The sequence below is a fragment of the Enterobacter cloacae complex sp. 2022EL-00981 genome (assembly GCF_028737495.1).
In the GTDB taxonomy this organism is placed as follows: Bacteria; Pseudomonadota; Gammaproteobacteria; order Enterobacterales; family Enterobacteriaceae; genus Enterobacter; species Enterobacter cloacae.
In genome coordinates this window covers 1-56494 of record NZ_JAQZRK010000001.1, presented here as the reverse complement: position 1 = coordinate 56494, position 56494 = coordinate 1, and the positions used below count along the sequence as shown (strand labels likewise).

Annotated in this window: 58 protein-coding genes and 4 pseudogenes (1 of these 62 cut by a window edge); 14 read left to right on the top strand and 48 right to left on the bottom strand. The window is 52.3% G+C overall.

Annotated elements, in window-relative coordinates; translation table 11 throughout:
- From cheA to flhD, 5 genes are all read right to left on the bottom strand, one after another.
- Positions 1-1847, bottom strand: the 5' portion of a protein-coding gene (gene cheA, locus PUZ33_RS00315) for a chemotaxis protein CheA (RefSeq protein ID WP_058680206.1). It extends 190 nt beyond the left edge of the window; the window shows 1847 of its 2037 coding nt (coding positions 1-1847); its start codon is at positions 1845-1847; its stop codon lies off the left edge, out of view.
- 4 nt (positions 1848-1851) lie between these two features.
- A complete protein-coding gene (motB, locus tag PUZ33_RS00310) occupies positions 1852-2781 on the bottom strand; it encodes a flagellar motor protein MotB (protein ID WP_013096052.1) in 930 nt (309 codons plus the stop codon).
- On the bottom strand, positions 2778-3665 hold the full coding sequence (gene motA / locus PUZ33_RS00305) for a flagellar motor stator protein MotA (RefSeq protein WP_008500417.1): 888 nt from the start codon (positions 3663-3665) through the stop codon (positions 2778-2780). Before motA ends, motB begins: the two co-directional genes overlap by 4 nt.
- 123 nt (positions 3666-3788) lie before the next feature.
- Positions 3789-4367: a flagellar transcriptional regulator FlhC gene (flhC, locus tag PUZ33_RS00300; protein ID WP_013096051.1), complete on the bottom strand. Its 579-nt coding sequence runs from the start codon at positions 4365-4367 to the stop codon at positions 3789-3791.
- 2 nt (positions 4368-4369) lie between these two features.
- On the bottom strand, positions 4370-4720 hold the full coding sequence (gene flhD, locus PUZ33_RS00295; RefSeq protein ID WP_013096050.1) for a flagellar transcriptional regulator FlhD: 351 nt from the start codon (positions 4718-4720) through the stop codon (positions 4370-4372).
- A gap of 794 nt (positions 4721-5514) precedes the next feature.
- Between flhD and uspC the strand changes: the two genes are divergently transcribed.
- The gene (uspC, locus tag PUZ33_RS00290; RefSeq protein ID WP_058680207.1) at positions 5515-5943 is read left to right on the top strand and encodes a universal stress protein UspC; all 429 of its coding nucleotides are present in this window, start codon (positions 5515-5517) and stop codon (positions 5941-5943) included.
- A gap of 15 nt (positions 5944-5958) precedes the next feature.
- Here uspC and otsA read toward each other — a convergent pair whose 3' ends face one another.
- The 5 genes from otsA to araF all read right to left on the bottom strand — a co-directional run bounded on the left by otsA (position 5959) and on the right by araF (position 11914).
- On the bottom strand, positions 5959-7383 hold the full coding sequence (otsA, locus tag PUZ33_RS00285; protein WP_058680208.1) for an alpha,alpha-trehalose-phosphate synthase: 1425 nt from the start codon (positions 7381-7383) through the stop codon (positions 5959-5961).
- Positions 7358-8161 (bottom strand): trehalose-phosphatase, encoded by an 804-nt coding sequence (gene otsB, locus PUZ33_RS00280; RefSeq protein ID WP_029882592.1) that lies wholly within the window; start codon positions 8159-8161, stop codon positions 7358-7360. The genes otsA and otsB overlap by 26 nt, the downstream gene beginning before the upstream one ends.
- 176 nt (positions 8162-8337) lie before the next feature.
- Positions 8338-9324, bottom strand: coding sequence for an L-arabinose ABC transporter permease AraH (gene araH, locus PUZ33_RS00275; protein ID WP_274205292.1), 987 nt, complete (start codon positions 9322-9324; stop codon positions 8338-8340).
- A 14-nt stretch (positions 9325-9338) separates the two neighbouring features.
- Positions 9339-10853 (bottom strand): L-arabinose ABC transporter ATP-binding protein AraG, encoded by a 1515-nt coding sequence (araG, locus tag PUZ33_RS00270; protein ID WP_013096045.1) that lies wholly within the window; start codon positions 10851-10853, stop codon positions 9339-9341.
- Between the two features lie 71 nt (positions 10854-10924).
- Positions 10925-11914 carry an arabinose ABC transporter substrate-binding protein AraF gene (araF, locus tag PUZ33_RS00265; RefSeq protein ID WP_028027935.1) on the bottom strand — a complete coding sequence of 330 codons (990 nt, stop codon included), beginning with the start codon at positions 11912-11914 and terminating at the stop codon, positions 10925-10927.
- 799 nt (positions 11915-12713) lie between these two features.
- Here araF and PUZ33_RS00260 point away from each other — a divergent pair.
- Both PUZ33_RS00260 and PUZ33_RS00255 read left to right on the top strand, forming a co-directional pair.
- Positions 12714-13217, top strand: a complete 504-nt coding sequence (locus PUZ33_RS00260; protein WP_020687625.1) for a non-heme ferritin-like protein — start codon at positions 12714-12716, stop codon at positions 13215-13217.
- 154 nt (positions 13218-13371) lie between these two features.
- On the top strand, positions 13372-14715 hold the full coding sequence (locus tag PUZ33_RS00255; protein ID WP_013096042.1) for an anaerobic C4-dicarboxylate transporter: 1344 nt from the start codon (positions 13372-13374) through the stop codon (positions 14713-14715).
- A gap of 47 nt (positions 14716-14762) precedes the next feature.
- Here PUZ33_RS00255 and PUZ33_RS00250 read toward each other — a convergent pair whose 3' ends face one another.
- The 3 genes from PUZ33_RS00250 to PUZ33_RS00240 all read right to left on the bottom strand — a co-directional run bounded on the left by PUZ33_RS00250 (position 14763) and on the right by PUZ33_RS00240 (position 15967).
- Positions 14763-15014, bottom strand: a complete 252-nt coding sequence (locus tag PUZ33_RS00250) for a DUF2766 family protein (protein WP_014832436.1) — start codon at positions 15012-15014, stop codon at positions 14763-14765.
- Between the two features lie 108 nt (positions 15015-15122).
- The gene (gene azuC, locus PUZ33_RS00245) at positions 15123-15206 is read right to left on the bottom strand and encodes a stress response protein AzuC (RefSeq protein ID WP_014832437.1); all 84 of its coding nucleotides are present in this window, start codon (positions 15204-15206) and stop codon (positions 15123-15125) included.
- A gap of 122 nt (positions 15207-15328) precedes the next feature.
- The gene (locus PUZ33_RS00240) at positions 15329-15967 is read right to left on the bottom strand and encodes an RpiB/LacA/LacB family sugar-phosphate isomerase (protein WP_013096040.1); all 639 of its coding nucleotides are present in this window, start codon (positions 15965-15967) and stop codon (positions 15329-15331) included.
- 254 nt (positions 15968-16221) lie between these two features.
- On the opposite strand from PUZ33_RS00240, the gene yecR reads away from it, so the two are divergent.
- Entirely contained in the window at positions 16222-16560 is a 339-nt protein-coding gene (gene yecR / locus PUZ33_RS00235) for a YecR family lipoprotein (protein ID WP_013096039.1), read from the top strand.
- A 195-nt stretch (positions 16561-16755) separates the two neighbouring features.
- A complete protein-coding gene (gene ftnA / locus PUZ33_RS00230; RefSeq protein WP_013096038.1) occupies positions 16756-17253 on the top strand; it encodes a non-heme ferritin in 498 nt (165 codons plus the stop codon).
- 36 nt (positions 17254-17289) lie between these two features.
- Here the strand turns inward: ftnA and PUZ33_RS00225 are convergent, their stop codons facing one another.
- Positions 17290-17631: a hypothetical protein gene (locus PUZ33_RS00225; RefSeq protein ID WP_058680209.1), complete on the bottom strand. Its 342-nt coding sequence runs from the start codon at positions 17629-17631 to the stop codon at positions 17290-17292.
- 249 nt (positions 17632-17880) lie between these two features.
- Here PUZ33_RS00225 and tyrP point away from each other — a divergent pair, with 249 nt between their 5' ends.
- Positions 17881-19092: a tyrosine transporter TyrP gene (tyrP, locus tag PUZ33_RS00220; protein WP_029882588.1), complete on the top strand. Its 1212-nt coding sequence runs from the start codon at positions 17881-17883 to the stop codon at positions 19090-19092.
- A 31-nt stretch (positions 19093-19123) separates the two neighbouring features.
- On the opposite strand, the gene PUZ33_RS00215 is transcribed toward tyrP, so the two are convergent.
- The gene (locus PUZ33_RS00215) at positions 19124-19792 is read right to left on the bottom strand and encodes a YecA/YgfB family protein (RefSeq protein WP_023622334.1); all 669 of its coding nucleotides are present in this window, start codon (positions 19790-19792) and stop codon (positions 19124-19126) included.
- A 422-nt stretch (positions 19793-20214) separates the two neighbouring features.
- Here PUZ33_RS00215 and PUZ33_RS00210 point away from each other — a divergent pair, with 422 nt between their 5' ends.
- The 5 genes from PUZ33_RS00210 to PUZ33_RS00190 all read left to right on the top strand — a co-directional run bounded on the left by PUZ33_RS00210 (position 20215) and on the right by PUZ33_RS00190 (position 25221).
- Positions 20215-21336 (top strand): branched-chain amino acid ABC transporter substrate-binding protein, encoded by a 1122-nt coding sequence (locus PUZ33_RS00210; RefSeq protein WP_029882586.1) that lies wholly within the window; start codon positions 20215-20217, stop codon positions 21334-21336.
- A 99-nt stretch (positions 21337-21435) separates the two neighbouring features.
- Positions 21436-22350, top strand: coding sequence for an ABC transporter permease subunit (locus PUZ33_RS00205; RefSeq protein WP_020687620.1), 915 nt, complete (start codon positions 21436-21438; stop codon positions 22348-22350).
- A gap of 11 nt (positions 22351-22361) precedes the next feature.
- Positions 22362-23636: a high-affinity branched-chain amino acid ABC transporter permease LivM gene (gene livM / locus PUZ33_RS00200; RefSeq protein WP_058680210.1), complete on the top strand. Its 1275-nt coding sequence runs from the start codon at positions 22362-22364 to the stop codon at positions 23634-23636.
- Positions 23633-24508: an ABC transporter ATP-binding protein gene (locus tag PUZ33_RS00195; RefSeq protein WP_029882584.1), complete on the top strand. Its 876-nt coding sequence runs from the start codon at positions 23633-23635 to the stop codon at positions 24506-24508. Before livM ends, PUZ33_RS00195 begins: the two co-directional genes overlap by 4 nt.
- Entirely contained in the window at positions 24505-25221 is a 717-nt protein-coding gene (locus tag PUZ33_RS00190; protein WP_058680211.1) for an ABC transporter ATP-binding protein, read from the top strand. Before PUZ33_RS00195 ends, PUZ33_RS00190 begins: the two co-directional genes overlap by 4 nt.
- Positions 25222-25272: 51 nt before the next feature.
- Here PUZ33_RS00190 and PUZ33_RS00185 read toward each other — a convergent pair whose 3' ends face one another.
- Both PUZ33_RS00185 and PUZ33_RS00180 read right to left on the bottom strand, forming a co-directional pair.
- Positions 25273-25737 carry a hypothetical protein gene (locus PUZ33_RS00185; RefSeq protein ID WP_058680212.1) on the bottom strand — a complete coding sequence of 155 codons (465 nt, stop codon included), beginning with the start codon at positions 25735-25737 and terminating at the stop codon, positions 25273-25275.
- Complete coding sequence (locus PUZ33_RS00180; protein WP_226834736.1) at positions 25715-26017, bottom strand: polymorphic toxin type 44 domain-containing protein; 303 nt, start codon at positions 26015-26017, stop codon at positions 25715-25717. The genes PUZ33_RS00185 and PUZ33_RS00180 overlap by 23 nt, the downstream gene beginning before the upstream one ends.
- 293 nt (positions 26018-26310) lie before the next feature.
- Between PUZ33_RS00180 and PUZ33_RS00175 the strand changes: the two genes are divergently transcribed.
- Positions 26311-26802, top strand: a complete 492-nt coding sequence (locus PUZ33_RS00175; protein WP_014832451.1) for an Hcp family type VI secretion system effector — start codon at positions 26311-26313, stop codon at positions 26800-26802.
- Between the two features lie 687 nt (positions 26803-27489).
- Here PUZ33_RS00175 and PUZ33_RS00165 read toward each other — a convergent pair.
- The gene (locus PUZ33_RS00165) at positions 27490-27729 is read right to left on the bottom strand and encodes a hypothetical protein (protein ID WP_058680214.1); all 240 of its coding nucleotides are present in this window, start codon (positions 27727-27729) and stop codon (positions 27490-27492) included.
- A gap of 85 nt (positions 27730-27814) precedes the next feature.
- Between PUZ33_RS00165 and PUZ33_RS00160 the strand changes: the two genes are divergently transcribed.
- Positions 27815-28054, top strand: a complete 240-nt coding sequence (locus tag PUZ33_RS00160) for a DinI family protein (RefSeq protein WP_058680215.1) — start codon at positions 27815-27817, stop codon at positions 28052-28054.
- Positions 28055-28115: 61 nt separating this feature from the next.
- Here PUZ33_RS00160 and PUZ33_RS00155 read toward each other — a convergent pair.
- From PUZ33_RS00155 to PUZ33_RS00145, 3 genes and pseudogenes are all read right to left on the bottom strand, one after another.
- Positions 28116-29236, bottom strand: a pseudogene (locus PUZ33_RS00155) (IS3-like element ISSen4 family transposase).
- 444 nt (positions 29237-29680) lie between these two features.
- On the bottom strand, positions 29681-30103 hold the full coding sequence (locus PUZ33_RS00150) for a hypothetical protein (protein WP_045617088.1): 423 nt from the start codon (positions 30101-30103) through the stop codon (positions 29681-29683).
- Positions 30104-30218: 115 nt separating this feature from the next.
- Positions 30219-30767, bottom strand: coding sequence for a recombinase family protein (locus PUZ33_RS00145; RefSeq protein ID WP_058680218.1), 549 nt, complete (start codon positions 30765-30767; stop codon positions 30219-30221).
- Positions 30768-31161: 394 nt separating this feature from the next.
- Between PUZ33_RS00145 and PUZ33_RS00140 the strand changes: the two are divergent.
- Positions 31162-31638, top strand: a pseudogene (locus tag PUZ33_RS00140) (phage tail fiber protein); the annotation flags it as partial.
- Here the strand turns inward: PUZ33_RS00140 and PUZ33_RS00135 are convergent.
- From PUZ33_RS00135 to PUZ33_RS00005, 27 genes and pseudogenes are all read right to left on the bottom strand, one after another.
- The gene (locus PUZ33_RS00135; protein WP_274205287.1) at positions 31604-32878 is read right to left on the bottom strand and encodes a phage tail fiber protein; all 1275 of its coding nucleotides are present in this window, start codon (positions 32876-32878) and stop codon (positions 31604-31606) included. The pseudogene PUZ33_RS00140 and the gene PUZ33_RS00135 overlap by 35 nt on opposite strands.
- 492 nt (positions 32879-33370) lie before the next feature.
- Positions 33371-36850, bottom strand: a pseudogene (locus PUZ33_RS00130) (host specificity protein J); the annotation flags it as partial.
- Between the two features lie 54 nt (positions 36851-36904).
- Positions 36905-37171 carry a hypothetical protein gene (locus PUZ33_RS00125; protein ID WP_001324901.1) on the bottom strand — a complete coding sequence of 89 codons (267 nt, stop codon included), beginning with the start codon at positions 37169-37171 and terminating at the stop codon, positions 36905-36907.
- Positions 37168-37755, bottom strand: a complete 588-nt coding sequence (locus PUZ33_RS00120; RefSeq protein WP_025759354.1) for a tail assembly protein — start codon at positions 37753-37755, stop codon at positions 37168-37170. The genes PUZ33_RS00125 and PUZ33_RS00120 overlap by 4 nt, the downstream gene beginning before the upstream one ends.
- A 61-nt stretch (positions 37756-37816) precedes the next feature.
- The gene (locus PUZ33_RS00115) at positions 37817-38230 is read right to left on the bottom strand and encodes a hypothetical protein (RefSeq protein WP_126347374.1); all 414 of its coding nucleotides are present in this window, start codon (positions 38228-38230) and stop codon (positions 37817-37819) included.
- 68 nt (positions 38231-38298) lie between these two features.
- Positions 38299-39009 (bottom strand): C40 family peptidase, encoded by a 711-nt coding sequence (locus PUZ33_RS00110; RefSeq protein ID WP_025759356.1) that lies wholly within the window; start codon positions 39007-39009, stop codon positions 38299-38301.
- A gap of 1 nt (position 39010) precedes the next feature.
- Complete coding sequence (locus PUZ33_RS00105) at positions 39011-39766, bottom strand: phage minor tail protein L (RefSeq protein ID WP_058680220.1); 756 nt, start codon at positions 39764-39766, stop codon at positions 39011-39013.
- Positions 39763-40110, bottom strand: a complete 348-nt coding sequence (locus PUZ33_RS00100; RefSeq protein WP_025759358.1) for a phage tail protein — start codon at positions 40108-40110, stop codon at positions 39763-39765. The genes PUZ33_RS00105 and PUZ33_RS00100 overlap by 4 nt, the downstream gene beginning before the upstream one ends.
- A 5-nt stretch (positions 40111-40115) precedes the next feature.
- Positions 40116-42632 carry a phage tail tape measure protein gene (locus PUZ33_RS00095; RefSeq protein ID WP_252107533.1) on the bottom strand — a complete coding sequence of 839 codons (2517 nt, stop codon included), beginning with the start codon at positions 42630-42632 and terminating at the stop codon, positions 40116-40118.
- A pseudogene (locus tag PUZ33_RS00090) lies at positions 42616-42930 on the bottom strand (phage tail assembly protein T); the annotation flags it as partial. The pseudogene PUZ33_RS00090 and the gene PUZ33_RS00095, both read right to left, overlap by 17 nt.
- An 8-nt stretch (positions 42931-42938) precedes the next feature.
- On the bottom strand, positions 42939-43361 hold the full coding sequence (gene gpG / locus PUZ33_RS00085; RefSeq protein WP_058680222.1) for a phage tail assembly chaperone G: 423 nt from the start codon (positions 43359-43361) through the stop codon (positions 42939-42941).
- A gap of 38 nt (positions 43362-43399) precedes the next feature.
- Positions 43400-44137, bottom strand: coding sequence for a phage tail protein (locus PUZ33_RS00080; protein ID WP_058680223.1), 738 nt, complete (start codon positions 44135-44137; stop codon positions 43400-43402).
- Positions 44138-44144: 7 nt separating this feature from the next.
- Positions 44145-44543, bottom strand: coding sequence for a phage tail terminator protein (gpU, locus tag PUZ33_RS00075; protein ID WP_058680224.1), 399 nt, complete (start codon positions 44541-44543; stop codon positions 44145-44147).
- Positions 44540-45094, bottom strand: coding sequence for a phage tail protein (locus tag PUZ33_RS00070; protein ID WP_013096336.1), 555 nt, complete (start codon positions 45092-45094; stop codon positions 44540-44542). The genes gpU and PUZ33_RS00070 overlap by 4 nt, the downstream gene beginning before the upstream one ends.
- 8 nt (positions 45095-45102) lie before the next feature.
- A complete protein-coding gene (locus PUZ33_RS00065; RefSeq protein WP_044067056.1) occupies positions 45103-45378 on the bottom strand; it encodes a DNA breaking-rejoining protein in 276 nt (91 codons plus the stop codon).
- Positions 45371-45697 carry a DUF2190 family protein gene (locus tag PUZ33_RS00060; protein ID WP_058680225.1) on the bottom strand — a complete coding sequence of 109 codons (327 nt, stop codon included), beginning with the start codon at positions 45695-45697 and terminating at the stop codon, positions 45371-45373. The genes PUZ33_RS00065 and PUZ33_RS00060 overlap by 8 nt, the downstream gene beginning before the upstream one ends.
- 82 nt (positions 45698-45779) lie before the next feature.
- Complete coding sequence (locus tag PUZ33_RS00055) at positions 45780-47813, bottom strand: ClpP-like prohead protease/major capsid protein fusion protein (protein ID WP_173647451.1); 2034 nt, start codon at positions 47811-47813, stop codon at positions 45780-45782.
- On the bottom strand, positions 47740-49239 hold the full coding sequence (locus PUZ33_RS00050) for a phage portal protein (RefSeq protein ID WP_058680226.1): 1500 nt from the start codon (positions 49237-49239) through the stop codon (positions 47740-47742). The genes PUZ33_RS00055 and PUZ33_RS00050 overlap by 74 nt, the downstream gene beginning before the upstream one ends.
- Complete coding sequence (locus PUZ33_RS00045; RefSeq protein WP_286088471.1) at positions 49236-49427, bottom strand: hypothetical protein; 192 nt, start codon at positions 49425-49427, stop codon at positions 49236-49238. Before PUZ33_RS00045 ends, PUZ33_RS00050 begins: the two co-directional genes overlap by 4 nt.
- A 20-nt stretch (positions 49428-49447) precedes the next feature.
- Positions 49448-51550: a phage terminase large subunit family protein gene (locus tag PUZ33_RS00040; protein ID WP_058680228.1), complete on the bottom strand. Its 2103-nt coding sequence runs from the start codon at positions 51548-51550 to the stop codon at positions 49448-49450.
- Entirely contained in the window at positions 51550-52038 is a 489-nt protein-coding gene (locus PUZ33_RS00035; RefSeq protein WP_044158251.1) for a DUF1441 family protein, read from the bottom strand. Before PUZ33_RS00035 ends, PUZ33_RS00040 begins: the two co-directional genes overlap by 1 nt.
- A gap of 412 nt (positions 52039-52450) precedes the next feature.
- On the bottom strand, positions 52451-53086 hold the full coding sequence (locus tag PUZ33_RS00030; RefSeq protein ID WP_058680229.1) for a hypothetical protein: 636 nt from the start codon (positions 53084-53086) through the stop codon (positions 52451-52453).
- Between the two features lie 241 nt (positions 53087-53327).
- On the bottom strand, positions 53328-53777 hold the full coding sequence (locus PUZ33_RS00025; protein ID WP_023150211.1) for a hypothetical protein: 450 nt from the start codon (positions 53775-53777) through the stop codon (positions 53328-53330).
- A 1098-nt stretch (positions 53778-54875) separates the two neighbouring features.
- Positions 54876-55394 (bottom strand): hypothetical protein, encoded by a 519-nt coding sequence (locus PUZ33_RS00020; RefSeq protein WP_196362232.1) that lies wholly within the window; start codon positions 55392-55394, stop codon positions 54876-54878.
- Positions 55391-55930, bottom strand: a complete 540-nt coding sequence (locus tag PUZ33_RS00015; protein WP_196362233.1) for a lysozyme — start codon at positions 55928-55930, stop codon at positions 55391-55393. Before PUZ33_RS00015 ends, PUZ33_RS00020 begins: the two co-directional genes overlap by 4 nt.
- Position 55931: 1 nt before the next feature.
- Positions 55932-56180 (bottom strand): class II holin family protein, encoded by a 249-nt coding sequence (locus PUZ33_RS00010; RefSeq protein ID WP_008499363.1) that lies wholly within the window; start codon positions 56178-56180, stop codon positions 55932-55934.
- Positions 56181-56385: 205 nt separating this feature from the next.
- Positions 56386-56494, bottom strand: a 109-nt coding sequence (locus PUZ33_RS00005) for an IS3 family transposase (RefSeq protein ID WP_131729156.1), incomplete at its 5' end; no start/stop codon positions are given.

The following is a 56494-nucleotide window of genomic DNA, read 5'->3' as shown; positions in this document are numbered from 1 at the left end:
TAGCGGCGACCCGCACTTTGCAGGATCACGACGATACCCTGCGTGGCCTCTGTTTTCGCCCCGTCGACTTCGAAGACTTTCCACAGTTCCACCAGCGGCAGGTATTCCCCACGCACTTCGAGCACGCGCTCGCCACCTGCCAGTGGGTGCAGATCTTCTTCACGTGGCTGCAGTGATTCCATTACCGCGTTCAGCGGCAGAATGAAGACTTCGTCCGCCACTTTCACCGACATACCGTCGAGGATCGCCAGCGTCAGCGGCAGCAGAATACGAATGGTAGTACCAGAACCTTGCTTAGACTGGATTTCGACGTGGCCGCCCATTTCCTGAATGTTACGCTTCACCACGTCCATTCCCACGCCGCGTCCGGAGACATCCGTCACCTGCTCGGCGGTTGAGAAACCCGGGGCGAAGATCAGCATGCCCACTTCTTCATCGGTCATGTTTTCGCTGACCGCCATCCCCTGCGAAATCGCCTTCGCCAGGATACGCTCGCGGTTAAGGCCCGCTCCGTCATCGGTCACTTCAATACAGATGTTCCCGCCCTGGTGCTCCGCAGACAGGATCAGGTTACCGACCGGGGATTTTCCGGCGGCAATACGGTTTTCCGGCAGTTCGATACCGTGGTCCAGGCTGTTACGCACCAGGTGCGTTAACGGATCGATAATGCGTTCAATCAGGCTCTTATCCAGCTCGGTGGAGCTGCCCATCAACGTCAGTTCAATCTGTTTACTGAGTTTACCGGCCAGGTCGCGCACCAGACGCGGGAAGCGGCTAAAGACGTACTCCATCGGCATCATACGGATGGACATCACCGATTCCTGCAGATCGCGGGCGTTACGCTGTAACTGCCCCATGCTGGTAATCAGATCGCCGTGCGTGACCGGGTCCAGTTCGTTAGAACGCTGGGCCAGCATTGACTGGGTGATCACCAGCTCGCCGACCAGGTTGATCAGCTGGTCAACCTTCTCTACGGCAACGCGGATGCTGGTCGATTCGCTGGAGCGCGCCGCCGGTTTTTCACCACGGCCCGGGGCAGCAGCCTCTTTAGGAACGGCTTTCAACGCCGGGGCAGCAGGGGCGACCGCGGGCGCAGCAGCCTGAGCCACAGGGGTAACCTCCTCCACTGCAGCAGGCGCGTCAACGGCAACCGCTTCCGTTTCAAAGGCGATTTGATCGGCTTCGATAACAAAGCACAGCACTGCCACGATGTCGTCCTGGCTGATACCGTCATCGAGCGTCGCAGCAAGGCTGTCTTTGCCTTTTACCACGTTGCTTAATGTCGCCAGGTTACCCAGCTCCTCTTCCAGCAGGTTAACTTCGTTCTCTTTCAGGCGCGACAGCACAACGCGCAGTTTCCCCGCTTTAGCGGCGGCAGGTGCTGCATCTTCAGCGGCTGGCGTATCAACAACGCTCAGTTTGGCTGCAGGAACAACGGCTGCGGCGACCTCACCTTTTGCTTCCAGCGCAAGCTGGCGCAGCGCATTGCAGATGTATTCAAAGCTGGCGGCATCAGGCTCTGCCGAACTTTTATAGGCGTCGAGCTGTTCCTGCATAATATCTTTGGTTTCCAAAAACAGGTTGATAATGTCGGTATTGAGCTGCATCTCACCGCGTCGTGCTTCATCAAGCAGGTTTTCCATTAAATGGGTGGTTTCCTGCAGGATGGTAAATCCAAATGTTCCGGCTCCGCCTTTAATGGAGTGTGCAGCGCGGAAGATGGCATTGAGCTGCTCGGAGTCTGGCGCTTCTGGCACCAAATCCAGCAAATGTTGCTCCATATCCGCCAACAATTCGTCGGCTTCATCAAAGAATGTCTGGTAAAAATCGCTAATATCCATGCTCACGCTATCACCTCGGATTGGCTGGTGGCGATGTTGGAACGGCAGCCGAAGGAACGGCCCCAGGCTGTTTTAAATCGTCCAGTGACTCATTCTGACTTTCGGCGTTTTCATGCAGGATGGCCTGCTCCGCCTGCTGGTTCAGCACTAAAAGACTGATACGACGGTTGATGGCGTCATCCGGCCCGCGGTCAGAGACACGCATGGTTGCTGCCATGCCGACCACGCGCAGTACCTTGCCATCATCAAGCCCACCCGCCACCAGCTCGCGACGCGAGGCGTTGGCACGATCGGCAGAAAGCTCCCAGTTGCTGTATCCCTTCTCGCCCGTGGCGTACGGGAAATCATCCGTGTGGCCTGACAGGCTAATGCGGTTTGGAATACCGTTCAGCACCGGCGCAATGGCGCGCAAAATATCGCGCATATAGGGTTCAACCTCGGCGCTACCGGTTTTGAACATCGGGCGGTTCTGGCTATCAATAATCTGGATACGTAGCCCTTCCTGCACCAGATCGATCTTCAGATGCGGTCGCAGCGCGCGCAGTTTCGGGTCCGCTTCAATCAGCTGATCGAGATCGCCGCGCAACTTTTTCAGACGCGCCTGCTCCATCTTTCTCTTCAGCTCATCGATGTTCGGCTCTTTTTTCACCTCACCCTGCTTCTGGGTGTAATCATCGCCGCCGCCGGGGATCGGGCTGTCACTGTTAGAGATACGCGGCCCACCGGAGACCGCAGTCGCCAGTGGCGTACGGAAGTATTCCGCAATCTGAATCAGCTCTTTCGGGCTGGAGATCGAGATCAACCACATCACCAGAAAGAAGGCCATCATTGCGGTCATAAAATCGGCGTAGGCAATTTTCCAGGAGCCATGCGCACCGTGCCCATGCCCCTTATGCTTGCGCTTTTTTACGATGACGATCGGATGGGACTGGTTTTTCATGCGTCCTCAGTTGTCGTCTGTTGGTTTGGGTTTTTCACCGCACGCACGTGTTCTTCAAGCTCGATAAACGACGGACGCTCGCTGGAGTAAAGCGTTTTACGGCCAAACTCAACCGCGATCGGTGGCGCATAACCGTTGAGGTTAGAGAGCAGCGTAATCTTCACGCACTGCATCATTTTGGTGGTTTCCGCGCTCTTCTGACGCAGAACGCTGGCCAGCGGAGAGATAAAACCATACGCCAGCAAAATACCGAGGAAGGTTCCCACCATGGCGTGGGCAATCAGCGCCCCCAGCTCTGCCGCCGGGCGATCCGCCGAGGCCAGCGCATGAACAACCCCCATGACCGCCGCCACGATACCGAAGGCCGGCAATGAGTCCCCCACCAGCGCCAGGCTGTTGGCCGGCACTTCGGATTCGCTCTCGTGGGTTTCGATCTCTTCGTCCATCAGCGCTTCAATTTCGAAGGTATTCATATTGCCGCTGATGATCAGGCGCAGGTAATCGACAATGAAATCCAGCATCATGGCATCGGCAAGGATGCGCGGGTAGCTGGCAAAAATCTCGCTCTCTTTCGGGTTTTCGATATCCCGTTCCAGCGAGAACATCCCCTGCTGGCGCGACTTCGCCATCAGGCGATAGAGCAGAGCCAGCAGATCCATATACATGCTTTTGGTGTATTTCGAGCGACGGAACAGCAATGGAATAGCTTTCAGCGTCCCCTTGATCGATTTCCCGTTGTTGCCAACGATAAAAGCCCCTACCCCTGCGCCGCCGATGATAATAAGTTCAGCCGGTTGATAGAGTGCTCCAAGGTGCCCGCCGGTCATCATGTAACCGCCGAAAACTGTACCGAGAACTACCAGGTAACCTAATAAGATAAGCACGACATCATCCTTCCGCTAGTGACTATGGCAAGGACGTTCAGCTCGCAGCGTTTACCGAATCCAGGATAAAAAAAAGCAGCGGTAATGGCTTACCGCTGCTGGAATCTTTCCCACACGTTCGGGTTAAACAGCTTGTTCGATCTGTTCATCCAGCAGTTGTGGAATAATATCGGCAGCATCCCGGGAAAGTTTACGTCTTTTTACTGCACGGGATGGAGGCTGACATAAACTACAGGCGAAGCTGCCTGCAGGCTGATGAGCATGGGTAATGAAATTGCCATCGCAGCAGTTGCAGCGCGACAATTCAAGCATTCCGCTCTCAACAAAACGCACCAGCGTCCATGCGCGGGTCAGCGCCAGCAGGGGACCCTCTTCCTGCTGTGGGCATTGTTCAAGGTAAAGTTTATACGCTTTGATCACGGCATCGACGCCGCTACACAAACCGGTTTTGAGAAGGTACTGCCAGGCATTACAGAACATGGAGGCGTGAATGTTCTGCTCCCAGGTCATAAACCAGTCCGTTGAAAACGGCAACATTCCTTTCGGTGGGGGACTACCACGTAACTCTTTGTACAGTTTGATGAGACGACCACGGCTCAACTGAGTTTCGCTTTCCAGCATTTGTAAACGAGCACCCAGTGTAATCAGCTCCATGGCCAACTGTATGTCACGCGCTTCCTGAACAATGCTTTTCTCGCTCATTTCTACGCTCTTTTTTTACGGGCTGCGTCATCAGGCTGGCTGATTTCGTTGAGCAAGCGGGTGGAGAGAAGAATACCGGTATGGATCTGTTGCAGATCGTCCACACGAGATTCCTGTGTCAGCCGCGTGATAGTCTGAGGATTATCGAAGCGGAACTGGCAAACCAGTTGATTCGTTTCAGCCAGTTTAACCATTTGCGGCAGGGTTAACCCGCCCAGCATGGTTGCCATCTCTTCGTTAATACCTAAACGAAACATCGCGGACGCTTTGTCCTGACTAATCAATCGCTGCGCGAGCAGTAAATATGACAGGTTGATGTCATAGATATGTTTTAGCAACTCGGATGTATGCATTTTTCCCATCCCGAATAACCAACTATTATTTTTATGCGGAAAGACCGCACCCCGTGATGTCGCCGGGAAAACACCCGGTATTTAAAAAAAAGGCTAAATGCATAGTTGAATTTAGGTTTGTATTCTGCAAAACGTGCACCAACGAAGCGCGGATGCGCTTCTTACATGTTTTATCATTTCTTACAAATAACTAAGATTTTTCCTAATTCGACGCAAACTCTACTCGTCAGTTTTGACACATACAATGCAGCCATCCTCAAATTTAAAAAAAATGTGATCCATGTCACATAATTTAAGTGAATATCATCCATAAATCCATCAGTGAGACTTGTAATTTGTTCATTTTTTAACCAATCAAGACCATTTTATATTCTTTATGGACGAATACTCATGCAGAAGTGCGAACAGAAGGCGCATGGCGATTGCTTTTTTGAGCAATAGCGACTACCGCAACAATTCACACGCTATACATCTCAGGGCCACATTTTCATTACCTATGAAAAACATACAGTTATGCTTGAGGGGTGAAAAATTTGTTTCAAAGCGTGATCATTCACATTGCGTATATAACGCTTTAAAACGATTTAACATCACGCGCATCAAAATGTGTGATTTACGTTAAGTTGTTAATTTTTTTCATTTGCACGCGGTTTGCCGTTATTCTTCTTATAAGAATAATTAATGAATAATTATGAGAAGCTTCACACTAATGTCGTATTCACCTCTTGCAGAAGTGCTGATTTCGCGGTAATGCTGACACAGACGCGGTTTTTCAGACAGCTAAGGAGTGCGTGATGAGTTACTCCCATCTTCTTGTTTCTGTTGCAGTTTCACCGGAAAGTCACCAACTCGTTGCCCGGGCGGTGTCCATCGCCCGCCCGCATAATGCGCGCATCAGCTTAATTACCCTTGCGGCCGAACCCGAGATGTACAATCAACTGGCAGCCCCCATGCTGGAAGATATTCGTGAGGTATTACAGGAAGAAACGCAGCAATTTCTGCAGGAGCTGGTGGAGAAAGCGCAATATCCCATTTATCGGACCGTCATTGCGACAGGTGAACTGAATGCGCATATTCTCGACGTATGTCGCAAAGAGAAAATTGATTTAGTGATATGCGGTAATCATAACCAAAGCTTTATTTCACGGGCGGCCTGTGCGGCGAAATCGATAGTCGCCTCAAGCCTGGTTGATGTGCTGTTGGTGCCTCTTGGGGGTCGTTAAACCCCCAGAGGAATATCACGCCAGTTTAGGGAAAGTCGCGATCTTTTTTTGCAGAGCGCCTTCATGGCTTTGCGGCTCAATATTACGCAAATCGCGAATAAAACGTGCCTGCCAGTGATTAATATCGTTCTCGCGGATCGTATCCATCATTTCCGCATGACGGGAAATACGCTCCGTCAGCGGCATCGTCAGAGCACGGTTGAGCGCGTTCGCCACATCATCCCGGTCGTAAGGGTTCACGATGAGCGCTGAAGTGAGTTCGTTCGCGGCTCCCGCAAACTGAGAAAGCACCAGCACCCCCGGATCGGCCGGATCTTGTGCCGCCACATACTCCTTTGCCACCAGGTTCATCCCGTCGCGCAGCGGTGTTACGAGGCCGACGTCAGCATAGCGGAACACCTTCATCAGGATCTTACGGTCAAAGTGTTGGTTCAGATAAAACAGCGGCGTCCAGCCCAGCTGACCGTAGCGGCCGTTGATGCGCCCTGCTTCCGTCTCCAGTTGATGACGAATATCCTGATAGGCCTGCACTTCCCCACGTGACGTAGGTGCAATCTGCGTATAGCGGATTTTACCGTGGTGCTGCGGATATTTATCCAGCAGCGTTTCATACGCCAGGAAGCGCTCCGGCAGCCCTTTGGAGTAGTCGAGACGCTCCACCGAGAAGATATTCTTCACGTGTTTCAGCTCGTTTTTAAGCTGTGCCAGCTTCGGCGGCAACGGACCAGACGCCTGCTCAGCAATCTCATCCGGCTCTATCCCAATCGGATAGACTTCGGTGTGGAACGTTTTACCCCAGGCCGTATGCGTTTTACCCCCTTTCGTCATCAGGCGTGTTTTGCCCGATACCGAATCCAGGAACGCAATGCGGTCATTCTCAGTCTGGAAGCCCAGCAAATCGTAATCACACAGCGCTTCCAGCAGCTCTTCATGCGGCGGCAGCGCGGTAAAAATTTCCGGTGTCGGGAACGGAATATGGAGGAAGAAGCCGATGCGGTTGTTGACTCCGCGTTTTCGCAGCTCACGGGCGAAGGGAAGCAGATGATAATCGTGGATCCATAAAATATCGTCTTCCTCGATTAAAGGCAGCAGTTTATCCGCCAGCAGCGCATTGACGCGGCTGTAGCCTTCAAACGATTCTCGCTGGAATTTGACCAGGTCCAGACGGTAGTGGAACGCGGGCCACAGCACGGCATTCGAGAACTGGGAGTAGTACTCGTCATAATCTTTCTCTTTCAGGGCGAATGACGCCCAGGTGATGTTGCCGCGCGTCACCTTTTTAAGTGGTTTTTCTTCCTCACTAATGTCACCACTCCAGCCAAACCACAGCCCGCCAGCAGCTTTTAAGGCACCTAATACCCCCACCGCCAGCCCACCTGCACTGGCTTTTTTATCGTCAGGCGGTGCGATACGGTTAGAGACGACGACTAAGCGACCCATAATGGTTTCCCCCTTTGTTTTGCGCTATTTGTTGTTGTTGCTGGTTAGCGATGTCAGATATCCACTGCCAGACGCTGGCCACATTTGCCAGACGCCATTCGGCTTCAGTGTCACCAGGCCCAACCTTCACGGAGATCCCTCCGGCCTGATTCACTACACGAAACCCGGCCTCATCGGTCAGGTCATCCCCAAGAAAAACGGGCGTCCGGCCCCGGAAAGGCGGCGTTGCCATAAACGCGGCGATCGCAGCCCCTTTATTGATCCCTTTCGGTTTAAGCTCCACGACGCATTTACCCGGCTGCAGCGCCAGCTCAGGATGCGCCTGCGCGACCCTGGCGGCGAGCGCAAGCACGGCCTCTTCATGCTGCGGTGCCTGGCGATAGTGCAAGGCAAAGGCCATCCCTTTGGCTTCCAGTTCCGTGCCCGGCAGTTCAGCCAGTGCAGCAGCGAGCTGCGCCTGCAGCTTTTCGATTAATGCATCGGGGAGTGAAACGATGTGCGTGTGATCATGGATGTCGCGGCGCTCCGCTCCGTGTACACCGGCCAGCGGAAAGTGGTAAGGACTGGCGAGCAAATCCAGCTCGGCCATTGAGCGCCCTGATATCAATGCCAGTGCTCCCTCATTCATTTGCGAGAGCTGATGCAAATCCTGTAATACCGCCTCCGGGATAACCACCTGGTCGGGGTGCGGTTTTATCCCGGCGAGCGTGCCGTCGAGATCGAAAAAGAAAGCATAGTGTCCGGGCAGTACAGGCGGTGCGGTTAACAAGTCAGCCACCCTGGTCCTCCTTACGGTTTACGAGAGGTAAACGCCTTTACCTCTTTCATAGCCATGTAAGTATAGACAGTGTGACGTCGCTCGCCATTTGACAACCGCCCCGCCAGCGGAACTGGCGGGGCGGTTCAGGCGTCAACTAAGGTTATTAGTTGAGCAATTAAAAGGCAGGAAGAACGTTACACGGTACGCTTCGCTTTTTGCTTGTAACGGTCGAAAATCACGGCTGCGAGCAGGATCAGGCCACGAACCACATACTGGGAGAACGGCGAAATATTCAGCAGGTTCATGGCGTTCTCTACTGTCCCCAAAATGAGGATACCGGCCACCACATATGAGATTTTTCCGATGCCGCCCTTCAGCGAAACCCCGCCCAACACGCAGGCTGAAATGACGATCAGCTCGTACCCAATGGAGGTCATAGGCTGGCCGCTGGTCATGCGCGATGCCAGAATAATCCCCGCTGCCGCCGAGACCAGACCGGAGAGCACAAAGATAATGATCTTAGTGCGCACCACCGGTACACCCGCCAGTCGCGCCGCTTCCTCATTACCGCCGATCGCCAGGGTATTTCGGCCAAACGTGGTGCGGTTAAGCAGGAAGCCGAACAGGATCAGACAGGCCACCGTCAGCCAGATTGGCGCAGGCAACCCCAGCCAGTTCGCATAGCCAAGGGTGAAGAAGCGCTCGTCTTCAATCCCCACCGCTTTACCGTCGGAGATGATATAGGCCAGACCGCGCACAATCTGCATGGTCGCAAGCGTGGTGATCAGGGCGTTAATCTTCAGGCGGGCAATCACAAACCCGTTAACCAGACCGCTGATAACGCCCAGCAGCAGACCCGCCAGCACGCCAATCCACAGGCTTTCGGTCATGTTGATTACCACCGCCGTGGTGACGCCAGCACAGGCAATGACGGAGGCCACTGACAGGTCGAAATCGCCCAAGGCCAGACAGAACAGCATCCCGCAGGCCACCATACCGGACATGGAAATGGCCAGCCCCAGCCCTTTCATATTAATGAAGGTGGCAAAGTTGGGCACAAAGATCGCGCAGGCGACAAAGAGTGCGGCAAAGACCACCAGCATGCCGTACTGATCCCAGATGCGGCCAAAACTGAAGGCCGATTTCGATTTCGGCGCTCCGGATGTAGTAACAGAGGACATCATTAACTCCTTACTCAGGCGACAGCCTGGCTAACTTTCGGCATGGCGAGACTCAACGCCTGTTGTTCATTCGCCTGTTCATGAAGCAATTCACCGGCGATTTCGCCCTCACGCATCACAACAATGCGGTCGGCCACGCCGAGTACCTCAGGCAGATCGCTGGAGGCGAACAACACCGCCACACCGCGTTTTGCCAGCTCATAGATCACGTTATAAATTTCGTGTTTCGCCCCCACATCGATGCCGCGCGTTGGCTCATCCAGCAAAATGACCTTCATATCCTCCGACAGCCAGCGGCCTAAAATCGCCTTCTGCTGGTTACCGCCGGAGAGATTCATGATCAGCTGTTCCGGGCCCGGGGTTTTGATGTTCAGCGAACGGATATGGTGGTCGGCGTTGCTCTCCTCCCAGCCGTCGTTGATCAGGCAACCGGCGCGAATAAACTTCCGCCGCGCGGAAATATTGATGTTGTCACGTACCGAGTGCACCGGAATAATGCCCTCCGCTTTGCGGTCTTCCGGGCAGAGCATCATCCCGGCCTGGATGGCATGTGCGGGCTTCTGGATATCGACCCGCTGCCCGTCAATGGATACCTGCCCTTCGGTGATGCGCGTACCGCCAAACAGGCCTTTCATTAACTCGCTACGCCCTGCGCCCACCAGACCAAACAGCCCGACAATCTCCCCGCTGCGCACCGAGAGCGAGATCGGCGTTCGCACGCCCGGCGCTTTAACGTTTTCCAGCTTCAGGCGCTCAGGGCCGTATTCGCGTGGCTGCCAGTGATATATATCTCCCAGCTCGCGGCCAACCATCGCCTGAACGAGCTGGTCATGATTGACCTGCTCCATATCGGTAAAGGTGCGCACGTAGCGGCCATCTTTAAAGACGGTGATGGCATCGCTTAAGGCAAAAATCTCTTCCATACGGTGCGAAACATACAAAATAATGCGGCCTTCTTTACGCAGCTCGCGGATCACCCGGAACAGGTTTTCGATTTCACGCGCGGAAAGCGAGCTTGTCGGTTCGTCGAAGGCAATGATCTTGGCGTTACGCGCCAGCGCCTTGGCAATTTCAACCATCTGCCACTGGCCGATGGAGAGATACTTCAGTGGTGTCTGGGGATCGACATCCAGACCCAGATGTTTCAGCTGCAGCCCCGCTTCGTAATTAAGTAGCGACCGGTTTACCACGCCGCTTTTGTGCGGGAGCTGGCCTAAATAGATGTTTTCCGCCACCGTCATCTCAGGGATCAAATGCAGTTCCTGATAGATGATGGCCACCCCGGCGTTGAGCGCAGCGGTGGTATCAGCAAACGCCACCTCTTCGCCGCGAATGGCCAGCGTGCCGGTGGTTGGCGTGTAGTTGCCGCTGAGGATTTTCAACAGCGTGGATTTTCCGGCGCCGTTTTCGCCCATCAGGGCGTGAACCTGACCGGCATAGCAGTCGAAGCTGATATCGGTCAGCGCGTTAACACCGGGAAAGGTTTTCCCGATACCGCGAAAAGAGAGATACGGATCAGACTGTCGCATAACGTCTCCGTGATTCCTGTAGTGTGTACGTCTGGCCCCTCGCGGTTCGCGAGGGGCACAATCACCGCGTATTACTTACCGCCCAGTCCTTTTTTCGCCAGCTCCTCTTTGAAGTTGTCGCGGGTGATCAGCACCACGTCGGTCACTTCAGTAAACTTCGGCGGTTCCACCCCTTTGGTAACCCAGTTGTAGAGCATTTCGCTGGATTTATAGCCGTGTACGTCCGGGCTTGGCAGCAGTGAGCCGTAGAAGCCCGTCGCCTGCGCTTTAGAGAGCTCACTCACCGCGTCAACGCCGTTGATGCCGATACCGATCACATCAGGCGCTTTGAAGCCCTGACCTTCCGTTGCGCGTACGCCGCCCAGGACGGTGTTATCGTTCATGCCGACCACCAGCCAGTGCTTCACCTCTGGATGTTGAACCAGCATGGAATTGGCGGCGTCGAAGGCCCCCGGAATGTCGTTGGATTTTGTCGGCACTTTATAGATCTGTTTTTCCGGGAAGCCGGCCGCTTTCAGCGCGTCCATTGACCCGGTGGTACGACGGCGGGCGGTATCCAGCTCGTCGGCGGTGATGGCCATCACGGCGGTATCTTTCACATCCCAGCCGCGTTTCTGCATCTCTTTATAGAGTTCCTGGCCCTGACGTTCGCCAATTTTGGTGGCCGCCATCATCACCAGCGGCACGCTGTCCATCGGTTTGCCCTTGGCGTTGACGAACTGATCGTCAACCGCAATGACCTTCATGTCGTAACCGCGCGCTTTGGCTGCAATCGCAGAGCCCAGTTTGGGATCCGGCGTACAGATAACGAACCCTTTCGCCCCGCTGGCCGCCAGGCTGTCGATAGCGTTCAGCGTTTTTTCACCGTCAGGCACGGCGATTTTAATGACTTCAAATCCTAAATCTTTCCCGGCCTTATCGGCGAATTTCCATTCGGTCTGGAACCAGGGTTCTTCCGGCTGTTTTACCAAAAAACCGAGTTTTAAATTCTCAGCGATAGCGGATTGTGACATAACGGCAGCCAGACCGATGGCCGCCAGCGCTTTAGTAAATTTGTGCATGGTAAACTCCAGCATTAGCGTTCTTTTCTGTAGGGAATATTTGCGTACTTCTTATTTAATCGGACTTAAAACAAGGCATTAGCGCTTACCTCGTCATAAGCGTTAGTGCTGGTGATAGTTTTAGCGGGAAATTAATCATCCATAAGAGAGCGCCATCACACCGCAGAATTACAGTAATTGCGTACATAAATTCAGCGAAAAATGACATAAAAACGGCAGTATTTGTCGGACAAATGAAACCGAGATAAGCAGAATTATCCATAAGATCAGCTAAGAAATCCCTGATACCCAAACCCCCGCGTTCCGGGCGCGATCGCGGTACGGCGTTACCATCATCGGGAACTGTGTAGCATTGGCGTTGCCGCAAAATATATTTTATGGCGTTATTCTGCGAAAATTGATTTAGCGCAATTTAGTCGGCGCATCATATATTTGAAATAGTTAATCCAGAATTAACTCTTTCTCAGAGCATTATTCCGGCTCACTATTCCCATTGGGTAAATATCGATATTGAAATAGGTAAAAACCAGTAATTTCAAGGCATTAGATAAATATTATTTTATAACAACATGTTGTTAGTTTTGTACTATATTAAATTTTGTAATGTATGGTAAAACGCACCAATTAAGAGTTTTCTTAAGCGCCGAGCAGGGGTATGCTTATTTATATCGAACACAGGAAGTGATTATTCGGTCGACTTTTGTCATTGCAGAAATGCTTTTCTGCCACTTACTCGTCTTAACCTGCCCGTTCAGGTTTTGTTACGGACATCACACTAACAGTCTATAAGGATATTGGTATGACTACCCAAACGATGATGCAAAAACTCAATGCGCAGATGAACCTGGAGTTCTATGCGTCGAATCTGCACCTCCATTTGAGCGAGTGGTGTTCTGAGAACCGTCTCAACGGTACCGCCACTTTTTTTCGTACCCAGGCACAAAGTAACGTCACCCATATGATGCGCGTCTTTAACTTTTTGAAAGGCGCAGGGGCAAATCCTATCGTCAAAGCCCCGGATGCAATTAATGGGCACTACTCCTCGCTGGAGGAGTTATTCAGGAAAACACTTGAAGAGTATGAGCAACGCTGCGCCACGCTGAATAAACTGGCGGATGAAGCCAGGGCTCAGCATGACAGCGCAACACTGCAGTTCTTGCGCGATATGGACAAAGAGCAGCAGCAGGACGGCATTTTGCTTAAAGCACTGGCGGATGAGCTCCGCAACGCGCAACAGTCCGGGTTATGCCCGGAACAGACCGACCGTCACCTGCTCGATCTGGTGACAGTGCAGCACCACTAAGCTTTTCGCCTGCTCCCGTTCGGGAGTGGGCCTCTTTTTCACAGCCAACCTCCTGCTTTTTAAAAGATTTAACAAATCAGATCTCGCTCTCAATGATTATCCCTACAACATGTAATGATTTATTTAATTACATAATTAATGACGAGGGAGCATCATGATCACCATTGAGTTTATTGTCATCCTCCTGTGCCTGCTGACAGGCACGCGTTTTGGCGGGATGGGACTGGGACTGATAAGCGGTATCGGTCTGTTTATTTTGACGTTTATCTTTGGTCTGCAGCCCGGTAAACCGCCGGTTGATGTGATGCTGACTATCCTCGCCGTGATCGGGTGTGCGGCCACCCTGCAGACGGCAGGCGGGCTGAATGTGATGATGCAATTTGCCGAGCGCCTGCTGCGCAAGCATCCTCAGCACATCACCCTCCTCGCCCCCTTTACCACATGGATGCTGACCTTTCTCTGCGGTACCGGCCATGTGGTGTACACCATGTTCCCGATTATTGCCGATATCGCCCTGAAAAAAGGGATCCGCCCGGAACGTCCGATGGCCGTGGCGTCGGTGGCATCGCAAATGGCGATCACCGCCTCCCCGGTCTCCGTTGCCGTGGTGTCGCTGATTTCCATTCTGGCCGCCCAGCACGGCATTGGACACGCGTGGGGGATCCTCGAAATTCTCGCCGTGTCGGTTCCCGCCTCGCTGTTCGGTGTGACCATTGCCGCCCTGTGGAGTTTACGCCGCGGGAAAGATTTAGCCGATGACATGGAATTCCAGGAAAAGCTGAAAGATCCAAAACAGCGCGAGTTTATCTACGGCGGAACCGAGACGTTGATGAACCAACGTTTTCCGAAACAGGCCTACTGGTCAACGTGGATTTTCTTCGCCGGGATCGCGGTGGTGGTACTGCTCGGGGCATTGCCTGAACTGCGTCCGGCGTTTGAGGTGAAAGGCAAAATGACGGCGCTGTCGATGAACCTTGTCATTCAGATGATGATGCTCATTGCGGGTGCGGTGATGCTGGTCACCTGCAAGGTCAATGCAGCGACCATTTCTAACGGCGCGGTCTTTAAAGCCGGAATGGTGGCGATTTTCTCGGTGTTCGGCGTCGCGTGGATGAGTGATACCTTTTTCCAGGCACATCTCGACGAGCTAAAACTGGCGCTGGAAGGGGTCGTGAAAAGCCATCCGTGGACCTACGCCATCGTGCTTTTCCTGGTCTCTAAACTGGTGAACAGCCAGGCGGCAGCGCTGACGGCCGTGGCGCCGATGGGGTTAATGCTGGGTATCGATCCGAAAATGTTGATCGCTTTCTTCCCGGCGTCGTATGGCTATTTTGTTCTGCCCACCTACCCAAGCGATTTGGCCTGCATCGGATTTGACCGTTCAGGGACAACCCGTATCGGCAAATTTATTATCAACCACAGCTTTATCCTGCCGGGGATAATTGGCGTGAGCTGTGCGTGCGCGGCGAGTTATCTGCTGGTACAGACCTTCTTTTAAACGCTTTCGGGCGACAGGCACTGTCGCCCTTCTCACGTTGCGCGCTATCAGTGAGATTCACCCTGTGGCGTGAATCTCAGCTCAATCAGCGCGATGGCTTTCTGGATCGCCCGAAGCGTAACCGGGTCAGCCGCAGCGGGATGGCTGGTAAAATCGATGTTTTTCAGCTGGGTAGACATCTTCTCGCGCACTTCCACCGGCGCGATAACATCTAAGACATCAAGGATCTGTTTGATGACCAGCTGGCATGCGACAACATCAGATACCAGTTCCTGATCGGCGCTCAGGTTTTGAGACATGGGGGTTTCTCCTTATTCAAAGGCCGCCATAGTAACAAAACACGCCCCCTTTCATCTCCCTTCTGGTGGTTGCAGGCATAAAAAAACCTGCCGAAGCAGGTTTTTTTATCAGAACATCGCGCCAGGCGGCACGTCTTTGAAGGTGTTGCAGTAGTTAGCCCACATGCTTTTGAGGATTTTGCGCAGTTTCATTGTGATGCTCCATTAACTTGTTATACAACTTTATCGTCAATGTGCCTATAATATGACCACCATCACAAAAATCAATATTTTTGTGACTCACATCACAATTTTTTCTGCATTCAGCCACGCGGTTAGCCGACAATCTCGCGCACGAAAGCCTCGATCTCTTTGTCCTGGCAGTTTTCAAAGAAGCACTGCTGGAAGCGCTGCCCGGAAACGGCGGTTTTTACCAGCTCAGGATCGATTGCCCGCAGCGTGTCCAGATAGTTCTCTTTGACCACAGCCGCTTTCACCTGATTCAGGATCCCCGCATTACGTACCTGAGGCTCTTTGCGCTCTGGCGGATAACCTTCTCCCTTGCGGCCGGTAAACGCTTTTTCGAAGATAAAGCGAACGTTCAGCTCTGCGCCCCAGCCAAAGCCTTTGGCAAACGGCAGGGCAAGCGCGTTACCGTTGTTAATCTGTGCGAAGAGAAACGCATCTGCAGGGTCGATACAGTAACCGCAGATCACGCCCGGGTGGATGTTCAGCGACATCAACGCCCCCTGGCCTGTTCCACACCCAGTCACCACAAAATCGACGGCCTTCGCATTGAGTAAAATGCTCGCCATGATCCCCAGATGGATATAGGTCAGATGATGGTCGTTCTCATCGCTCATGCCAACGTTATACACCGGGAACCCTTTTTCATCGGCGACCGTTTTTAACTCTTTCAGAATCACTGGATTTTTTGCGGCCTGGCTGTTTTCCATCATCAGTGCGATTTTCATTGTCTCTCTCCTGAATGCGTTGCGGGCGAGCCCATCATGGATACCTTTTCATCTTCACCCTACTATCACACAAACGCACTTTCAAATTAAATGAAAGATTGTTTTAAAAAACCAAAGAGGACTCACATTTTTGTTAATGACAGGTCTGAGCCCGGCCCGTTGCAAAGAGAAAGGGCAGATTGTCCGGCTATTCCGGGCATTGCGGCGGACAGCGAGGGGTACGATAACGTATTTCCCTCCACTCAGAGCGAACCATGAAAAGAGTCTTCGTTGTCGGCACGGTCCTGCTGCTCGCGGGATGTAGCATCAACCGCCAGGCACAGGTGAGCAGTCTGGATGCGCCAAATGGCATAGTCCGCCTCGACTATGGTCAGGCCGCCCTGCAAAACGCCTGGTCTGATGAATATGTGAATAACGGCACCGCAACCAAAGCGTGCCAGGGCATGGGATATGCCACCGCCTCCTCCTATGGGCAGCCCATTAAAACCTGCACCCTGATTAGCGGCTCACTGTGTCTGAACGAGAGCGTCACCATTCAGTACAAATGCATGGGTTATGCTGTTAAACCGGCCACCAGTAATCCGTGGTATTAATCTGCGCTGCCAGTTTTGGCTGGCAGCCCGTTAAAATAAACAATTCTCATTTATAAATATAAATATCGCCAATGCGTTTTATTCCCATTCGTATTTTTAAATAAACAAATATTTATTTTACGTTTTGCATATAATTCAATAACAAATTATAGTGTCGCTCATTGTGAACCAGAAATAATAAACCGGAGCGTCACCATGCTGAAAACTGAAATGATCGACAAGCTCAATGCGCAAATGAATCTTGAGCTTTTTTCCTCCCTGCTCTACCAGCAGATGAGTGCCTGGTGCAGCTATCACAGCTTTGAAGGTGCCGCCGCGTTCCTGCGTCGTCACGCTCAGGAAGAGATGACCCACATGCAGCGTCTCTTTGATTATCTGACAGATACCGGCAGCCTGCCGCGCATTGATAACGTGGCATCACCGTTTGCGGAGTATGGCTCACTTGATGAACTCTTCCGCGCTACCTACGAGCACGAGCAGCTGATCACCCAGAAAATTAACGAACTTGTGCATGCGGCAATGACCAGCCAGGATTATCCAACCTTTAATTTCCTGCAGTGGTATGTGGCCGAACAACACGAAGAAGAGAAACTGTTTAAATCGGTTCTGGATAAATTATCGCTGGCCGGTAAAACCGGTGAAGGTCTTTACTTTATTGATAAAGAACTCTCTACGCTTGATACCCAGAATTAATATCGATACGGCGCTGACTTTCAGCGCCGTATTTTTTTACATGCAACCTGCGCAACTGGTGCAGCGCCAGTCATGCGGATTTACGGCCTGGAAAAAGTACCGGTAGTTTGCCGCCTCAAGCGGGATCCCGGCGTCGAAGAATAAATCCGTCAGCCAGTCCACGTTTTCGATTATCCACTCATCCTCTTTTAACCCCTGTGCAAAGGTCTCATCCTCAGGATCGATAATCGAATAAATCGCCCAGGTGCCCATATCCTTTTCACGTCGGGATTCCGGCAAAGTCAGCGCCGTATTCTGCCAGCTGATGATCCAGTGGCCGTGACATAGCAAATTGCCTTCCCGGCTCCAGGCCGCTGTGAATGGATTTTCCCCCGCCATCAGACCCTCATTTTATTTTATGTTTTGCAATTTTTGTTTAAATTACGCCTGATTTTCACGCGATCCTATTGTCCTTATGAAGTAGCCTTACACCTCCGAAGGATCAGAGAGTTACCTGAAGAGCCTCGCCCGGCTAGAATCGTAAAGTTATAATTACACCTCTTGTAACGGTGATTTGACGAAATACGGCTTTTCCCTTACTCTGCGCCGCAGATTTTGTCGCGATCGTGAAGCGTTGTAGAGGAAAGCGTGAAAAACAGAACCCTGGGAAGTATTTTTATCGTCGCCGGAACGACGATTGGCGCAGGAATGCTGGCGATGCCGCTGGCCGCCGCGGGCGTCGGATTTGGCATGACATTACTGCTACTGGGTACGCTCTGGGCATTAATGTGTTACACCGCGCTGTTGCTGCTTGAGGTTTATCAGCACGTCCCCGCCGATACCGGGCTGGGTTCGCTTGCGGCACGCTATCTGGGCCGTTACGGACAGTGGGTGACAGGCTTTAGCATGATGTTTCTGATGTACGCCCTGACCGCTGCATATATCAGCGGTGCCGGGGAATTGATCGCTTCCAGCGTCAACGACGGGTTCGGTGCTGACATTACGCCAGCGACGGGGGCCATCTTCTTTACGCTCATCGGCGGCGGCGTAGTCTGTGTGGGCACCTCGCTGGTCGATCTGTTTAACCGTTTTTTATTCAGCGCCAAAATTCTTTTTCTGATTGTAATGCTGGTTCTGCTGGCACCGCATGTTCATAAGGTCAACCTGCTGACGCTGCCGTTGGAAAAAGGCCTGGCGCTTTCCGCGATCCCGGTCATTTTTACCTCATTTGGCTTCCACGGCAGTGTGCCAAGCATTGTCAGCTACATGAACGGTGATATTCGCAAGCTTCGCCGCGTGTTTGTTATCGGTAGCGCCATCCCGCTGATTGCCTACATTTTCTGGCAGCTGGTGACGCTGGGCAGTATCGACTCTTCCACCTTTATTGGCTTGATGGCGGAACACGCTGGTCTGAATGGTTTCTTGCTGGCGCTGCGTGAAGTGGTAACTTCTCCACACGTTGAGCTGGCGGTGCATCTGTTTGCCGATCTGGCGCTGGCCACCTCCTTCCTGGGCGTGGCGCTCGGTCTGTTTGATTATCTGGCAGATCTCTTCCAGCGTCGCAATTCCGTCACCGGCCGCTTACAGACAGGGGCGATCACCTTCCTGCCTCCGCTGGCCTTTGCCCTCTTCTACCCGCGCGGGTTTGTCATGGCGCTGGGGTATGCGGGGGTGGCGCTATCCATTCTTGCCCTGCTGCTCCCTTCTCTGCTGGCGTGGAAGAGCCGCCAACAGCATGCCCGGCAAGGGTACCGGGTGGCAGGTGGAAAACCGCTACTGTGCATTGTGTTTGCCTGCGGGGTCGTCATTATTCTGGTGCAATTTTTGATTGCGGCGGGAATGCTGCCGGAAGTGGGGTAAAAAAAAGGGGCTATCAACAGCCCCTTTTTTATCAGTGTAAGCAACAGCTCTTAAACTTCTTCCCGCTGCCGCACGGACACGGATCGTTACGCCCGACCTTTGTGCCGTTAACAATCGGTTTCTTCGCTTCCGGTTGCTGTGGGTTAGCAGACCAGTAGTCGTATAAACGCAGCGCCGCTGGCTGGATACGCTCAATGCTGGCGATGTACTCCTCTTCGCTCAGCGCGTCCAGCTTCTCGCTGTTCTCTTCTGCGCCGTGAAGCGCGATGACATCCAGATCCGCTTTCAGCTCTTCTGGCAGTGCAGACCAGTCGGTCAGCGACACGCCGCGCATATAGCCATAACACCACTCTTCCACCACGGTGTAGCTCTGGCCGTCCACGTCGTTATAACCAAACATCGGCTCAAACTGATCCGGGTATTCGCTCAGGCGCTCAGCAATGTCGTTCATATGCTTAAAGCAGAGATCGATAAAACGGTTCATTTCTCGATCGTTTTTCCAGCGCGGGATATATTTCTCGCCGCCCCATACCGCCACCAGCCAGGTGTCTGGCTCGACAACCACGGGGCCGGAAAGCACTGCCGTAAGCATGCCGTCCAGTTCGGACACGTCAATCACGGACGCATCGTCATGACCGTAAGACATTAACGTCTCTTCCAGCCACGCCATTTCGCTTGCATTTAATGGGCCTTCAGTCATTGCTGACACTCCTGATCAAAAAGGAAAGGATCCTAGCACATATCGTAGGCCTTTCCCGGCGGAAGTTACGGGAATTATTGCTGCAAAAACGTGCAAATCGTGACCCTTGCACAACTTATGGGCTTTATTGTTAACGAGATGTGATCTCCGCTGTAATTTCAGTGCGTCCCGCAAGGCTGCGTACAACGGCGCTCTATACTCAACATGTCGCAACGCCGTCAACAGGTTAACCATTCTGGCAACGATTTTGCTTAATCTTCAGCACGCGACACTGCGCATGGAAACCTCGCCGTATTAAGCAGGATGCTGACCGTATCTTGTTCGTAACATCATTTTTCTCGCTCGTGTTTTTGATTGGCTGCGCCGTCGGGCGTTCGGGTTTACACCGTGGTGCAAAAACCTCATTGCTAAGGAACACAATAATGTCGCTGAAATTAATCAGAACTCCTCTTTCTCTTGTGTTGGCCGGTTGTCTGGTGACGGCATTTTCCGCCCGGGCAGATATTGTCATTGGCGTGGCCGGGCCATTTACAGGCCCCAATGCCACCTACGGCGATCAGTACTGGCATGGCGCAACACAGGCAGCAGAGGACATTAACGCCGCAGGCGGGATCAACGGTGAAAAAATTAAGCTGGTTCAGGGAGATGATGCCTGCGAGCCCAAGCAGGCCGTTGCCGTCGCCAACCGTTTAGTCGACCAGGATAAGGTCAACGCGGTGGTCGGTCATTTCTGCTCCTCGTCCACCATGCCCGCCTCTGAGGTGTACAGCGACGCGGGGATCATCGCCATCACGCCTGGCTCCACCAACCCGCAGATTACCGAGCGCGGCATGAGCGATATGTTCCGCATGTGCGGCCGCGATGACCAGCAGGGTCAGGTCGCCAGCGATTTCATTATCGACAAGCTGAAAGCCAAACGGGTGGTGATCATTCACGACAAAGACACCTACGGTCAGGGGCTGGCGGACGCCACCAAAGCCGCACTGGCAAAACGCGGCGTGCAGGACGTAATGTACGAAGGGTTATCCCGCGGTGAAAAAGACTTTAACGCCCTGGTCACCAAAATTGGGGCGCAAAAACCGGACGTCGTCTTCTTCGGGGGCTGTCACCCTGAAGCCGGCCCGCTGGTTCGCCAGATGCGTGAACAGGGCGTGCAGGCAAAATTCTTCTCCGGCGACTGTATTGTCAACGAAGAGATGGTGACCGCGGCGGGAGGCCCCCAATATACCAACGGCATCTATATGACCTTCGGTAAAGATCCGCGCCTGATCCCGGACGGTAAAGCGGTAATTGAGAAATTCCGCGCCGGTAAATTCGAACCGGAAGGATACACCCTCTACTCCTATGCCTCTGTGCAGGCTATCGCCGCGGCATTCAAGGCGACGGGCGGCAAGGACTCAGCCAAAGCCAGCGAATGGCTGAAGGCTAATTCCGTCGATACGGTGATGGGCAAAAAAGCCTGGGACAGCAAAGGCGATCTGAAAGTCTCTGACTACGTGGTGTATCAGTGGGACGACAAAGGAAAGTATAAGGAAGTGCCGTAACGGGACGGAGTCACGCTCAACGTCGGCAGGGCCGCCTGCCGACGCAAACAACACATCAGGCTGCGCGGTTTGCGCGGCCGTTATAAAGAGCGCGCTAAGATGAGTACATTCTTCCTGCAACAGTTAATTAATGGCTTAACGCTGGGCTCCGTCTACGGACTCATCGCCATCGGTTATACGATGGTGTACGGCATCATCGGGATGATTAACTTCGCCCACGGCGAAGTGTATATGATCTCAGCCTATCTCTGCGCGATTGGCCTGGCGCTGCTCTCCTTCTTCGGCCTGCAGTCGTTCCCTCTACTGATCCTCGGCACGCTGGTATTCACCATCGTGGTCACCGGAGTGTATGGCTGGACCATCGAGCGCATTGCCTATAAACCGCTACGCAACTCCACCCGTCTGGCGCCGCTGATCTCCGCCATCGGCATGTCGCTTATCCTGCAAAATTACGCGCAACTGAGCCAGGGGCCGCGTCAGCAAGGGGTTCCCACCATGCTGGACGGCGTGATTCGTCTGCATCTGGGAGAGGGGTTCGTGCAGATTACCTATACCAAAGTATTCATTCTGGTCGCCTCCTTCGCCGGGATGCTATTGCTCACCTGGATTATCAGCCATACCCGGCTGGGACGCATGTGTCGTGCGGTACAACAGGATCGAAAAATGGCCTCCATTCTGGGGATAAATACCGACAGGATTATTTCTCTGGTATTTGTCATCGGCGCGGCAATGGCCGGTCTGGCCGGGGTGCTCATTACCATGAATTACGGCACCTTTGATTTCTACGTCGGGTTTGTGATTGGTATCAAAGCCTTTACCGCCGCGGTGCTCGGGGGGATCGGCTCTTTGCCCGGCGCGATGCTCGGCGGGCTGATTCTGGGGGTGGCCGAAGCTCAGTTTTCCGGCATGGTGAACTCGGACTACAAAGATGTGTTCTCGTTTGGGCTGCTGGTCATGATCCTGATTTTCCGCCCTCAGGGACTGCTCGGCCGCCCTGTCGTGGCCAAAGTGTGAAGGAGAAAACAATGACATCACACGGTTTCTCCCTCAAGCGCTGCCTGCTGGACGCGATGTTTTCCGGGCTGATCGCATTGATTATTTTTGGCCCGATTGCGGGCGTGGTGCTGGACGGATATAGCTTTAACTTTGCCGCACAGCGCCTGGCCTGGATGGTTGGCACAGTGATGGTTGGGCGTTTTCTGCTGAGCGCTTTTTTAAGTACCGCTGCCGGGGCCCGTTTTCAGGCGCGGTTCGAAGCCGACAGCGCGGGAGTATATGTTCGCCCGCCGGAATACAAAAGCCGTCTGCGCTGGGTTATTCCTCTGGCGATCGCCCTTGCGATCTGCTTCCCGTTTGTCGCCACCAAATACCTGCTGACGGTTGCTATCCTCGGGCTGATTTACGTCCTGCTCGGCCTCGGCCTGAATATCGTCGTGGGTCTGGCCGGACTGCTGGATCTGGGGTATGTCGCCTTCTACGCCATCGGCGCTTACGGGCTGGCGTTGGGGTATCAATATCTGGGACTTGGATTCTGGAGCATGCTGCCGCTGGCGGCAATTATGGCCGCTGCCGCCGGAGCCCTGCTCGGCTTCCCGGTGCTGCGCATGCACGGCGACTACCTGGCGATTGTGACGCTCGGGTTCGGGGAAATTATCCGTCTGGTGCTGAACAACTGGCTAACCTTCACCGGCGGGCCTAATGGCGTGTCAGCCCCACCGCCTACGTTTTTCGGACTGGAGTTTGGTCGACGCGCCAAAGAAGGTGGCGTGCCATTTCATGAGTTTTTCCATCTGACGTACAACCCGAATATGAAGTTTATCTTTATTTACGCGGTGCTGTTTCTGGTGGTGCTGCTGGTGCTTTATATCAAGCATCGTCTGACACGAATGCCAATTGGCCGGGCATGGGAAGCCCTGCGGGAAGATGAAATCGCCTGCCGCTCCATGGGCCTCAACCATGTGCTGGTTAAGCTTTCGGCCTTTACGCTGGGCGCGTCAACGGCCGGGATTGCGGGCGTGTTCTTTGCTACCTATCAGGGTTTTGTGAATCCAACCTCATTCACCTTTTTTGAATCTGCGCTGATCCTCGCCATCGTGGTACTGGGCGGCATGGGCTCTACGCTCGGAGTCGTGCTGGCAGCCTTTGTGCTCACCGTGACACCCGAGCTGTTGCGCAGCTTTGCTGAGTATCGCGTCCTGCTGTTTGGCATGCTGATGGTGGTGATGATGATCTGGCGTCCGCGCGGGTTGATCCGCATTAACCGAAGCGGGTTTGCCGTGCGTAAGGGCGTGGCGCCATGAATGGAACGATTTTAAGCGTAGAGCACCTGATGATGCATTTTGGCGGGATCAAGGCGCTTAATGACGTCAATCTCGACGTGCAGCGCGGTTCAATTACCGCCCTTATCGGCCCAAACGGCGCTGGCAAAACCACCGTCTTTAACTGCCTGACCGGCTTCTATAAAGCGTCCGGCGGGAACATTCTGTTTAATGCACGCAACAGAACGACCAACGTCATTCAGGTTCTCGGGCAAAAATTCCAGCCGGACGACTGGATTCACCCTGCACAGTTGGGGCAGCGCCTTTTCTATAAGATGTTTGGCGGGACGCATCTGGTTAACCGCGCCGGGCTGGCACGCACCTTCCAGAACATTCGTCTGTTCCGCGAGATGTCGGTCGTGGAAAACCTGCTGGTCGCACAGCATATGCGCGTTAACCGTAATTTGCTCGCCGGGATCCTCAATACCCCCGCTTACCGACGGGCAGAGAGCGACGCCCTGGACAGGGCCTTCTACTGGCTTGAGGTGGTGGATCTTGTGGAGTGTGCCAATCGCCTGGCGGGCGAGATGTCCTACGGCCAGCAGCGGCGTCTGGAAATCGCGCGCGCCATGTGCACCGGACCAGAGATGATCTGTCTGGATGAACCCGCCGCCGGGCTCAACCCGGTTGAAACGCACAAGCTGAGCAACATCATCCGTTTTCTGCGCGACCACCACGGTATTACGGTACTGTTGATTGAACACGATATGGGAATGGTGATGGAGATTTCGGACGACATCATTGTGCTCGACCATGGAGACGTCATCGCCAGGGGAAAACCCGAGCAGATCCAGCATGATGAAAAAGTGATCGCCGCGTATCTGGGCACCGATGAAAGCGAGGTCAATCTATGAGCGAACCGATGCTGGCCTTTCGCGAGGTGGACGTGTTTTACGGCGTGATCCAGGCGCTGAAACAGGTAACCCTTGAAGTAAACAAAGGGGAAACCGTGGCGCTGATAGGCGCTAACGGCGCGGGTAAATCGACATTACTGATGTCTATCTTCGGCCAGCCGCGTATTCGCAGCGGGCAGATCGTGTTTTGCGGAGAGGAGATTAGCCATAAATCGACCCACTATGTCGCCTCCGAAGGCATTGCCCAGGCGCCGGAAGGACGACGCATTTTTCCCGATATGACCGTGGAGGAGAACCTGCTGATGGGGACCATCCCCATTGGCAGCCAGTTTGCAATGGAAGATATGCACACCATGTTTGACCTCTTCCCTCGCCTCAAAGAGCGGCGTAAACAGCGCGCGATGACCATGTCCGGCGGGGAACAGCAGATGCTGGCTATCGCCCGGGCGCTGATGAGCCGCCCTAAACTCCTGTTACTGGATGAACCCAGCCTCGGCCTGGCGCCGATTGTGGTGAAACAGATCTTCCAGACGCTGCGCGAACTGGCCCGCAACGGGATGACCATTTTTCTGGTGGAGCAGAATGCGCACCACGCGCTGAAACTTTCTGACCGCGGCTACGTGATGGTTAACGGGCAGATCCGCCTGAGCGGCAGCGGAGAGGAGTTACTGGGGAATCAGGAGGTGAGGAAGGCGTATTTGGGCGGGGTGTGATGTCAAAGGCTGGTCATTAACTTCTTGAACAGCAGAGCGCGCCGACATTATTTATTTGTTGAATTTCCCTTTATCCCAGCCTTCACCGCGAGCAGTTAAATCGACCGATGGCACGACAGCTATTCCCTCAGTATCATAAAAAAATGCGGAGGTCGTAAAGTCGTATACGGTGCCGTGAACGGTGAAAGAGATGTTATTTCCGATTCCATCAACTTTTGCTCGTGGCGTGTTCGCTGTAAGCGTGGGAGCAATGTGCTGTTTTTCGAGTCCCTCCAGGGGATCGCCGTCAAACTTGCTCGCCAAAAAATAGCGGTATACGTCCCCTGTTGTCGTGTCCGGTTCTGCGTATTCAGTGATATATAGCCACGTCCGTGGAGTGAGCTGACGAACCTCGTAAAGCTTGTCTCGCACAGTTAAGCGCTGAATATGCTGTAAATAGCAGTACATCGCGATCATAACGGCCATAATCACCGTGGCGGCCCAGTGCAGCACTCTAAAAGTGGTGCTGTTTAGCATAGTCTATTCCCTGTTTTATCCAGAACTGATCAATCGGGTCATCGCCGAACGGTGGGCCTTGCATGAAATTTCCCCATTCTTTTCTTGATGTGCCCGCTTTCCACTGCGCCGCACCAGCGGCCATATGTAAAATTTCTGCCGGAATGCAAGCAGCATAGCCCACTGCCCCGAAATGAAAGTTACCAAAATCAGCCCAGAGTCGATTTTTTTGTTTGTAATCCCACGGCCCACCGTTTCTGACTCGTTGATAAAACCAGATATACGTTAGCGGAGCGGCCATGTCCTGCACTTCACACCGTGCTCTCGCGAGTCTGATGTGTTCCCGCAAAATCTCCAGCCCACGGGGTGGGTAAATTGGTATACATGCCATCCTTGATCTCTGTAGCCATTTAAAGCAGGCAACATAAAATTAATTGAGATTGTGTATATTGCCCGGGATCAATTTAATATTTTTATTATTAATATCAATAAGTAACGCAATTTCATTTCAATCACCAATGGCACAATCTGTATTACGCGCTATCCAGTTTTAGCCGTTAATGACCGTTTAATCATCAAAAAGGAGTTTTTGAAATGGCTATTCCTGCTTACTTATGGCTTAAGGATGACGGTGGTGCGGATATCAAAGGATCTGTTGATATTTTAGATCGTGAAGGGAGCATTGAAGTGCTTTCCTTTAGCCACGGCTTATTGGTTCCGACCGATAACGGGACGGGCAAAATAACCGGTACGCGCCTCCATGCGCCTCTCGTAATCGAAAAAGAGTTTGATAGCTCGAGTCCGTACCTCTACAAAGCGGTAGCAACAGGCCAGACGCTAAAAAGCGCCGAGATCAAATGGTATAAAATCAACGATGCAGGACAAGAAGTTGAATACTTCAATATGTTGCTTGAAAACGTCCGGGTAGTCAGTATTAACCCCGTTATGCATAACTGCAAAGAGCCAGCATTACAGATACACAATCACAACGAAGGTATACAGCTCCGCTATGAGCGTATCACCTGGAAGTACTGCGACGGGAATGTCCAATACTCGGACGCATGGAACGAGCGCGTTACAGTCTAATGCAGGGCGGTTAATCCGCCTTATTTTTTGCAACCACTCTTGCATTCATACCACGAAAAGCAAATTTCAGACACAAAAAAACCACCTTTCGGTGGTTTCACGACACTGCTTATTGCTTTGATTATTCTTTATTTCCCATGGTACCCGGAGTGGGACTTGAACCCACACAGCGCGAACGCCGAGGGATTTTAAATCACGCGTGTTATCTATAATAATCAAATACATACGTTTATTTTTCGCCATTAATTCATAATTTTTAGATCAAATGAATCAACAGCTTACGCATATCAAAAATTCACAATGGCGAAACTTTTTCGTTCTGCGAACCGACATTGGGTATAGGGAGAATGGGGGTTAAACCCCTAACTTAAATGGTTGGGCAATCTTCGTTACCTACTCTGTTAAGACTATGCGTTAGCACGCCAAAAACCTCCACGTCATCCAGCGCGTCGCCTTCTATCGCTTCACCATCTTCAGTTATCAATGCCGCCCCATATAGCTTTGCAAACTCGTTTCTGTTATCCATTCTTACCAGTAGCGTATCTCCCTGCTCTGGCATCATGGCAACGTTAATGACAGCCCAACCGCAAGACGTTTCTATTACCCTGCAGTTCCCATCAACTCCGCATAACAGATCTATGGTTAACCGCTGTTCCTGGTAATCCATAGCTGGTGAAGGAAAGCCCATCAGAATACCCTCCCCATATTACGCAAGATCCAGTAACGGTTATCACTGCCGTCCGTCGTCTTATCAGCAAAATCTGGCTGGTATCTCTCAATCCATGCGTTAGCGTCTGCCTGGCTGAAATGCCAGTTCTTCTCGCGCAATTTATTGATGAATTTGTTTGTATTGAGACAAAGGTAACCCTTTGGATTCTGTTCTATAGAGGCTAAAAAAGCTGCGTGAATATCATATTGGCGAGGCATACAGCACCCTCACTTGCTCATTGACTGTATGCATATACAGTAGTATTTTTATATCAAGAGATCAAGTCAGTCAGGAGGGAGAGTGATGTTCGTTGAACTGGTTTATGACAAGCGTAATGTTGAGGGGCTCGAAGGGGCGAGAGAGATTATCCTGGCAGAACTGACGAAGCGGGTGCACCAGATTTTCCCTAGCGCTGAAGTGAAGGTGAAGCCGATGCAGGCAAACGCCTTAAACAGTGACGCCAGCAAAGGTGATCGGGAAAAGCTGAACCGTATGCTGGAGGAAATGTTTGAAGAGTCCGATATGTGGCTGGTCAAAGATTAACAAACCGATTATCTACCGTTCCGTAGATAACATGACCTGCCCCCACGATTAGATACAACACTCAGTTAGTAACGTCGGAATCTTCATTCTCAGAATGACCCTTTCTCCAGCCCGCTGCAAATTCAGACGGTGTCTGATAATTCAGCGTGGAGTGCGGGCGGCATTCGTTATAATCCTGCCGCCAGTCATTAATAATTTTCCTGGCATGAACGATATCGCTGAACCAGTGCTCATTCAAACATTCATCGCGAAATCGTCCGTTAAAGCTCTCAATAAATCCGTTCTGCGTTGGCTTGCCCGGCTGGATTAAGCGCAACTCAACACCATGCTCAAAGGCCCATTGATCCAGTGCACGGCAAGTGAACTCCGGCCCCTGGTCAGTTCTTATCGTCGCCGGATAGCCTCGAAACAGTGCAATGCTGTCCAGAATACGCGTGACCTGAACGCCTGAAATCCCAAAGGCAACAGTGACCGTCAGGCATTCCTTTGTGAAATCATCGACGCAGGTAAGACACTTGATCCTGCGACCGGTGGAAAGTGCGTCCATGACGAAATCCATCGACTAGGTCAGATTGGGCGCCGCCGGACGGAGCAGCGGCAGACGTTCTGTTGCCAGCCCTTTACGACGTCTTCTGCGTTTTACGCCCAGGCCACTGAGGTGATAAAGCCGGTACACGCGCTTATGATTAACATGAAGCCCTTCACGGCGCAGCAACTGCCAAATACGACGGTAGCCAAAACGCCTGCCCTCCAGTGCCAGCTCAGTGATGCGCCCTGATAAATGCGCATCAGCAGCCGGACGGTGAGCCTCATAGCGGCAGGTCGACAGGGATAAACCTGTAAGCCTGCAGGCACAACGTTGCGACAGACCGGTCGCATCACACATCAACATCACGGCTTCCCGCTTCTGGTCTGTCGTCAGTACTTTCGCCCAAGAGCCACCTGAAGCGCCTCTTTATCCAGCATGGCTTCGGCAAGCAGCTTCTTGAGTCTGGCGTTCTCTTCCTCAAGCGACTTCAGGCGCTTAACTTCAGGCACCTCCATACCGCCATACTTCTTACGCCAGGTGTAAAACGTGGCATCGGAAATGGCATGCTTGCGGCAGAGTTCACGGGCGGGTACCCCAGCTTCGGCTTCGCGGAGAATACTGATGATCTGTTCGTCGGAAAAACGCTTCTTCATGGGGATGTCCTCATGTGGCTTATGAAGACATTACTAACATCGGGGTGTACTAATCAACGGGGAGCAGGTCAACCTTGGTTTATCTGTCTTTTTTAGTAGGTGTGTGTAAGATGGTTTTACATTACAGTCATTCTTTGTCTAATACATGATCAGGAGATTTGTTCAGTGAATGTTTCCGCCCGTTTTGTTATACTCTTAAATCTTGCATGCGCTGCTTTATTATTTACTCTACTCAATGCTCGGTTTGATTTATTCTGATCAGGTTCTCATTTCACTTACTTAAAATCCCTCCCAAAATTTATGCAAGTACATATTTTATATCCAATCGAGTAGTAAATCGACAATCATCAGGGAGAATAATGACTTGATAAAGGACGTGATCATAGACCATCGTCCTAATCTTCCATACACAGGTGGGTATGTTGTGTATGAACCCCCGTCCAACTAGTTCCTTACGATTACCCTTAAAGCACTTTTCATGGTGATGTTTTTCCTTGTTACATATTTGGATGCTTGTTTTAAGGCATTATTCATTGCTATTACAGTCACAGGCCTAGCTAATCCTTTAACTCGATTTGATCTACTCTGGAAAACATAAATATCAGAAGAATTGCAATCCTTTCTGCACGCAATTAACTTAGAAAGCAATAAATTTAATCTAATTGTTCGTGGCTCAAATTTTGGAGTTCCAGCCAAGTGCAGCATGTCATCTTCGATATCGGAATATCTAATAGTAATCACCCTGCTGCCTTCAGCACGGAGAGAAAACAATGTTAACCATAAGTCTGCCCAAGTTGATGAGATTTTAGACAATTCAACGTGAATAGCCCTGAACTCTTCTGGTGTAATAGAATCTGTTTTTGCCATGAATACCCCCAATGCTCAACCCCACCGCTCACCAAAATTTCAACAACTTTATTACATTCTTTCAATACTTTATTACGAAAATTGTATTAAATGTTCAATATTTTTTCCTCTGCCCCTACCGCGCCGGAAATTTCTTATACAAGGTGCACACCGCAACGTCGTAAATAATCGCTACTTGCTTTCTGTCTACTCCGTTTGCGATCAAACGCCCCGCCTGCGCCCATTGCTCTGGAGTAAGCTTTGGTCGCCTGCCTCCGATTCTCCCCTTTGCCCTCGCCACAGCTAAACCTGCACGCGTTCTTTCAATAATGTTTTCCCTTTCCATTTCAGCTGCTGCACTCAGCATGGTGTATGCGAAACGGCCTATTGAAGTGCTGATTCTTATCCCTTCAGTGATTGAAACAAATTCAATCTTGTTCGCACGGAAATAACGCAATAAATCCACAAGGTGAATGAGGGACCGCCCAAGCCGATCAAGCTTCCAGACGATAACGGTATCGCCTGGTCGTAGTAGCTTCATCATCTTATCCAGCCCTGGGCGTTTTGATTTTGAACCGGATATTTTATCTTCAAAAATTCGGTCACATTCTAATCGATTAAGTGCTTCTAACTGTAATTCAAGATTTTGGTCAAAAGTTGATACCCTTGCGTACCCATATTGCATTTTTTTTATCCACCTTTTGCTACGAAAAAATCAGGTGAAGTTATCGGCATGGCTGGCGAAGGGCAATCTATAAAACCTCGGTTTGGGAAGTAGCGCCACGAGGAACTCACTGGATTCTGAGATTGTTACCAATAGTGATACGAGTCAGATTCCCTCGCTAAAAGCTCTTGGCTTGGGATACGCTCGTCATATTGACAACTTTTCAAACACAAACATGCTTGGATTTGGTCGCTTCACAAGTCAAACAGCTAATAATCCTGCAAATACCAACGGTGTAGGGGTGCAGCTACAATATGATGGTGGTCCATCCACGTCATGGTTCGTTTGGACGAACGATGGACAGGCATATATACAGACAAGCCATATGCAGGGCACTACGTATCTATGGAAAAAGGTTTACACGACTGCAAATACTACAGTTGCATCAGATGGCAGCATTAAAGCAGCATCGCCTGTGGTCAAAGTGTTTACAGATGGCGCATACCAGACCAATGACGAATCTGAAGGCTGCACCGTAACCCGTCTGGCCATCGGTGAATATCTGATTGAAGGATGTGAAGGGCTTAACTCTGACGCTGCATGGGGCGGTATTGACGGCGGTTTTGATATTCCCACCGACCGCAACAAACAGCCCCTGATCTGGCTGGATTATGAGGTTCATGCTGACGGTTCGGTGTTAGTGAAAACCTATCACCGCACACATCCTGCCGCGCCAGAGTTCGCCAGGAATGAACTGCAGGATATTAGCAATGGTGACCCGATAGACATCCCTTCTGACCAATTTGTCTCTGTACGTATTCAGATGCCGCAGGACAGTATCTGGAATCAGCGCAAGGCTATGGCTGAAGTTCCTGATTCATCCGCTGGTTAAACAGCGAATCAGATGGCATATCCAGGCGAACATCGATCCAACTGTTCGCCGGGACATCCATCAGTTCTCCTTTCGTTTTGATGATCTCTCCGTCATCGCTCAGCATGTATTTGCGCTTAAACAGGCGGATTGTCAGCTCGCCATTGTCGGTTTGCTCTGCCTCAACCACGCCCAGCTCTCCCATGCCGCCAGGGTCCATCGGCGGCAGTAACTGCCACCCCTCAGATGCCAGACCTGCCGAACCGGTGAGTACGTAAAAACCTACGTCGCGGCGGGAAAGGGTAATTCCCTCGGCCTCAGCATTCGCTGTGCCGCAGCCGCACCATGTGAAGCCATCCTCTGCCACATCAGTACGTTCAGTTTCTTCCCTGCTTTTGACAATACGGGCTACTGGCGATGCCGCCTTAAGCGTGCCATCACTGGCTTTAGTTGTATTATTTGTATGATAGTGAGTGGCCCACGATGACCAGTTTCCGGCGTCTCTGTATCTTGCAACTACTCCACCAATTCCAGTTACCTGGAGCTGCGCTATAGAAGTTCCGCGTGTCATAATCATTACCGGAGCATACGCTGATGCATAATTTGATGCTGAGGCACCAGGCGCAGAGAAAATTCCATTTACTGCCATATAATTAGCGTTAGCTTCGGCTGCTGGCGTGCTTGGGCCACTATCGTATACTGAAGCTCCAAGTCCGAACGCCCCAACTTGCATGACGTTCCCGGCCGCCGTTCCGACGTCCTTAGTCGCGCTACTTCCTAAACCGAGGTTTGTGCGACTGCCTTCAGCCGTTGTTGCCCCGGTCCCGCCCTGGTCAATCGGGAGAGCACCGTTGGCCCCTTTCTGCGCCAGTTTACCGATGCCAGGAATGGTTACAGGGGTGCCGTTGATGGTAACGGTGATGCTCTGGTTTGCCGAGGTAGTGGCGAACGTCTCCCAGGCACCAATATTCTCGTCATACTCTTTGATGAGCTGTGACATGGCCTGCGCCAGGCCGTCGACCGAGATATTGTCCGACACAAGGATTCCATACTTCTGGCCGTTCAGCGCCGGTGATGCCGCTGGCGTAACTGTCAGCGAAGTAGCGCTGTTGATGGTGGTGATCTGGAACATCTGAACCGGGTTAGAGAGTACGATAATCGTCTGTCCTGCACGAACCTGGCTGGCTGGCGCGGTCCAGTTTGTTCCTGTTCCGGTTACCGTATTACCACTAACTGCAATGGTACCTGTGCTGTAAATCATATTTTCTCCAGGAAATAAAAAACCCGCCAAAAGTGACGGGTTATTAATCGTGTTGAATGTCTAATTGGATTATGAGAACGACCCGGTACCTCGGGTAATGCTTAACGTCGGTGATGTAATTGACTTACTTGATGTTCCGCTTCCTGTGACTGTAATGGTTCCCGTAACTGTATTTGCGGTGATGTTTCTCAATGCATGCCTTACCGATATCCACATCCCAGTATTCCCTGACGGTACGTTAATATTTCCAAGGTCACGTATATTCCCATTGATATTGAGCGTGATGTTAACGACCGTTGTTCCGGTAAGCGATGACACATAAATCAGACCTTCGAGAAGGGCGGATTTCGCAAGCGAGGAATTAGAGGAGTCTGTGAATGTTATCACTCTGGTAGCTGTTGTAGCGCCTGAAACGACAACGTCTGCTCCAACTCCAATATTCGCTATATCACCGACAAAAGTCGTGGCCTCAACACTACCCTTAAAGCTTCCATTTGTTGCATATACTGTTCCACGGATAGTGACGTTATTAAATACAGCGTAACCCGATTTATTAATATGCCAGCCAACATTACCGCTGCCATCCCATGTCGAAGACTGGATATAACTACCAATTTTGGCATTGCTGATCGTTCCGTCGCCGATAACTGCATCTCGGATAATCAACTGACCATTTTGCGTGGTGAATACGATGGTAGGCGTAGATCCTGCCTGCATCATCACAGCAAAACGATCCGCCAGGAAAAGTACCTGTGACTGCATACCTCCAGGGGTATTTTCCACGCCTATGCCCATCCCGGCTGCATACTGACGTCCGTTGGCATCTACAGCCACCTTGATGTTGTACATCGCGCTGAGGTCGCCATTTACGTTCGCTATCGCCTGAGCGTTAGTTGTGATGGCTGAGGTATGCCCGTTCACCGTTGCCGTTATGCCGTTTATCTGCGTGGCCGTGGCCTGCCGGTAATCAGAGAACGTCTGGTTGAGGCTGTTGATGGATGCCTTGTTGCCGTTCACGTCAGTCTGCAAACTCAGCAGCGAACGCGCAGTTGCCTCCTTCTCGTTGACGATCACCTCATCAATGCGGTCCAGCTGCGCGCTGTTACCGGCGACGGATGCAGACAGCGTTTTGCGCGCGGCCACCTGAGCCAGATTGCCCTGAATAATCGCGATGGCGGAGTTCTTCACTCCCCCCGCCATGCCGTCCACAGACACGCTGATGTTATCGATGCGCTGGCCCAGCGCGGTATCGGCCGTCGCCACTGTCTGCTCAAGCTTGCTCAGAGAAGAAGACACATCTCCGACCGTGCTCGACAGGTTTGTAACGCTGGTCTGAACTTTACCGATATCCTGGGCGTTTTTGGCGATTTCCTGCGCCTGTTGCGCCAGTTCGTCGTTGGCCTGTTTGATGTCGTTAGCCATGCCAGCAATTTTTTCGTTGCTGTCCACCGCGTTCTCGATCAGGTCTTTGAAGGTATCGGAGTCTTTAATTTCCTCCAGGATCACGTCTGTGATGTCGGATACATCAATGCTGGCCTGTCCGCGCACAAAGTCTGTATACCCTGATTCGTTTCCGCTGCGGTCCACCAGCTGCGCGCGGTACCAGAAAATCTGCCCCGCTTTAAGGCCCATCTGCTGATATTTACGCTGCGGGTATGGCACATCGGCCAGCAACATCGCATCGCCCTCAGTACCGGTCAGGCTGTACTGAATTTCCGTCTTCAGTGTATCGTCCGTAATGGCCGGGAACCCCCAGTTCAGCTCGATGCCGAACACCACGTTTTCAGACGCGATGAAACCCACCGGCTTCGGAGGATTCCCGTCCTTGCCCGTCAGCGTTTTCTCTTCTGAATAGCCCCATCCGGACGAAATTTCAGCGGCATTGATGGCACGCACGCGCACCAGGTATCGTCCCGCGTAAATCCCCGGAACGTCGAATGACGTGGTGGAGCTGCGAGGCACGTTAACCCAGTTCCCGTCGTTGCGGCGCCATTGCGCTTCATAGGAGATGGCGTTCTTCGCCTGGTCCCAGCTGACGCGCATGGTCTGAACGTTCATGTTCTGCTGAACCACAGAGAATGAATTGATGACGATATTGGCTGGCGGGGACTGATTACCTGGCGGAATAACACTTATTGGCCGCTGGTCGATAATGGCACCGGTATCGATACGCGCATATTTATCCGGATCGTGCAAAGCACCAGAAATCGAATACGTTCCGTCATTATTATCCGTGACGCTGATAACGCGATATTGCTGCGCATAAAGCTCCTCGGACTCGACAATCCACACCGATTCCACTGCAGGTGTTTCGCTGTATGCCGTTGTCACGGTGACGGCCCGGCCGTTTACGCTTTGTATCGTTCTGCTCTGCGATGCGCCGGACGGAAGGTTAACCATAAGGCGGCTTCCGGGAGCGGCTGCAGACTCACGATCAAGCGTGATAACGCGACCGTTAACCGCGCTGATACGCCCTCCCATCACCTTGCCGGAAAGCAGCTCATCGGCAACCGCGATGATATAGCCAGGCTGTGGGATCTTGCCGTCCAGACCCACATCGAACGACACGAGGCGATCCTTGTTATTGGTCAGGATACCCCAGCGCCCCTTCCTGTTTGCCTCTGACTGCCGGGTGCAGCCAATGGCTGTCATTTCGAGCTGGTTTGTACCAAAGCGAGCGACGAGATCCTGTTCAAAAACCGGCTCCATCGCGTCTGCGTAGGCATTACCCGGATCGGACCAGGAAACCAGTGCCGTGGTATATCAGGTTTTGGTGGTGCTGCCCGAATAGGTAAAGCGGCCATCAACCACGTTTGCACGCGTGTAGCTGTAATCCACATCGCGGGGCATATCCGCAAGCGCAACGATTTGATCGCCACCCCAGTACGTCATGCCCCGGAATATCGCCGCAAAATCACGTAACACGGTATAGGCGTCATTTCTCTCCTGCACGTACACGTTGCAGGTATAACGAGGCTCGGTGCCGCTACCGCCTTTACCATCGGGAACCGGCTGATCGCAATATTGTGCGACCTGGTAAAGCGTCCATTTATCAATATTGGCCGCCGTCAGGCGATTGCCCAGCCCAAAGCGGTCGCTCACCACCAGATCGTAAAAAATCCAGGCCGGATTATCCGTCCACGCCCACTTAAAAACCCCCGTCCATGTGCCGCTATAGGTGCGGGTCTCCGGGTCATACGTATCCGGAACGCGGATTACACGTCCTCGCGGTTCGCAGGATATTTGCGGGATAGAGCCGTTAAACTGGCTTGAGTCGAATTCGATGTAGAGCAGCGCGGTATTTGGATAACGCAGTTTGGCGTCGATAACCTCTGTGTAGCTCTGCAGCGTCATTGTGTCGCCAATTTTCGCGCTGTTGGCATCCGCCGTGAGCTTACGCAGGCGCACCGTCCATGTGCTGCCTGCCTGTGGTAAGTCGATGCGATGGCTGCGTTCGTAGCCGGAAGTTGTCTTGCCGGTTACGCTGGTATTAAGTACCGTCTTCCAGGTACCACCATCAGTCTGCAGATCAATGGCGTAGTTAATTGAATAGCCAACCAGATCGCCATCGTTCTCCTGTTTAAAAAGCGATGGCCATTTCAGGCGCAGGCGAACGGCTGACAGCTGCGTATTGGTAAAGGTGTGCGTCCAGGCTGTGGTGCTTGAAACTTCGGTGCCCACGCTTATTTCGTTTTCGGTACCGGGGATGCCCTGAATGTATTTTTGTGCCTGCGTCCCCGGGCGGAATTCCCACGCCACGCCGCTGAAGTTTTGCGAACCGTCTGCATTCTCCAGTGGTGTGCCGTCGAGATAGATATCTTTCGCCGTCAGTTGCCCGGCAAATTCCCCCTCTCCCAGCGCAACAAGAATTTTGGCCTTTGCTACGGACTGGAGGTCGTCTGGTTGTTCAGTCGGGGTGCGGGAACTTGAGCTGCCGCCCTTGCGGCCTCTAATCGGAGTAGATGTAGCCATATTGCGCCCATAAAAAAAGCCACCCTGCGGTGGCTTATTGCAAGAGAAGATTAATCAGATATTTGTTTCGCTAAATGGGTTTACAAAATCAGCTTCTGCTTTGAAAAACTGACAATCACTGGACGACGTTACTGATACTGGAATACCGGTATCTTCAACTTCATATAGCTTTGAATATTTATCGGAAACTTTGCCAGAAAATGTCTCGCGACAAATAACCTCTCCGCCACGGTTTACTATTACTGTCGCATTTCCGCCGATTAGGATTCCGTCATCAACGCGATGCAGGCCTGAAATGGTCAATCTTAAGTATTTCTTCATTGTTGATCCTCAACGTAAATCCCGGCTGAAATAATTGCGCCGCCTATGCGTCGGCGACCATAAAGAAGCGGTACCGGATAGCCCTGTGCAGCAGTGTTGGTTACTCCGCCGAATGCGTATGAGGCGCGGTTATCTGAGCTCTGTTTGCTGGCCAGCCCGGTTGATTGAGGGGATAACATCTGGACTACGCCCCCCAGTGTTATGGACGCGCCAGCAGCAAACATCATATTGCTGGCAGCTATACTCAGACCCGGCATCCAAATCGATGCAACCACTAATACTGCGCCCAGGATAGTTTGAATCAAACCGGCTTTTTTACTCCCGATGATTACCGGAACAATGCGAATAACCTCGCCGGTAATCGGGAAGCCAAGGTCATCCACACCGATGTTTTTTTTACCCTTAAACACGGAGTATGTGAGCCCACGGCGTTGGCTGGAAATCATAAACTGCTCAAATCCAGGAATGGTTTTTGCGAGTGCAACGCCTGCTTCGCTTACGCGGGATATCAGACGGTAGTGAACTTTGCCAAACGTTTTTCCAAGAACACTGCCTAATTCAATTCGACTCATGACCTCTTGCATATAATCCCCCCACGTAAAAAAACCGCCGAAGCGGTTTAATTTGGTTGATTTATTTAGGTGTTTATTTATTAAAATGTTTCTTTTCAATGCTCATTGCTTGATTAAAGAAATTTGTAGCATTAATTACCGCCCTTTCACAATCCTTCTGCCCATAATGTCGATGGCATTGGAATTCAGCATTTATTGCCGTATCGCCGGACTGTTTAACCTTAGATGCCCGTCCTGCAAGTTGCCTTGTATCAATAGGTGGGAATGTTGTTATAAATGTATCGTTAGCTGATTCTACTCTCATTTTTGTTGCAAACTCCAAATGCTGAGGAACCTTCGACCAAAGATAACTACATTCAGCCTCTGATGAACATGTGACAGGCTTAGTATCTAATACCGGCATTGGCCTATTATCAGCACATCCAGCGGTGGCAAGCACCACAAGACCAGAGAACAATATTTTTTCACAATTAAGCTTCCCTTTCATTGAAAATATCAGAGGAATACTAACATGAAGTTATGGAGTGAGTAATTAACAACTTAACCACTATAGAATTAACAAAATACTTTGTACCGAAGTACTTTCATTGTTCTTTCCTGCCAGTAGCCACCATATGGCACGCGCTGGCTAAGATGACCGTACAAATGATGCAGTAGCATATTGCCCTCAAGCAGGATCCCCGCGTGATTCCACTTATCGGCCTGGACCTGCATGATCACTATATCGCCTGGTTGTGGCGGCCCGTCGAACTCCCGGAACCCACACTCATACCAGCAATCCTGGTAAAAGTTGTCCGTATAGTCGTTTTCCCACCAGGGATAATCGACCCGGTAATCGTGGAGCTCGATACCGTGGGTCTGCCGGAAATAGCTCATTACCAGACCCCAGCAATCGAAGTGGCCAAGGACGAACGGACGCTCAAGCAATGGCAGTTCCCCGCGCGGCTGAATGGTGCGTAAGTCCCCCTCTGGCCAGCTCACTATATGCCAGGGCAGCAGCGTTGCATCACACTGCGCCTTATCCAACTCGCTGGCCTGCGTCGTCGCGTCAGGGTGACTGTGAACAATGGCCACCACCGTCCCCCAGTCTTCTGCAGCTGCATAATCTTCGGGTGAAAGGTGAAAATGTTCTGTCGGCTCTGCTGCGAGGTTACGGCAGGGAAAATAGCGCTCAACCCGGCTTTTCTGTGCCACCACGCCGCAGCACTCGCGCGGATACTCCGCTGCAGCATGCGCCATGATGGCATCAATGGTTTTCTGGCGCATATCAGCTCCTGATAAGAGATGTGCCCGGAAATCCGCCGAACGGCAGCTCGTTGCTGTCTCCGTGCCGGAGCTTGCAGGCTGTCAGCGTGCCGTTGCAGACATCCAGTGAGGGATCGTCAACCGGATTATTGTTTTTGTCGAAGTAGCGCGTACCGGCATAGTCGCAACCGTCGCCGGTACGGTACTTGTTCCGGATGCACCAGGTACATAGCGAATGCAGCTGCCGCGTCGGTATCATCTGGCCCTGCAAATCCATCGGACTGGAAAGCGTAAATTCAACAGCTTCATCCGTCTCGGTACTTCTGGCGTCGATATAAAAGACCTTCAGCTTTTCCTGTGACGGGTCTGCGGTGGGGTTGCCCTGCGGAAAATTTCTGGCGTCCAGATACTTCGCCAGCGTGTCGTGGATACTCACTTTCGCCTGCAGCAGATCGTCATACGCAAGACAGAGCGCGGAGATCGAGCTGTCCAGATTCGCCACCGTCAATTTTGGCTGTGGGCTGGTACCGTCAGTGGTCGCCTCAATACCCTCCACCTGACACGGCCAGGCTTTATACTCCTCTCCCTGCCACCAGATGGACTTTGCCGGAAGTTTATTCTCGTCGCCGCCTGCGGCTTCAATCTCTTCCGGGGTGTGTGCGATATTGTGTGCGTGGAAGCGGAGCACATCTGACATACCGAACGCGGTACCATCGACAGAAAAAAGCCGGACTTCATTGCCCGGCTCAAGTTTTTGATAATCAGCATTAAGACTCATGGTGCAAATGCCTGTTCAAACGTTGCGGTTACGGTTATCACTTTTACGTTTTTAACCACCTTTTTGAGCGTGTCAGCCTCGACACGCCACAGTGCGGTATCGCCGAAAGGCGGAGTGAAAATAAACGACTTCACTTTATGCCGCCGAAGGAAGGCATGAATTTCATTCGCTGTAGTCGGATCCCCTGAGAAGGAAAATTCATAGGTGCGAATTTCATCATTCAGACCTGAGCCGCTCACTTGTGCGTACCCGTCGCCGAACTGGACCTTCCTGACGGTGTCTTTGCTTCCCTCTGTGGGCTGGCTGGAGACCTTAATACCCCAGGAGAATGTTTCTATCGTCATAACTGTTACCTGCGATTGGTCGCATTCCAGATAAGCCCACCGGGCTGGATTGCCCTGGCGATACCATCATTGACAGATTTGTTAATCACCTGCTGATACGCCTTACCCAGCCTGTCTCCGTCATTTTGCTGCGGTGCGCCACCGGAGGCATTCTCGACCGTCACCTGGGCATATACACTGACACCGAAAGGTGCTGCAGCTGGACCTGTTCCGCCACCTCCGACATACCCACCCGTGGCGTACCCTTTCATCATCCGGTAAAGGTTGCCGACGCCGATCCGGCTGGTAGCCTCTTTGGTGAAGACAAACTCACCACGGTGAACGACACCTGCAGGCTCATATTTCCCGCCTGAACCGGTATAACCGCCACCTGCAAATCCCAGCGCGGTTGTCGCTGAATCCACCAGGCCGGCCAGCGCCTGCTTCATCAGGATCTGTGTCAGCATGGAGAGCGTGGATCGGGTAAAGTCAGCCCAGTCAGCCTTTCCGCGCGTCAGCATGTCAGCCATATTCTGCCCGATGCCATCAAACGTACTGGTGGCAAACGACTTCATCTGGCCATAAGCATCAGAAGCAGAATCAACATAATCTGCCCATGCGGACTTGGCCCCGGACTTCCAGTCACCCCGAAGCTTATCCTGCTCGGCGTAATATGTTCGCAGCGCCTGCAGCTCATTCTGATAACCGGCATCGTTCTCAGACCCGCCACCATTTTTCCAGCCCTGGAGAAGCTGAGCCTCTTCATTGCGCCTCTGAGCCTCACGACTGCTCTTACCAGCACTTTCCGCAAGGGCTTGGGTTTTCTCGCCGATCTGCGTGACGTATTTTTGGGACGTATCCTGCAGGCGATTAAGCCGCTCCTGCGCCACTATCTGATCGCCGAGCTTCGCATTCAGCTCCGCACGGGAAAGCACCTCGCTTTTACTGGCCAGCAGGGATTTTTCCTCAGCAGAAAGCGTCCGGGTCTTCGCGGCCTCTTCCAGAACCGTAAAGCGGGACTGCTGACGCCACAGCTCCTGACGCTGCTGGCTGATGGTGTCATTGATGCTCTTATGCTCCTGCAGGGTGCGCAGCTGTGCCTGCAGCTCCAGCGTCTGGGCGCTGGCCGTATCGGTGGCACGGGCACCTACGGGGGTTCTGATTGCCGGGGTCTTCTTCGGCTTTTTAAGGGTGTCTTCGTACTCTTTTTTCGCGGCAGCCAGGTTGATGTTGTAGTCAGCCTGGAGGATCCGCCCCTCTTTCAGCGCCTTGTTGAGCTCGCTCTGCCTGGCCGTGTATTTCTCCAGTGCCGTCTGCGTTTTGGCATAGTTTGCCTGAGCCTGCGCAGCATACTTCTGGCGATCCGATTCCGCTGCCGCTTCACGCGATGCATTCTCTTCATTCGCCTTGGCAATTCCCGCCTGCTGCTGCGCCATGTCCAGCGCCAGCCTGGCCGTTTCGCGGTCATTCCAGAATCGGGCGCGGGCCTCATCATTGACATATCGGTCACCTTTACGCAGGTTCCAGATTTCATCGGCTTTTTTGAACGCGGCTTCGGCTTTTGCCACCATCTCCTGCGCGGTGTCAGGTCGGCCAATATCGAGGGCTGCATCCCACATCGACTTGAAGGCGCGCTTCAGGGAGTCCGCTGAAGATTCAATCGTCCCCATATTGTCGCGGATGGCTTTGGTCTGATCGTTGAATCCGGCTGTAGCAGCCTCGTTAGCTGCCTGCAGTGCGCCAGCCTCATCACCGGCACGCTGCAGCTGCGCCACATGGGCAATCTGTTCAGCGGTAACGTTATGGAACTGCTGGGCCATCGCGATCAGGCCCGATGTCGGGTCAGTTGCGAGCTTGCCATAGGCTGCTGCTACCTTTTCCACCGGCACGCCGGAGGCATCGGTAAACCGCGCCACCGCCTGGCTCATGTCATCAAAGCGCGAGCCAGCACGCACACCCGCGTTGATAAGCTCGGTCAGCGCTTCACTGGTCTGGTTGAAGGTCAGTCCAGCAGTCTGCCCGTTCCGCGCCAGCGCCAGCATGCGATCTGCAGTCAGTCCGGCTGTGTTCCCCGACAGCACCAGCGTTTTGTTGAAATCAGACAGGGTGGAAGAGCCCTGGTACCAGGCATAGAACAACGCGCCCGTTGCAACGGACAATGCACCAATCCCGACCATCAACGGGGAAACCGTCCCAATCAACGCCCGGAATGTCGGGATGATCCCGCCAAAGGAGTCCTTAACCTGACCGCCCTGCTGAAGCAGAATCAGCCAGGGGTTCTGCCCACCTGCCAGCTGCGTGGCCACATCGGTAAACTGCGCCGGGAGCATACGCATTGCGGCGTTATACTGACCCACTGAAATACCGGCCTTACGCGCGGCGTTCTCCTGGCGGCTGAAGGACTGCTGGATACGTAACGCTTCGTCGTTTGCCGCACTGCCGGTCTGTTTTAATTCTTTTTTGACGTAGCTGAGCTGCTCGTTGAATTTTGTCGAGTTAACGTCAAGGTTAACGACCAGATCACCGACTGCCGTCTGGGCCATAGCGCACGCCTCCTGAAATACCTGCAGCCTTCGCCATCAGCGTATTGTCATCCGGTTCATCAATGTCGATGGGTTCCGGTGCAGTATTAAGAATGCTGAAACTGTCCGGGGTTAACTCCGGATCGGCAAAAAACAGGGTTGAGATGGTGTAGAGCAAGCCGGAGAAGTGAGCGTCCAGCTGCGCATCATGAAAGTAATTGTCCTGATAGAAGATTTTCCAGTCGCCGTACTCCGTTGAGGACATGCCAGCAAGCATGGCACGCCAGTCCGGGCGACCGAACTCACGCGCCAGTTTCATGGCAAATTTCAGCTCACTGGCGAGGACTTTTCCGCAGTAACGGGTTCAGCGGGTTCATAACTTTCTTCGCCGGAAGCTGCCTGGTCATCAGTTACCGGCGCAATCATCCCGGACAGGAGTTTCACCTTATATTCCGCTTCGGCAACCAGTTCGGTCGGCCATGACTGCATGACCTCATCCTGAATCTTTGCCACTTCTGCCGCCGTATTTTCTCCCTGGGAGCCTTTCAGTTCGTGGCCGTGCCAGAGTGACATCGCCACGAGGAACGCCCCACTTTTTACGGTGAGGGTGATGGCCGCCTGAAAATCGCCAGCTTCAACTGCCTCCAGCTGCTTCAGGTATTCGAGGTATTCAATACGCTGAAGCGCCGAAAGCTGGAATAATGTGACGCTGCTGCCGTTACTTTCCAGCAGTTCGCTCTTTAGAAACATAATTACTCCGGGTGGGAACGGGGCTCACGCCCCGGTTATCAGGAAACAGTGACTTTGCAGATCGCCACAAAGTTACCGTCATTGCTCATAACGATGATTTCTACGGTGCCCGCCGCCACGCCGGTGACAGTCAGGGTATTGCCGTTAACGGTGACCGTTGCTTTTGAAGGATCAGAGCTGGCTACGCGGAAGGATTTATCTGACGCACTGGCCGGCAGGACAGAAACCACCAGTTGCGTTGTGGCTGCGACCGCGACAGCTGCAGTAGATTTATCCAGACTGATCCCCGTGACAGCAATCGGCGCGGTACCGCTGTTCTCTGCCAGCGATGGTTTGCCGTTGTTTGTGATTTTGGCCGTGCGGGTCATGACCTCTTTGGAGGTAATGGTTTTACCGAGGCTGCTCACCCAGCCCTTAAACACATCGACAACACCATTTGGGTATTTGATTTTATATCCCCTCACGGTGCCCTCATCGAACCAGTTCACCAGGTCCTGCTGACCGGAATCTCCAGGCATCCACGCGAGCGTCAGGTTGGTTTCACCGGCTGATTTCTGCCCCTGCATCGTTGATGTCCAGTCGGCATTCTCATCATCGATGTAGGTGTCATCTTCAGATTCAGCCGTCAGTTCACCGGGCTGCAGGTCTTTAATCTTTGCGAGGCGCAACCAGTCAACGTCTGAAAGCGGATTGGCATAGGGGTCACCGGTTCCGGTGTAAACCCAGAGAGTGGTACCGGCACCTTTTGTTGGCGCCAGCGGGTTTGGTGTGGCCATAGGATCCTCACATTACATAGCTGATTGAATAACTGAGATCGGCTGATCCCCACATCATCACTTCCTCATCTCGCTGATAGTCATAGCCATTTGCATTCATCAGTTCGATCAGGGGCAGCAATTCTGGGATATCAGCCAGAGCGGGGTACACTTTTTCTTCCATCCAGGCATCCAGAGCGGAATCGGTCTCTTTTGCCTTCAAAAAGACCTCGATATGCAGCAGTGCAGTCCACATATCTTCATCCACGCTATCTTCTGAAGCTCTCGCGTCTGTCAGATAGACGGCTACAGCAGGCAGATCATCTTCTTCCAGAAATCCCGGACGGCCGTCGAACCAGGTTATTTGCTCTGTAATACCGCGTTTCAGGGCCGTCAGAACGGCGGCGCGTATCTGCGGGTGTTTCATCGTTTGAGTATCAACCTCAGTTGGTTTTGCAGATTCTGGCGCATAACTGCTGGCATGTTTTCGTCCATAAGCCGGGGTAGCTCCGCACGGAAGGCCTCTGTAAGGGGAACAGCCAGGGGAATGCTGACCACTTCAATGGGGTAACGGTTCTTTGTGGTGCGTCGCAGCACATGCCATCGACCATTTGCCAGTTGCTGGATAAAAGCGCCTGGAAAACGAAACGGGCCTATTCTGAGCACACTGTTTGCACCCGACTTATCCCGTTTCCTGCGGGACAAACGAACACTGGCGGGACCGAGTTTTATGGCGGGGAGATTTCCCCGGTTCACCCGAATAAGTGCGCGTGGTTTACTGACGGTAGCCCGCCGTAACCGGGCACGTTGCTTAACCAGTTTTCGAGGTACTCGAGTCGATTTCGAAACGACAGAAACGCTTCGGTTGATGGCCTGCCCGGCAATACGGTTAACCGACTGGGCAGAGGCACGTGGTACGGCCGTTTTGCTGATGCTGTTGAGGTTTGCGATAGCCTGCTCGAGGCCTTTGATCGACATAGCCCCTCCTACTCAATGAAGATACGAGGTTTCCCGTTAAACAGTTCGTGACGTGTGACGGTCCAGTTTTTGCCTTCCCAGACCACTTCATCGTTTCGCCGCGGGGTATATTCTCCACTGAATACCACCAGAGACCGTAAATTCCCTGATAACGGCCCCATCTCTTCAAGCAACTCAGCAGAGATAACGTCATATGTAATTCCGTTAATAAGAGCCGTTTTCCCCATCTTTTTTATGGTGGCCGCGTCCATGCGAGCCGCCATCCGGTCAAAGGGATTAGACATTAATCTTCACTTCAACAACGGTGGTGTTTGCCGGTGCATCTTCCCAGGCGATGCCTGCGGCAACAGCATCCGTTTCATCGGTCTGGATTTTGCCGTCCTTGAGATACACCTGCGCCCCGGCAGTCACCGCGTCGGCGGAGACTTTTGGCAGAAGGAATACACCTTCAGCAAAACCATCCCCGGTGATGCCAGCCGGAATATCAGTAATTGCCACCGCGATAAGTTTTCCAACAACAACCGGGTCGCCGCTCTGAATATCGGTTGCACCGCTGTTTACCAGAGGGATTGTTTTCCCGTCCTGCGCGTAGTTCTTAGCCATAACTTCTCCATTCAGCCCCTTACGGGGCTGGTTTCAGGTATAAAAAAAGCCCTTACGGGCGTCTGATTGTCAGGACTGTTTTTTATTGACCAGTGGATTTGGTCATGCCGCGATAGTCCAGCGGCGCCACACCGGCATCAATACGCACTTTCGTTGCGATGCCATCAGTGGTGAAGCCTTCCTGCTGATCGATGTAAGGCGTATCGACACCGTTGAGATAAGCAACCTCGATGGTGTCGGTGCCCTTCGCGGCGGCCAGATACCAGGCTTTCGCATCCGCTTCATCCAGACGTGGTTCAGCGATGACCTCTGCAAAGTTCTGGATCGGGTTTACGATGCCGGCATTAATATCAGCACCTTTAACACTGGCTGACTTGATAGTCTGATTCGCCAGGGTTTCCAGAGCTACAGGTACAAGCATGAAGGCCGGACGGATATTCAGGGTACGCTCCCCTTCCTTCTGCAGGCGCATCAGCTTGCGCGATTCGTCCAGGCTGGCAACGGAAATTGCTCCCGCACTCAGGTTCTTGTGATCGGCATGGAACAGCGCCTTGCCGTCGGAAAGTTTCGGGTTCTTGGTCAGGATGGCGTAGACCAGATCGCCAATCGTTGCCTTCGCCGCACGCCCCATCTTCATCGGCACGTCGGTGAGCTGGTTCAGATCGTCGTTAATGATCGCCTGGCGGGTAACAGAGAAAATTTCACCATAAGTGGCAAGCGCGATGGTTTCGCCTTTATCACTGGTAGTGACGTACTTGTACTCCGCCCCCTCGCGAACCTGTCGCAGAGAAGGGAAACCACCCATACCGACACGATGCGCCGTTTTGAAGTCTGACAGCTGGCCTTTTTTGGTCCACAGTTCGAAGGTTTCCTGGGATTCTTCCCAGCCCTGAAGCAGCGCTTTGTTCGCCACATCCAGCAGAATATTGCCAAAGTCAGAGGTGCTGTGCGTCAGCGCGAGGCCAACCATCTGCATCGGATTGTAGCTGGATACACCGATACCTTTTTCTGTCAGGGCCATGCGCGCATACTCGCGCAGCGTCATACCGTTATAAACGTTATCCCGCTCCTGGCCTTCAAAACCGGCACGCGCCATCAGCGCCTGGCGAATACCATCCGCAACGAAATTACCGTTGCCCGCATAAATATGCTGTTGTGTGGTTTTGTTGGATGGCGTGGCCGTTTTACCGAGCTCTGCCAGCAGCAAATCTTTCGCCTTATCAACGGAACAATCAGGGTCGGCCACGCACTGATTTTGCAGTTCCGTGTGTTTATTACCGAACATGGCAAAGAGATCACCGATGGCGTTAACACGGGCTTTCTGCTCAGCCAGTACCTGCGCGCGGATCGCATTTTCATCCGGCGCCGGGTCAGTTTTTGCCTGCGGTGCCTGAGGCTGGGTAATAACCGGGTCACGCTGGGTAGTATTGCGCGGCGGGGTGATCATGTTGCGAATGCTTTTTGGCATTTTTTCAAATTCCTCAATACGTTTTGAATGGATACAGGCCATAGCCTGCAGGGATGGGGTCACCTGGTCGGCAAAACCCAGTTCAAGGCATTCGCTGCCGCTCATCCAGGTTTCGTCTTCCAGCATTGCCGCAATTTCTTCGGTGGATTTCCCGGTTTTCTGCGCGTAAGCCGGGATAAGAACGGATTCAACCTTGTCGAGAAGATCCGCATAGTCGCGCATATCAGTCGCATCACCACCAGCAAACCCCCAGGGCTTATGGATCATCATCATCGTGTTTTCAGGCATGATGACCGGATTGCCTACCATCGCGATCACCGAGGCCATGGAGGCCGCCAGACCGTCGATATGAACGGTAATCGCCGCACCGTGGTGCTTCAGCGCGTTATAGATAGCAATACCGTCGAAGACATCACCACCGGGTGAGTTGATGTGAAGGTTGATGTGGGTGATGTCACCAAGTGCCCGGAGATCATTGACGAACTGTTTCGCCGTTACGCCCCAGTACCCGATTTCGTCATAAATAAAAATGTCGGCCTCGCTGTTATTGCTGGCCTGCATGCGGAACCACGAATTACTTTTTGCGCTGGCTTTCGGACGGTGGCGCGCCCGGTTCTTTGGCTTCGGCACTGGTGCCTCCTTTATCATTGGCGGGGTCGGTGTCAAACACCAGGCCCTGTTCTCGGTTCTCGTCAACCTCCGCTTTACGGCGTGACTTAACATCATCCGGGTTGCGACCGCTGGCACGGATCCAGTCGGATTCGGTTGCCGCACCGCCGCGGATTTGCGTTTTCCAGGCATTGGCTTCTTTAACGGGATCAATCCACGGCATAACGGGTCCCGAATAAACCGCGTTATACAGCGTGTCCATATCGATGCCTCTCGGCAGCTTGATTTCTCCGGCAGCAATAGCCATCTTCAGCCAGGCCCGGTACATTGGCCGGGTCACTGAACCGATGAACCAGTCCTGCAGAATCAGATATCCGTCGGTTGACTCGACAAGCTCCTGCCGCTGGGCACTGTATGTGCCGTTGTAGTTTCTGGATGTACTGGAAAAACTGAGGCGACTGCCCGCAGATACCGCCCGCAGCTGTCCGTTACGAAACGACTCGAGGTTAGGGTTCGGGCGATCGGATTTAATCATCCCGATTTCTTCCCCGGCCTGCAGTTCGTCATAGAGCATACCAGGCTGAATCATCAGCTCGCGGTCATCGCTGCTGGAATCTGAATCGAAACTCTGTCCGTCGCCTTTTTTGATGTACATGCCGAGTGCCGCAGCAATTCTTGCTGCAGTAAGCTCCGAGTCCTCGTATTCTTTCAGCGCGCTCAGGCGCATCAGGACGCCAGACAAAAGAGACGTTCCGCGGGTCTGGTGCAGGCGGCGGGTGAATTTGAGATGGAGCATGTTCTCAGCATCTATCTCTTTCGTATCGAACTGTCGCCCGGATACCGGCAGACTTTTATAGACCTGATATTTTTTAGGCCGTCCCCAGTTATCGACAAAAACGCCCTGATTAAGCTGGGTGGCTTCATCGCTGTTCATCGGTACGAAATCAGGCTCCAGCGCTTCCAGCCAGAACGGCACACCCGCGACCGGCTGAAGCCCATTTCCGGTACCGCGAACCAGCTGAGCAAAAACCTCGCCGTCCCTGAGCCACGTTCGCAGCATAAGACGCTCAAGCATGGGCCGGGTAAACTGGGTTGTGACATCGGGCCTTACGGACCATTCGCCCCACTTTCTGCGGATATCAGTGGCAAGCTTTTTGGCTATCTTCCCGTTACTCAGCATCGGATGAGGTTCAACTATGATGCCCTTCGCACCCACCACTCTTTCTTCCAGCTTGTCGAAAACGCCGATCACCAGATCGTGGTTGTTGTCCAGCCAGCGCGCCTGCTGCCTCAGTGAAACTGCCCCCATCTGGCTGAGCTGATCAGCTGAGCGATTTTCCTTCTGGGCTTTGTGGGTACGCGTTTGCTTAACTGCCTCATACGCCTTAATGACTGCACGGGCACGCAGGCGTGAGGCTTTCCAGCCTGGAGAAAACAGGCCAATCGCATCATCTAAAAGACTCATCCAAACCTCGCCAGCCTGTAGCCGGGTCGCCCGCGGCGTTTGTTATTGAGCGTTGCCAGTCGGAGCTCCCATTCCTGACGGCCTTTTCTGATTTCCGACAGGTTTTCGAGCGTCATCTGCTGCCCGTTGAAAGTGATTGATTTCCCTTCCAGAACAGACAGCTCTGCAGCAGCGTAGCGGTCGATCATGTTTTGAATATCAGCTGGACTCACACCCAACCTCCTGACGAAGACCACGGATTAGCCTGTTCAGTTACGGGCTTCTCACGTTTTGGTTTTGATTTAGATTTCGGCGCAGGCGACGGGGATGGCACTTCGCCAGTTTCCGTCTGCGTGTCCTCGATCCACGTTTCCCGCCGTGCCCACTCAGGAGCTGACGGCCATTTAATTTTTTCGTATCCACTAAGGATGGCGAGCGCATCTGCATAAACGAGCAGGTCGAATGCTTCGTTTGCGCCCCGGCCGGGCTTACTCCACTTCCCTTCATTCGAGCGTTCCTCATATGTCAGTTCGTCATAGAACCAGCTGCCCAGCCAGGCGGGGAAATGCACATAGCCAGGGCCGGGTGAATCACGCCACAGCGCATTGTTCACCCGGTCTTTAAGGGCATCGGTCTGGAGAAGATAAAGAGGCACATCCCCGGTCGCCTGTGCGCGGCGTGTTGATCTGCCGGTGTTGTCGGGAAACGTTCGCTGGATAAGTTTGCTGCGACGAACACTGTCACCTTTGAAGAGATAGATACGCTTACCCAGCCCCTCCCTGCGGCATCTGCGCCAGAACTTGTAGGCATTATCCGTCACACCGTCCTCGCCCCCGGAGTCCACGGCCATCGACATAAGCCGCATGCCCTTTGACGGGTCAGATGCCAGAGGCCACGTTTTCTCAAAGACGTCAGTGAGCAAAAGATCCCAGTCCTCCGGATAGCTTGCCGGATCAACCTGTATGCTTTCCCCGTTGCCGTCACAGCGCAGCGAATACCGTATGTTGTAACGGTCAACTATCCAGCGCTCACCCATACTTCCGTAACCCGTAACCTGCACTACAAATCGCCGGTCGCGCCCGGCCTGCACGTCCACGGTCGCGGTGAGGAACTGCACGCCGTCCGGTACCGAACGTTTTGGAACATCCTCGGCACGCTGCTCGAGCAATTCACTTTTACGCTGCTCCAGGCTTGCCCGCGGCAGATAGGGTCTGCCGAAATCGGTGTTGATCACCGTTTTCAGTGTTTCTTCGCTGCGCGTGGATTCGTATTCCTGCTCGGCGGTCAGGTACTTATAAATAAGCTGCGCCCAGGTCTGGTATGCAGCTGCCGGACCTTCCATCCAGAAGGAGGCAATGCGGGAACGACGGCCATCACCACTTACCTGACCTTTACGGTCGATACTCTGCCCATCCCTCAGCCAGACACATTTCATGTTCAGCGCACGCTTCATGTCCGGTGTGATCCTGCCTTTACAGGCCGGGCACTGTAGAAACGCAGCTTCACTGGCCAGCACGGGATCGCTGCTGTCGCGGTACCCGGTCATATTGTCCATTTCCGGCTGGAAATACTCCGCACAATGCGGGCATGGCCAGTAAAGGCGGCGGCGGTCGCCACGGTTATAGAGTGATAAAATTCCGGTAGTTGGAGGGGCTTCATGAGGCGTGGTTCGCCGCCATTTTGTGTCTCTGATATCCCTGCCGGGTGAACTCTCAACCAGCGTCATCCCGGAGGACATAAATGTCGTGGTACGTTTCGACGCCAGTGAAAAAGCGTCACCCTCCCCGTCGATATCTTCAGGAAAGCGGTCGTAATCCGTCAGCGCCACACTTTTATAGTCAGAGGACGACATAATATTGACGGATGGCCAGCCGAGCTTCAGATAGTTACCGGCGCGGAATGTACGATCGTAGACGTTATTATCGTTACGCCTCGGGCTTAACAGGTTTTTAACTTCAGGGCTGCAGCGAAAAGTACGGTCCAGACGTTTTTTTGAATGCTCGCGCGCCTTTTCCTCTGATACCTGAATGACGAGCATATCTGCCGGATCGCAGACGATGTTATAGACAATCCATCCGTCAATCAGCCCGATGGTTTTACCCGTTCGCGCCGGGCCAACAAACACAACCGCATCGTATTCACGCGAGGCCAGGCAATTCATCGGCTCAATCACATAAGGTGCAAGATCCGGGTCCCATGGAACGGAGTTTCCTGCCCCCATTGGCACGCGCATATATGTACCGACCGCATCGGCCACCGGCATACGACGCGGGGCACGTAAAATACCGGAAACATCGCGGCGGATGCCCCTGGCGGATGCCCGCTTTGCCATCAGTCCTCCTCTGGCTCTTCCTCCTCTGTTTCAGCGTCCTTCACCCTCTCCGCCATCTGGTCGCGCAGATCATCGATAACGTTTTGTACGCGGGAAACCGCAGTCGGCGTTAATGCGCAGTCGCGTTCGAGTATGTCAGGGAGAGTTTCAAGTACCATGACGACGGCTTTCGCCATCAATGAGAATTCACGCGCCACTTCATCAGCGGGTATTAACTGCCCCGTATCTTGTTCAAACTTCAGCCTCTCGTTCTCTGCTTTCCAGTGAGCGAGCCTGTCGGATGGATCCATATCGTCGATATTCGTCGACACGGTGGGGATCATCAGTTCGGTCAGAATGTCTGTAACCAGATAGAGCTTTAATTTGCTGTTGCTGCCTGGCGCAGGTTCGACATTTTTCAACCTCGCGGCAACCGTCTGACGGTGTACGCCGGTTATCCCGGCAAGCTGGTTGATATTCAGTTTTAATGCGGCGATTTCCTGGTCCATGATGGTGAACACTTTTTAAACGATTCGACATCTTGCGAAAACGGCCTTTAAACAAATCAAAGGCCTTCATAAATGATGATGATGACCCTAGATCGCAAAAACTAGCCGTTTTCCGCGCGCCAGCCGCCCCGTGGCAGGCCACCCTGCCGGGAGGACCCGCTAATGATAATGATTATCATTTTAGAGATTGCAACTTGATTTGCATCCATTTGGACGTCTAACCGTCCACTCATCGCGACAGCGCTGACCATATCGTGCCACCTGGCCGAAGACTCTTCTTCAGTTCCTCGGACACAACATCTGAAATCGCTTTTTCCATTTCAGGGGATAGCTTCACGCTGGTCTTAATTTCGGGACCAATGCCAGAATCGATGGCATACCCTTTTCGCGGGTCCGTTTCAGTACGGCTCAATTAAACTTTCTGGATAACTGCATCCTTGATAAATGCCTGTCCGTCCTTCATGGCAAATGGAGATAAATCTGCGAGCCCCTTAGCAAATTCCTTCGTCAGACGTCTGTGCTTGATGTGTTCCACCGCATCGCGAATTTCATCTGGCGTATAGCCTCCTTCAATAGCTACCCAGCGATCAGCCAAGAAAACCACCGCTGTTTTATCTGCTGGAAATCCGCCAAATACCTCATTGGACCTCTGCTTTGCTTCATCAAGAGCATTAGCAATCAGCTCCTGCCTCTTCATATCGCTACCAATTTTGTATCGCGGAAGAGTGTAAACAGCCGACAACTCACCTAATGCAGCATCAGGTTTTTTTGTTGTCTCTTCGATTTTCCCCATTCGCCAGGCCACAGAACCGTCAGCCCGATGGCCAACGATTTCGCCATTGCCGTAACTGACTTGGCCACCTTTCGGTTTGCGCTTATCTTTCACGCGAAGATGTTCAGGAAAGAAAGAAGCATCACCCCAAACTGTATGGCGGCGACCTTTCAAATCGTAGTGTGCGCTACCGGCAGGTCTTTTGAGAATCAAGCCGTCGTCGGTCATTGTTACGCGCATGCCCAGCATCGCCTGCTGCAGCGATAAATATTTCATGAGGGATTTCCTTTTAGGCGTGAGCCTGTCGCACGGCAAAGCCGCCGAAAGTTAACGGTTTGCCCAGGCTCACAGCTGAAAGACTTTCTTTGATCTGCGCGTGCGATGCGCATAAAAAAGCCCCGCAAATTGCGAGGCCGATTTATCCCCTGAAAGGGATATTCAGTGCTTTATCCCTTTCAGGGGATAACCAATGTTATTGCCATTAAAAAACCGCCTTCAGGCGGTTAGATATAGCGATTTAAAATCTTGGTGCTATGCCATACTTCGGCGTCTTTATGTTCGCAGCCCAGACTTTGATATCGTTCTGAAGCAGCAAAGTGAAATCTGACTTGAGGTGGTTAACCATCTCATTGACCTTTTCGGCATCATTAACTGCAAAGTGCTCAATCCTGTTTGCCCCGACCGATACACACCTGTAAGTTGCAGGAACATCCTTCCCATTCACATTAAGCAACTCCTTCTTATCTCCACAACTGCCATCGGACATATAGGACACCAGCATATTTGCTGCTCCCCTCCCGGGTTGAGAGATGCTTATCATGACAGGCAATCCCTCTGAGGTCTGCGTAATGTCGTAAAGCACTGCATCTTTCTGATACCAGGTATTGTATTCCCTTTCCTGAAAGGCTGAGTATGAGGGTGACGATATCGCCACCAGAAAAGCGATTGTAATAGATTGAATTTTCATCGGTTGTTATCGTTGTGTTTAGTTGAATTTATTATTCATATTTTGCTAAAAACAACAACAATCTAAGATTAATCCTACTATTTTTAGCGGTGCTAAAGTATCTTTTACCCAAAGTGAAGTACTCATTTATCTCAAACCATTACAGCATTATAAATGCCGATAATTTGCATTAAGTACAAATTTACCCCATGGAAAAGAAAAGAATCTGCAATAACTTCTCAATAAATTATCAGTACTCAAGAAAATCGCCCTTATCCTTAGTGAGCGTTTTTGAATGGACAACTGGTCTTTACGTTTCTTCCTTGATGTCTAATGACAAAGAATCGCTTATTAAGCAATTAGTGGAGTACGCCCAACTCAACGGGCAGGAAGAAATCCAATTGCGTAAGATGATCATATGATTGATTAAACTGCTTATGTTTATAACCATTATCAAGCCACCAGCAGGTGAGCTTTGTAATGGCTGCCACTACCCGAAGTGGCCACGCTCATGCCTTTGAGTCTCTGTCGTTTATTAGCCGCTGATAACCGGTGCGCGTATGGCGTTCGTGCTGCTTTACCGGAGCATGTTCCCTTACTTACCCTCACAACTGTCTGCTATACCTGCTCGCCATTACGCGACTCGGGGCAGCATCATGACTGCTGCATTACCTTTCGGCGGCGGTCTATCCGCTTTACTACTTCAAATCGACTTTCTCCTTTTGGCAGTTCACCTGCCACGATTTGTTATGCGCCAGGATGTCTTTCTTCGTCTGGCGGTCCTGAACATCAATATCGTGAACAGATAGATAACTTTGCACCAAACACCAATCATTCTGCCTCAGTAAAATCTTAATTCCTTACGCTTACGCTTGTTGATCTCATGCTGGATGCCAGGCTTGTTATGACTCTGATGCGGAGAATGCCAACTCCAGGGAAACATCGATAAAAAGAGCATGTGAAACTGAGACTCCGGTAGCCCTCCCTCGTGGGGGCTTTTTTTGCGATTGATGCGCTTCGCTTGTTAAATATTGAGTATTTTCTAGAATTTAAAGGTGCTTTGCTATGTCAGGTAAAGCCGTCGTTCAGAAATACCGTGCGCTCAAGGATGAGCCATCCCTAGTTTTTCCTTTCCAGCTCTATCTGCCTTATACCAGCCAGGTTATTATTGCCCTTCTCAATCACGGCCAGCAGCGGCTTAATCCAGAGCACAGCCTGGCAGTACGTTATTGAGCCGGCGGCAGCGGTACTATCATCGGCTGCGTCAGGTCTGCTGGTATCGGTGTGCATGGCGCTGGCACGTAAACGGTGCGCGTATTTGAGCAGCCCACCAGCGACATCAGCAGGAACAGGCAGATCACAAGTTTTTTCACGACGGAGAATCTCCCGGTATTCGATTACGGTTTCTTCGGTGCTGGTGTCGATAAGGGAGTTAAGCTTATTGGCATGTTCTGCAACCTGATTGAATCGATTGAAGTTGAATGCCTGGGTGGCGATTACCTGTCCCTGCAAAGAGTTGTCACTTCGCAGAACGTTGTTATCACTCTGCAGGCTGCTGGCATCTGAACAACTTTTAACGAGTGCTACTGACAGGACAGCAATGATGACAATCGCAACTGGGAAAAGATTAAATTTCACTGATCTATCCCCCAGCACGCCAGCGCACTTTCCTGATCACGACGCTCAACCTGACCGTAACAGCCATTTTTCTGGCCTTTGGTCAGGCGACAATCCCGCCCGCCGTCTTTAATCCACCAGCGGATAGCCTCACAGGCCCCTTTACGGTCACCGGCGTTGATTCGCTGGTAAAAGGTGGATGGATAGCATTTTCCGGGGCCGATGTTGTAGGGGCAGAACGATGCAATTCCTACCTTTTGCGGCGCTGTCAATGGAACCTTGATGTTCCTGTCGACCCAGGCAAGTGCTTTGTCGCGCTCAATGGCGTTCACTTTTTTGCATTGCGCCTCGGTGGCGGTCATGCCCTTCACGACACGCTTGCCGTCAATAACTGTCACGCCATGGCAGAGCGACCAGACGCCACCAGGATCCATGACGGCCACAAGAGCGTTGCCTTCTTTCTCACTGATGAACTGGTCGAACAGTACAGGCGCTGATGCTCCAGCGGCGATCAGGGATAGCATAGCTGCGCTGAGTTTTGCTCTGGTCGATGCCATTTTAGTTATCCTGTGGTGGAGCGGTAATGTAGCCCTTCTTGAGGGCCTTCTCGTATGCCTTGGTCTGGCGTCTTTTGAAGTAAAGGTTGGTCAGGTATGTGGCGATGCCGATAAGAAATCCGCCAATCACTGCAACCTTGTTCCAGTCGAGGTCGTGCAACCATTGCAAAATGCCGCCTCCACAAATAAGACTGCCGGACACGCAATACGAGACTGCGGATGCAATTTTGTCAGGCATATATCGGATCATCTCTATCTCCTCGCGTAACGGCGGGAGCTGTGAGTAAAGGGTCAGGCTCTCGGGACGATTTAACAAGTAAGTGCGTCGATGATGGTTCCCTGAGCCTGAAATAAAAAAAGCCCGCTTTTGATGGCGGGCTAATGAGTTGACTATTTGTAAGGTAGGTGTGAGTAAGACCTATGCTTAGATGTGAAGCTGAATCGCCACGGATAATCTAGACACTTCCGAGCCGTTGATAATACTGGTTTTCATATTCTGTCGGTGACATCTGTTCGCTAGAACCATGCCGACGCTTACTGTTATAAAACATTTCGATGTAATCA

Excerpts from the sequence above, each read along its gene's own strand:
- gpU (WP_058680224.1), bottom strand. The coding sequence starts at position 44,543 with ATGAAACACCCGCAGATACGCGCCGCCGTTCTGACGGCCCTGAAACGC.
- PUZ33_RS00195 (WP_029882584.1), top strand. The coding sequence starts at position 23,633 with ATGAATGGAACGATTTTAAGCGTAGAGCACCTGATGATGCATTTTGGC.
- PUZ33_RS00015 (WP_196362233.1), bottom strand. The coding sequence starts at position 55,930 with ATGGCATCGACCAGAGCAAAACTCAGCGCAGCTATGCTATCCCTGATC.
- PUZ33_RS00250 (WP_014832436.1), bottom strand. The coding sequence starts at position 15,014 with ATGTCTCAAAACCTGAGCGCCGATCAGGAACTGGTATCTGATGTTGTC.
- PUZ33_RS00175 (WP_014832451.1), top strand. The coding sequence starts at position 26,311 with ATGGCTATTCCTGCTTACTTATGGCTTAAGGATGACGGTGGTGCGGAT.
- PUZ33_RS00215 (WP_023622334.1), bottom strand. The coding sequence starts at position 19,792 with ATGACTGAAGGCCCATTAAATGCAAGCGAAATGGCGTGGCTGGAAGAG.
- PUZ33_RS00040 (WP_058680228.1), bottom strand. The coding sequence starts at position 51,550 with ATGGCAAAGCGGGCATCCGCCAGGGGCATCCGCCGCGATGTTTCCGGT.
- PUZ33_RS00045 (WP_286088471.1), bottom strand. The coding sequence starts at position 49,427 with ATGATCGACCGCTACGCTGCTGCAGAGCTGTCTGTTCTGGAAGGGAAA.
- PUZ33_RS00255 (WP_013096042.1), top strand. The coding sequence starts at position 13,372 with ATGATCACCATTGAGTTTATTGTCATCCTCCTGTGCCTGCTGACAGGC.
- PUZ33_RS00205 (WP_020687620.1), top strand. The coding sequence starts at position 21,436 with ATGAGTACATTCTTCCTGCAACAGTTAATTAATGGCTTAACGCTGGGC.
- PUZ33_RS00120 (WP_025759354.1), bottom strand. The coding sequence starts at position 37,755 with ATGCAAGAGGTCATGAGTCGAATTGAATTAGGCAGTGTTCTTGGAAAA.
- motB (WP_013096052.1), bottom strand. The coding sequence starts at position 2,781 with ATGAAAAACCAGTCCCATCCGATCGTCATCGTAAAAAAGCGCAAGCAT.
- PUZ33_RS00035 (WP_044158251.1), bottom strand. The coding sequence starts at position 52,038 with ATGGACCAGGAAATCGCCGCATTAAAACTGAATATCAACCAGCTTGCC.
- PUZ33_RS00065 (WP_044067056.1), bottom strand. The coding sequence starts at position 45,378 with ATGTCTAATCCCTTTGACCGGATGGCGGCTCGCATGGACGCGGCCACC.
- PUZ33_RS00150 (WP_045617088.1), bottom strand. The coding sequence starts at position 30,103 with ATGGCAAAAACAGATTCTATTACACCAGAAGAGTTCAGGGCTATTCAC.
- PUZ33_RS00025 (WP_023150211.1), bottom strand. The coding sequence starts at position 53,777 with ATGAAAATTCAATCTATTACAATCGCTTTTCTGGTGGCGATATCGTCA.
- flhC (WP_013096051.1), bottom strand. The coding sequence starts at position 4,367 with ATGAGCGAGAAAAGCATTGTTCAGGAAGCGCGTGACATACAGTTGGCC.
- otsA (WP_058680208.1), bottom strand. The coding sequence starts at position 7,383 with ATGGGTCGCTTAGTCGTCGTCTCTAACCGTATCGCACCGCCTGACGAT.
- PUZ33_RS00070 (WP_013096336.1), bottom strand. The coding sequence starts at position 45,094 with ATGTCGATCAAAGGCCTCGAGCAGGCTATCGCAAACCTCAACAGCATC.
- PUZ33_RS00050 (WP_058680226.1), bottom strand. The coding sequence starts at position 49,239 with ATGAGTCTTTTAGATGATGCGATTGGCCTGTTTTCTCCAGGCTGGAAA.
- PUZ33_RS00080 (WP_058680223.1), bottom strand. The coding sequence starts at position 44,137 with ATGGCCACACCAAACCCGCTGGCGCCAACAAAAGGTGCCGGTACCACT.
- azuC (WP_014832437.1), bottom strand. The coding sequence starts at position 15,206 with ATGAAACTGCGCAAAATCCTCAAAAGCATGTGGGCTAACTACTGCAAC.
- flhD (WP_013096050.1), bottom strand. The coding sequence starts at position 4,720 with ATGCATACATCCGAGTTGCTAAAACATATCTATGACATCAACCTGTCA.
- PUZ33_RS00010 (WP_008499363.1), bottom strand. The coding sequence starts at position 56,180 with ATGATCCGATATATGCCTGACAAAATTGCATCCGCAGTCTCGTATTGC.
- PUZ33_RS00185 (WP_058680212.1), bottom strand. The coding sequence starts at position 25,737 with ATGCTAAACAGCACCACTTTTAGAGTGCTGCACTGGGCCGCCACGGTG.
- PUZ33_RS00095 (WP_252107533.1), bottom strand. The coding sequence starts at position 42,632 with ATGGCCCAGACGGCAGTCGGTGATCTGGTCGTTAACCTTGACGTTAAC.
- araH (WP_274205292.1), bottom strand. The coding sequence starts at position 9,324 with ATGTCCTCTGTTACTACATCCGGAGCGCCGAAATCGAAATCGGCCTTC.
- PUZ33_RS00060 (WP_058680225.1), bottom strand. The coding sequence starts at position 45,697 with ATGGCTAAGAACTACGCGCAGGACGGGAAAACAATCCCTCTGGTAAAC.
- PUZ33_RS00260 (WP_020687625.1), top strand. The coding sequence starts at position 12,714 with ATGACTACCCAAACGATGATGCAAAAACTCAATGCGCAGATGAACCTG.
- uspC (WP_058680207.1), top strand. The coding sequence starts at position 5,515 with ATGAGTTACTCCCATCTTCTTGTTTCTGTTGCAGTTTCACCGGAAAGT.
- araG (WP_013096045.1), bottom strand. The coding sequence starts at position 10,853 with ATGCGACAGTCTGATCCGTATCTCTCTTTTCGCGGTATCGGGAAAACC.
- ftnA (WP_013096038.1), top strand. The coding sequence starts at position 16,756 with ATGCTGAAAACTGAAATGATCGACAAGCTCAATGCGCAAATGAATCTT.
- yecR (WP_013096039.1), top strand. The coding sequence starts at position 16,222 with ATGAAAAGAGTCTTCGTTGTCGGCACGGTCCTGCTGCTCGCGGGATGT.
- PUZ33_RS00115 (WP_126347374.1), bottom strand. The coding sequence starts at position 38,230 with ATGAAAGGGAAGCTTAATTGTGAAAAAATATTGTTCTCTGGTCTTGTG.
- PUZ33_RS00160 (WP_058680215.1), top strand. The coding sequence starts at position 27,815 with ATGTTCGTTGAACTGGTTTATGACAAGCGTAATGTTGAGGGGCTCGAA.
- PUZ33_RS00055 (WP_173647451.1), bottom strand. The coding sequence starts at position 47,813 with ATGATAAAGGAGGCACCAGTGCCGAAGCCAAAGAACCGGGCGCGCCAC.
- gpG (WP_058680222.1), bottom strand. The coding sequence starts at position 43,361 with ATGTTTCTAAAGAGCGAACTGCTGGAAAGTAACGGCAGCAGCGTCACA.
- PUZ33_RS00145 (WP_058680218.1), bottom strand. The coding sequence starts at position 30,767 with ATGCAATATGGGTACGCAAGGGTATCAACTTTTGACCAAAATCTTGAA.
- PUZ33_RS00030 (WP_058680229.1), bottom strand. The coding sequence starts at position 53,086 with ATGAAATATTTATCGCTGCAGCAGGCGATGCTGGGCATGCGCGTAACA.
- PUZ33_RS00110 (WP_025759356.1), bottom strand. The coding sequence starts at position 39,009 with ATGCGCCAGAAAACCATTGATGCCATCATGGCGCATGCTGCAGCGGAG.
- PUZ33_RS00135 (WP_274205287.1), bottom strand. The coding sequence starts at position 32,878 with ATGATTTACAGCACAGGTACCATTGCAGTTAGTGGTAATACGGTAACC.
- PUZ33_RS00225 (WP_058680209.1), bottom strand. The coding sequence starts at position 17,631 with ATGGCGGGGGAAAATCCATTCACAGCGGCCTGGAGCCGGGAAGGCAAT.
- araF (WP_028027935.1), bottom strand. The coding sequence starts at position 11,914 with ATGCACAAATTTACTAAAGCGCTGGCGGCCATCGGTCTGGCTGCCGTT.
- PUZ33_RS00105 (WP_058680220.1), bottom strand. The coding sequence starts at position 39,766 with ATGAGTCTTAATGCTGATTATCAAAAACTTGAGCCGGGCAATGAAGTC.
- PUZ33_RS00180 (WP_226834736.1), bottom strand. The coding sequence starts at position 26,017 with ATGGCCGCTCCGCTAACGTATATCTGGTTTTATCAACGAGTCAGAAAC.
- PUZ33_RS00100 (WP_025759358.1), bottom strand. The coding sequence starts at position 40,110 with ATGACGATAGAAACATTCTCCTGGGGTATTAAGGTCTCCAGCCAGCCC.
- livM (WP_058680210.1), top strand. The coding sequence starts at position 22,362 with ATGACATCACACGGTTTCTCCCTCAAGCGCTGCCTGCTGGACGCGATG.
- PUZ33_RS00125 (WP_001324901.1), bottom strand. The coding sequence starts at position 37,171 with ATGAAGAAATACTTAAGATTGACCATTTCAGGCCTGCATCGCGTTGAT.
- PUZ33_RS00240 (WP_013096040.1), bottom strand. The coding sequence starts at position 15,967 with ATGAAAATCGCACTGATGATGGAAAACAGCCAGGCCGCAAAAAATCCA.
- PUZ33_RS00190 (WP_058680211.1), top strand. The coding sequence starts at position 24,505 with ATGAGCGAACCGATGCTGGCCTTTCGCGAGGTGGACGTGTTTTACGGC.
- PUZ33_RS00165 (WP_058680214.1), bottom strand. The coding sequence starts at position 27,729 with ATGCCTCGCCAATATGATATTCACGCAGCTTTTTTAGCCTCTATAGAA.
- PUZ33_RS00210 (WP_029882586.1), top strand. The coding sequence starts at position 20,215 with ATGTCGCTGAAATTAATCAGAACTCCTCTTTCTCTTGTGTTGGCCGGT.